This is a genomic window from Clostridium sp. BL-8 (assembly GCF_002006495.1).
Classification (GTDB): Bacteria; Bacillota; Clostridia; order Clostridiales; family Clostridiaceae; genus Clostridium.
Map to the genome: position 1 here is coordinate 1 of NZ_LZZL01000045.1, position 47,274 is coordinate 47,274.

Consider the following 47,274-nt stretch of genomic DNA (forward strand, 5'->3'; position numbering starts at 1 on the left):
GAATATTTTTCATCAGGCAAGGAGGTAAATTGACCTCATAGCGGGTCTATTAGGTTAATTTACCGACGCAGGATGATGGAAAATAGGCCGGCAAATGGATTTGTTATTTATTTAATTGTGCCTTAAATCATATAGTGTTGTATAAAATAATTTAAGATTCACCTGATTTTTTTAAAGTTATAAGTAAACATTTATACAATAGAAATTCTATTTCCTTTTTTAATCTTACTAGTTCTTCTAAACTTATATTTTTAAGCTCTTCTTTTCTTTGACTGAACTCTTCGTTTAATTCATTGAATAAAGCCAATATTTCCTCTTTATTAATTTCCTTTAACTCATCAAGATACTTTCTTATAGCATTTTCCACATCATTTGCCCATTTATCTATGGCATTCATTGATATTTCCTCTATCTTTTTCTGCCAAGTCAAAGAATCATATAAGAAAAATATTGAATCTGTAAATACGCTTAATGATTCTGTTATTCCTTTTAAAGATGTCGCTCTTATTGTTTTTAGAATATGATTTAAGTTACTATTTTTATATCCTTGACCTGATTTTTCTAAAGTGTTTGAGAGCTTTTTCAAGTTTTTGCTCCCTATATAACCATTTTCAAGCTCTTCCGAATTACCCTTATACGCTTTTCTAAATATTTCTCCTGTTGCTTTTTCTACGCTGCCACCTGCATGTTTTTCTATAACTCCTTCTACCACTTCACTATAAGATGGCATTTTACTATTAACATTTTCTTTTAACTTGGCAATTTCTGAATTCAGCATAATATCAACTATTCTATCTAAACTAACAACCTCATCTTCAATATAATTATTCAAAATATCAGTCTCTTTATTGGTAAGCCTTGGAACATAATAATTCTGCATCAATCCAAAGGTTTCTTCTTTCATTGACCATTTGCTTTCATCATATATATACTTACATATTTCTTCTTTAATCTTTATATCTGATTTTCCTATAAGTCTTACAGTTTTTAACTTTATTTTGGCAAAGCCCTCTTCTACTGCATTTAATATATTTTCTTTTTTATCTATAAATTCCTTTATGACTTTAATTCTCTCTTGAGTATCTTCCTTTTCATTCTCTATTTCTGCAATTCTAGAATTAATTTTTATATCACATTCACGCAATATATAATCTTGATAACTTTTCAATGTTTCTGAAAGTTCTTCTAATTTACTAGGTTCATTAATGCTTTCATGAATATAATCCCAAAGTTTATCTGCAACCGGATTTTTATCGCTATTACTTTCAATTAAGAACATTTTAATTTCTTTATGCAGACATTCACTTACAGCTTTAGCTATTTCACAAACTCTTTTATTTTCTTCATTAATATCCTGCGGACACATGTTTATAGCCAGAACAACTTCTACATTATTATTTATTATTTCTCCAACATATTTTAAAAATTGAAAATCATCATCTCCAATTCCAGCTCTGTATGAAACTACATATACTATAAAATCACTTTCTGGTATAAATTCCTTTAATATTTCCTCATGTCTTTCAATTAATGATCCATATCCTGGAGTATCAAAAATTCTCATACCATTATATTTCTCGTTTTTACACGCTCCAATATATCTTAACCTATTTATATTATCATGTGGATTTAAAGTAAGTGTTGAAAATTTATCATTATCTAAAATCTCTATGCTTAAATCATTATTTATAGCTACTAAAGTTTCTTCTGAATTTCCATCAACAACAACTTCTGTAACTATACCTGTTGTTGGTTTAACACTTTCAGCTAGTATCTTTTTATCAAATAATGTATTTATTAAAGCACTTTTTCCAGAGCTTGTCTCTCCTAGCATGACAATATAATGGGATGGATTAATTATTCTATCTTTTACTAACAGATTTTGAACTCTAATACCATCATTTTTAATAATGTCAACAACCTTATCTATTCTCTTTTGTCTATCTATGCAGCTTTTAAAAATGTCCATATATTAATTCTCCTTATATTCTTCTATTAATTCCTTTAATACCTTTAGATCTTCTTCAAATTCTAGTACCTGCTTTTCGCTATAATTTGCTTCATATCTTTTCTCTATATTTTCAATATCATCTTTAAAGGTTCTTTCTAAATTATCTTTTAAGTTTCTTATGGCTTCATCTATTTCTTCCTGCTTTGCCATTAAGTCCCCAATGATTTCTTCCTTTAAGTATTTTTCTAAATCTTCTATCATTGGCTCTAGATCTTTTAGAGTATAATTAGCTCTGTTTTCAACAATTCTCTTTCGCATGTTGTCTCCTATTAGAGAAAATGCCAAGCTTATTCCAAGTCCTACAAGAATTCCTGCTGGCCCTCCTAGTGTTCCTACTGCACCTATAGTTCCAATTACTCCACTTGATAATCCAAATATCGTTGGAAGGGCTTTTTCATATTTAATTGAACTCTTTTTATTAAAGAACGATATATTTTCATATGTTCCATCAAAACCTTTTATCTTAATGTTTTCAAATTCATTATTGATGTTTCTTATAAAGATACCGATTCTTCTAAGAATTTCATCCATTATATCATTTATTGCTTTATCAGAACTTTCCTTGTATATTAAACTTAGCCTATTTCCATCAACTATTCCTTTATTGATGATTCTTCTTAAATCCACTCTTAAATCTTCAATATTTTCTTTTATTATCTTTGAAGAGTCTTCTATAATACTTTCCATCTCATTATCTGCATAAGATCTACAGCTTCTTATTTTCTTTTTATTTGCTGAAAGGATGTTTTTTATTTCTTGTATTTTTTCTTCCTTTTCTTCTTCATTTTGCTTATCTTGATTTAGAGCTAAGATTTTATAGCTTTCTATTTTATCATTAATGTTCTTCATAGACTCATAAATTCTTTGCTTTAAAGTCTTCATCAAGTCTTCATTATATTCTTTTGAGATATTCTTTATTTCTTCTATTACTTTAGTTATACCTGAATTATTATAAGCTGTTTCATCCTTAGTAAACTTACCTTTAACAGCCTCATAAACATTTACTATGTTTACATTTATATCTTTTTCCTCATCATGTGCGTAGCTAATGCTATAAAGTACCCCTTCATTATGCTCTTTTGCCTCATTTGCATCTTCCACACTCTCATCATTCCACTTATTTTGAACAAAGATAGTATTAGATAATTTGGGCCATAAAGCATTTATGAAATTCTTTTCTGTTCTTGTAATTGGGGGGTTTGTTCTAATCATGAAAATTCCTGCTGCTAACTTATCTATATATTCTAATGTAGTTCTTTGGTTTTGTGGCGTCAAACTCCCGACACCAGGTAAATCTACAAGAACAATATTATCTTTTAATATATCACTTTTATTATGTAATACTATTCTAGATACCTTAAGACTATTTGCTGCATTATAATCATTATGTACATACTTCTCCAAATCTCTTACACGTATGCTCTCCTTGTTTCCATTTAAATAATATATTTCAGCTTCATCAGCATCTTCTCCATATTTAATTTCAACTGGAACACAAGTTGTTTCATCAACATCAGTAGGTAATACATTATCCTCCATTAAGATAGAATTTAAGAAACTGCTTTTACCTGCACCTTGAATTCCCAAGACTGGAACTACAATTTCTTTTTTATTTAAATTTTCAACAAAGTGCTGAAAATATTTCTTATAATCAATACTTTGATTTTCATTATTAAGATATTTTTCTAATAACCCATAAAATCTTTCATCATTAATTAAATTTACATATGCCATTATTTATTTTCTCCTCTTCCCAAAAAGCCTAGCAAAAAATGATTTATTTCCCCATTCTACTTCTTCCTGTATGTCATTTATTCTTTCATTAAGTTCCTCTTCAAATTTACTTATGAGTTCTACTATAATATCCTTATCTTTAATCTTATTATCAATAAGCTTTATTTTTCCTAAAATTAAATCTGCATTATTATCACTATTTTCCCCCATTGACTTCTCTAACAGTTCAACTTTTTCATCAATGGCTTTTTCTAATGCATCCACTTTTTCTTCAACTTTTTCCACCTTAATATCATCTATTTTATTTAAAATGGCTTCCTTATTAGCTGCAGCATCCTTTACTACTTTAAGGCCTAAAATCGCAAGTCTTTCCTCAATAGCTTCAAACATTATTTTATTTTGCTCTGCAACGCTTTTATTAATTATTGCTGCTATTGTGCTCTCCATAGATTTCGTTGTTTTTGATATACTGTTATTTAATTCATCCAGCTTTTCTTCAAAATCGTCTTCTTGAAATTCTTGAAAATTCATCTTTAGATCACTTATCTTCTTTTCAATCGGTCTTAATTTCTCTATTACTTCTTCAGACATATTTTTAGATATCTTTGAAAGTATATTATTCATATCTTCTTGTATTTCACTCATCATATTTTTTGTAACTTCATCACTTTGAATTAAGATTGATTTTTCTTCCATACTATTTTTCTACTCCTTCATATTTAGGGATATTCAAAAAGTAACTTAAAATTGCTTCTAAAGTTTCCTTTTCTTCTTTCCCTCTAGATAAAGTATTTTCAAACAACTTTTCTTTTATAATCTTATAATCGCTAATCAAAAAATTATGTTTTTCCTGACTTTCTATTAGTGCCATATTATATATTGGATTTTTAGAATTAATTAATATATATCCCATATTAGCTTTATAGAATCTATTTATAATAGCATTTTTCAAATTATTTACTTCTAATAAAAGTTCCTGAACATTATTTGCATTTATAAATTCTCTACATGAATCTATAACTAAATTTACAAATAAATTATCATTATTTTTTAAGAAATAACTTAAATTTCTGCTCTCTAAAATATTTTTTTTAGAATTTCCAATTTGGATACCATTAAAAATTAAATACATATTACACTTTTTATCTTTTATTGCTTTCAACTTTTCCTGAACGTTAAAATTCCATTGGCTTAACTCATAAATAATTAATATATTATCAAAATAATATATTCCATTGTTTCTTATCTCATTGCATTCTTGTTCATTTAAATAAATTCCATATATCCTTAATATAAAATCCCTGCATGAATCTATCTCCCATGTCCAAAAAACATCTCTAACATTCTGATCATTATTGGATAAACCTTTTCTTCTTACATAGTTTCCGATTAGTAAGTAATTATTCTCTATTACTTTATTACTTAACAGATAGAAATTATATTGAGCTTTTGAAATAGAATATAGTATACTTTTTTTCTCATACTCATGACTTGTAACTTCTATTTCATACTGAGCATCACCTTCTAAAGTTAAAAGCTTGTCTCTAATTAGACTCAATCTTTTACTTGTGTCATCTATATCATAAATTTCTATATTTTGATTTTTCTTTTCTTCATATTCTTTTTCTCTTTTATTTACTTCCTCATAAAACATATCTATGGATTTTCTGTATTGAGTGCTCCATTCTTTTAATATATCCATATATTTAATTTTATTTTTATCGCATATTTTTTGTGCTTTTTGTATTGTAGCCTCTTTATCTATTATTTGCTCGTCATATCCAACTTCCTTATATCCCCACTCTTTATCAAATATATTTGATAATAATCTTTTTCCTTTGTTTAATACTCCATCTTTTTTAAATAACATAGTTCTTTCTTCATATTTATGTTTAATTTCTATGTTTTTACTTTCGATACTTGGCAGAAAATAGGAAAATCTTATATCCAAATTTAGCAAATTGTATATCTCTCTTTTTCTCTCTTCATAATCTTTAACTATATTTAATATATCGCTTTCAATATACAGCTTTTTATTATTAATTTTATCAACTATACCTAAATAATCATCCACACTCTCTGATGGTAACTCTGTAATTTCCGCAATAGTTTCTGAGATTATCTTTTCGATTTCTCTAATTTTTAGATATATTTTTTCCTGTGCATCTTCAAAATCACTTAAAAATTCATCTATATCATTGCTTTTTATCTTAATTAATTCTTCTATGCCTTCTAAATCATTTCCGTTTATTATCTCTTTATCTGTATTAACTATGCTATTAATTTTCTCCTTAATACTAAAAGCCCTCTTATATTCAAGCTTAGGAGCTTCTCGCATAACACAATTTCTTATAACCTCAATAAAAGCTTCCATATTAGATCTTTTATACAATATTTCATCTTTACCCACAATTCCTTTTAATCCGTTAAGTGCTGATATTTGAACTATCTCTAAATTTTCTTCAGCTTTAATTACTTCTTTTAAAAGCTTTTTAGCTCTGTCTCTATGCTTTTTTAAAATGGTAGTTTTATCTTCTTCTACTATTCCACTTTTTCCGATTTTTTCTTCGATTGAATCTATCATATTTTGTACTAGAACTATTTGTTTTCCTTTTTCGCTTATAATTTTAATTTTCTCAGCATTTGTGCCATCACTACTAGCCTTTACTGTAGTTAGAAATATGCAGATATCTATTGTTGGGAGCAATACTTCTAACGTTAATTTTTCATGATTTTCTAAATTCCACGCATCTAAGCCTGGACTATCTATTATATGTATATTATCATCCAGCTTATAATAAGGTGTTGTAATATCTATTTGAGTCACATCATATTTATTATTTGAATTATTTTCTTCATCTGCATATTTACTTATATTATCCTGAGTTAAATAAGTGCCTTCTAATATCTTTGGTTCCTTATCTTTAAAATAAACGGTTGCCTGTCTTTTCTCGCCCTTAGCTGCTGTTATTATAATGCTAGAACTTGGCCTAATTGCCATTGGTAAAATTTTTTCACCTAAAAGCGTATTTACTAGAGTTGATTTTCCACTGCTTGTCACTCCCATAATAGCAATTCTTATTATATTACTATTATAAATTCTTTCCCTTTCTTTAAACCACTCTATATCACTATTATATCTTTTTTGTCTATACTCATTTTCCCCTAAGACTTTAACTATTTCCTGAATTGTATTTAATATATAACTACTTTTTTCCATAGAACTCCTCATACTTATTCTGGATATTTTCAATCTCTTATATATATATTAACATAATTATAAGCAGTTATCTAAGCAAATACTTACTTTATAATCAAAATTTCGCATTTTATTAAATAAAAAAAATGCTCTATAATAGATATATCTCTCTGCTATATCTTCTTATAGAGCATTTTTGTTAACTGTGAAATCCTACACTACTTATTACCATTTACCTAGGCTCATGTGCCCTGCAAGTTCAGTCTTTGATCTTTGTTTTATTATCCAAGCCTCATCTTTCGCTTGCTTAAAAGCTGCAAGACATTTAGGATCCAGATTATCTTCTATGCCTTCTTCACTAAGAGCTATTATTTTTTCAGCTAAAGTTATTATTTCCATATGAATTCCATTTGTTTTATCTGAACGATATACTTTTTCAGCAGCTTCACTGCTTAATTCCTCAAATTTTTCTGCTCCAACATGACATTTTGGACATTTCTCAGGTGCTGTTTCTCCTTCACTTATATATCCACACACACTGCATTTAAATAACTTCTTCATAACTAATTCTCTCCCTCCAAAAATAATATAACTTTCTAATCTTAATTATTATTAACATATAAACATACAAAAAACTTTTTTGTATATTTATATAATACTCCTAACTATTAAAAAATTCAATTATTTTTATTAAATAATAACTATTATTTAATAAATCAATATAAAATATAAAACTCCAGCTTGAAATATAACATTGTAAGCTGGAGTTTTGTATTTTGTCTTATTGAATTAAAATTTTATCACTCTCTTTAATAGCTTCATTTGATTTAGGTAAAATAATTTGTAGCTCTCCATTTTCAAATCTTGCTGAAATTCTTGATTTATCAACATTGTCTACGCGAAGAGCTCTTGAAATCTGTCCATAAGTTCTTTCTCTTCTAATATAATTATCCTTTTCTTCGTTAATTTCCTCATTTCTCTTTGCTGAAATAATTAATGTATTATCTCTATATTCAAGGTCAATATCTTCTTTTTTAACACCTGGTAATTCTGCAGATACTAAATATTCATTTTGAGTTTCTCTTATATCTGCATTGAATTTTTTATTACTTCCAAATCCCAAATTCATTGGTGAGAAAAATTCATCATTAAAGAAACCATCAAAGAAATCGTCAAACGCACCTCCTTTTCTATCTACTCTGTTAGTTTTAAAAGGTATCAATCCAAACATACTAAACCCTCCTTAAAATTTAAAAATTTATTATTGTCTTCTATTATTTTGTCTTCCTTTGTTTTTACAAGTAAATTATACTTTTAAAGTCAAAGAAGGTCAAAGTCTATAAAACATTTATTTTTTTGTTCTTATAGCTTACAATTTCACTATAAAAAAATAGCTAGCTAATGCTAACTATTTCTTTGAATTTCTTATATTTAATGTATTTTAACAAACACAACCTTCAGATAATTTCCTTCTGGGAATTTCTCTGTAGTTGCGAAATCTTCTGGAAGATTATGCTCTTCTATAATTTCATAATTCCTATTTGATTCCTTAAATGCTTCATGTATAAACCTTTTAAATTTCTCCATATTAAAGGTTGCACAATTTGTTGAAGCCACAATCATGCCTTCATCTTCTGTTATTTCTATAACTGTTTTTACTAAATCTTTATAGTCTCTTGCAGCACTAAACTTATTATCTTTTGATGTTGCAAAGCTCGGCGGATCAAGAATAACTACATCAAACTTTAGTTTTTCCTTTTTTGCATGTTTAAAGTAAAGAAAAACATCTTGAACTATTATTTCATGCTTCTGAGGATCAATATTATTTATAGTAAAATTTTCAGTTGTTTTTTCTAAACTTCTGCTTGCTAAATCAACACTTGTAGTAATAGCTCCACCTTTTGCTGCTGCCATAGAAAAAGCTCCTGTATATGAAAAAGTATTTAATACTCTTTTGTTTCTAGAATATTTTTCTTTAATAGCTTTTCTTACTTCCTTTTGATCTAAAAATACGCCAACCATGGCACCATCATTTAAATAAATTGCAAAATTCACATTGTTTTCTTTAACTATAAGAGGTTCTGGTGCTTTCCTCCCATATACATAGCTATCTTCATCTACAACCATACCATTCTCTTCAAAGCGCTTCTTTTCATATATTCCCTCAAAAGATACTAATGCTTTTATAGCTTTAAATATATTATCTTTAAATGCATATATTCCTCTACTATACCAGGTTATAAGATAATATTCATCAAAGTAGTCAATAGTAAGACCTCCAATTCCATCGCCTTCACCGTTAAACACTCTAAATGCAGTAGTATCTTTTGAATGATAAAACTTCATCCTTTTAGAAAATGCATTTCTAAGCTTATCATAAAAAAATTTATAATCCAAATTACTATTTTTACTGTTACTTAAAAGCCAACCGCAGCCCTTATTTTGCTTTCCATAATACCCTTTTCCTAAAAAGGCTTTCTTTTCATCTATAAGAGTTATTATTTGTCCTTCTTCTTTTAAATCTTTTGTACTTTCTAATGCTTCTTCTAAAATTAATGGATATCCTTTTTTATATTTATTAATAAATTCTTTTTTTATTGTAATTATTGTTTCTTTCATATGTATCCTTCCTAATGCATAATCAAAACTATTTTATTCATGCATCTAAAATAAAACTTAAAGCAAAACAAATACCAGACACGTTAGTATTTGTAAAATGGTCTATTTTTTAATGCTAGATAATTATATCATATAGATATCCAACATATAAACTATACTTATAAATAAAATAATTATCCACTGAAATTAAGCTTTTGTGGCAGCTTAGCGAAGTTACATATTTATTTGTTATTTAACGTAATATCTTTTAATGCATCAATTATATAATCTTTCTGTTCCAGACTTAATTCTGGGAAAACTGGTATTGCGAAGGTTCTATGTGATAAGTATTCAGCTACAGGTAAATCACCTTCTTTATATTCAAGATTTTTATATACCTTCTGTAAATGCATTGGTACTGGATAATACACCCCTGTATTTACCCCTTTTTCTTTTAACTTATTAATAACTTCTTCTCTATTTTCAGCTTGCACTACATACATATTATATGCTGATTTACCTTCTGCTATTATGACAGGTAAAGTTAGATCTGTTTCTTTTAATTTTTCATCATAAGTTTTAGCATTTTTTCTTCTTGCTTCGTTCCAGTTATCTATGGAATGTAATTTTATTCTTAAAATTGACGCTTGAATTGTATCTAATCTTGAATTGAATCCAATTAGATAATTATAATATTTTAATGGATTGTATACTGTATCATCATGTTCTTCTGATGATTTAATATTTTCACTTATTCCATTTAATAAATTATAAGCTTTTTGACCATTTTCACCACTGCCATGAGTTCTAAGCGCTCTTGCAATAGTTGCTATATCATCATCAGAGGTTGTTATGATTCCGCCATCTCCTGCACACCCTAGGTTTTTAGTTGGGAAGAATGAGAAACATCCTACATCCCCTATAGTTCCAACTTTTTTCCCTTTATATTCAGCGCCAACAGCTTGAGCTGCATCTTCTATTATTTTTAAATCATGCATTTTTGCGATTTTTCTTATTTCATCCATCTTTGTAGGTTGTCCAAAAATATGAACTGGCATAATAGCCTTTGTTTTTTCAGTAATTTTTTCTTCAATTTTTGATGGATCTATATTATAAGTATCCTTTTCCACATCCACAAACACAGGTATTGCACCTACAAATGAAATACTTTCTGCTGTTGAAAAAAATGTAAAAGGTGTAGTTATAACTTCATCACCTTCTCCAACACCACATGCCATAAGTGCTATAACTAATGCATCTGTTCCATTTCCAACTGATATTGCATGTTTAACTCCTATATATTCTGCAAACTCCTTTTCAAATTCTAATACTTCACTTCCCATAATATAACTTGCAGATGAAAGCACTCTGCTTACAGCCTCTACAACTTCTTTTTCAATTTCTTTATATTGTGCCTTTAAATCAACTAATGGAATGTTCATTTTTCTTTCTCCTTTTTATTTGCCACTGATTTTTTAACTTAATAAAAGCTATTTTTCCATGACTTACTTTTTTACTTAATCACCTTTTATTTTCCTATTTTGCTACCTTAAACATGCATATTTTCGTAGTTATAGAAATGTCGCCCTTTTCTTTAATATACCCTTCTAAGTACCTTGTAAACTCTTTCTTCTTTTCCCCAATAAGTATGGAACTTCCTTGAATTGTTGAGGCTTTATATGAAACTACTGGTTCCGGATTATCTACTATAATTTTTCCTTCCAATATTTCTATATCAACCTTCTCAAAATATTTTCTAATAATCGGCTCCCCATTTTCTAATTCAAACCTAGCTGAATACCCGTTATTATCAATTCCTAGGCTTGAATCAAATTTTTCTGCAAGCTTATTTAATTCAGCCATAGTTTCGCAGGAATTAACCGTAATGTAAGCCCTACCTCCTGGAACTAAAACCCTTTTAATTTCAGATATAGCTTTTTCTATATTCGGTGCAAAATAAATCATGTGCCTAGCAATTACAATATCAAAACTTTCATCTTCATAAGGAATATCTTCAACATTTATTTCTTCATACTTAAAGTTGTGATCTAAATCTTTTAATTTATCTTTTGTACTCTTTAGCATACCTTTTGAGAAATCAGATAATATAATTTCTAAACTTTCATCTATATTTTCTTTATTCTTATACCACAGTTTCCCTGTTCCACATCCAACCTCTAAGACTTTTGCATTTTTTCTAAAGTTAATTTGATTAAAACACCACTTGTCAAAATCCACCTTATTGATATTATAGCTGTGAAGATCATTTCTAATATTGAGATTCTTATCGCTTTTATATTGCTCCCTAACCACACTTTCAATATTAGTTATCTTTATAATATCAATTAAGTTATTGGCGTCTAAAAAGCCATTTTTCTTTGCTGTATTTTTAGCTTTATTAAAAACAGCTATAACTGCATCAATGTGCTTCTTTTTCTCTTCTAAGGCTTTTTTCTGAATGCTTATCATATTTTCTAGATTTTCTCCGCTTTCATGTAAAATATGACCTATTTCACTAAGCGATAGCCCAATAAACTTTAAAGTTGTAATCTGTTGAAGCTTTAAGAAGTCATCTTCGCAATAAATCCTATATCCTGCATCAGTTTTCTGTGATGGTTTCAGAAGTCCAATTTTATCGTAATGAAGTAATGTTTTTACTGTTACTCCTGATCTTTTAGCAAATTCACCAATCTTCAAAATTATCCCTCCTCTGTAGGCATGCAAACGAAAATAGCAGTTCAAATATACTAGCATATTGATTTTCTATTTTTTGAATAATATATCTCAAATTTATTGTAATCCCCTACCTCAGGGTAGAGTCAACAATCTTTTAACTCTTAACTTAAAATAATGCCTACAACTTATTAGTAATCAATAAATTGTAGGCCTCTATTTTTATTATAGTAATTCTTTAGGTATATGAAAGAAATCAACTTGTTATTTTCTTAATAATTCCTTAATAACTTTCACAGTTTCTTCAGCTATATATTTCGCATCTTCAAGTGCTAAGGTAGTATATACTGGAAGTGTGATTTCATTTTCATATTGTGCATAAGCATTTGGATAGTTTTTAATATCATATCCTAGGTTTTTATAAAGTGTCATCATTGGTAATGGCTTATAGTGAACATTAGTCGCTATTCCCATTTCAGCTAATTTTTGAATTGCTGCATTTCTCTTTTCTTCATTAAACCCTTTAACTCTATAAAGATATAAGTGATATGATGTTTCAGTTCCGTTATCATCCTTTGTAACTGGAATTATTGAAAAATCTTCTTTGCCTAGAATATCTGAATATGTCTTAAAAATTTGTCTTCTCTTTTCAAGCATTCCTTCATATCTCTTAAGCTGAACTAGACCAATTGCAGCTCCTATATCTGTTAAATTACACTTAAGTCCATCATTTATAATATCATATTCCCAAGCACCAGCTTTAAGTTTGCTTAATGCATCTTTTGATTGACCATGCATTGCAGTAAATCTCATGTATTTAAGTAAATCATCATGGTCTCCAAAATGATTATCATTAAAAGTAACAGCTCCACCTTCTCCTGTAGTTAAGTTTTTAACTGCATGGAATGAGAATGAATGAAAATCCGCCTGAGATCCAACTGGTTCTCCCTTATATTTAGCTCCAAATGAATGAGCAGAGTCGCAGATTATCATAATATCTTCACGATTCATATCTTTAAGTACCTTTTTTAAAGCATCATAATCAAATGGGTAACCAGCTATATCAACTGGAATAATAGCTCTTGTCTTAGCTGTAATCTTTTCAGCTACCTTATCTATATCTAACATAAATGTATCTTCCTTAACATCTACATATATAGGCTTAATACCTCTATGGATTGCAGCACTTGAAGTTGCAGTATAAGTATATGGAGTTGTTATTACTTCATCTCCTTCTTTAAAATCAAAGACTTTAAGTACTAACTCCTCTGCTGCTGTTGCACTATTTAACGCTAATGCTTTATTAACTTTTAAATAATTTTGAATTCCTTCTTCAAACTCCGCAAGCTTTGGTCCTGATGTAATCCAGCCTGATCTAAGAACATCAGCTACTGCTTCTATTTCTTCTTCTGTTATATCAGGTGGTGAAAAGGGTATTTTTTTCATGTAATTCATCCTCTCTTAAATTAAACAAAAATTTTAAAGTTCCATTACATTATTTTTAAGAATCTCATAAAAACTTAATAATAGACTGTTATTAATTACATTATAAACTCCACCCTTAGGTTAGAGTCAAGTTAAACTTATAATATGGCACAATCAAAAGAATAACAAGTCCATCTGCCAGTCTATTTTCCATCAAAGGAAGCTCGACTCACTATGCTCGCTGAGTAAGCGATTCGCGCAAAATCATAGATTTTGGCTCTCTGCTTATCGCCAAAATACCATAATAGGCCCGCTATTATGGCACTTCGCCTCCTTGCCTGATGAAAAATATTCTTGTCAGTTTTGGACTTGTTATTTTTTTCATGTGCCTAATAAACCACGCTTTTCTAGTATATTTTCTCTAAAACTATTTTTCCTACTAGAAAATTGTGGTTTTTTATTTATGCTTCACTATTATACTTTTATTATAAATCAACGATTACAGGTAAAATCATAGGTTTTCTCTTCATCTTTGTATACACAAAATTATCGACTTCTCTTCGTATACTATTTTTAATTTCTGCCCATTGAGTTATATTTTTTTCTAAACACTTTTCCACAACGTTAGTTACTATTTTTCTTACTTCTTCAATTAACTCTTCAGAATTTCTAACATATACAAAGCCTCTCGAAACTATGTCTGGTCCTGATATGATTAGTTTATTTCTTCTATCTATGGCTACAACCACTGTTATTATTCCATTTTCAGCTAAGTTTTTCCTATCCCTAAGCACCATATTTCCAACATCCCCAACTCCCATTCCATCTACAAGTACCCTTCCAAATGGTGCTTTACCTGTCACTTCTCCTTTATTTTTTGTTAATTCAAGAACATCACCATTTTCTAAGATAAATGTATTTTCCTTTCTAACTCCCATGCTTTGTGCTATTTTAACATGTGTAATTAAATGCTTATATTCACCATGAACTGGTATAAAAAATTTAGGCTTCAATAAAGCCTCAATTAATCTTAATTCTTGTTCACAAGCATGACCTGAAACGTGTATATCTTCTATTGATTTATAAATAACATTAGCACCTTTCTCTATCAAGTCATTTACTACATTCGATACGGCTTTTTCATTTCCTGGTATTGGAGTTGCTGAAATAATAACCATATCTCCTTCTTGTATCTGTATATGTCTATGTGTTGATGCTGCTATTCTTGTAAGTGCAGCCATTGATTCACCTTGACTTCCTGTTGTAACAATAGTCAGCTTATCATCTGGATAGTTTTTTAACTCATCAAGGCTTATTATCATATCTTCTGGAATAACCAAATACCCAAGGGAAATTGCCACTTCTGATATATTTTCCATCCCCCTTCCACTAAAGGCTATTTTTCTGTCATGCTTCATTGCACAATCAGCAATTTGCTGTAATCTATGAATATTTGATGCAAATGTTGATACGATTATCCTTCCTGTTGCTTTACCAAAAAGATTCTGCAGCGTTTCACCAACAGTTTTTTCTGACATTGTATACCCTTTATGGAGAGCATTAGTGCTATCAGCCATTAAAAGCAGTACTCCTTTTTTACCCAATTGTGCATATCTTTGTAGATCCATAACTTTTTCATCAACTGGTGTAAAATCAACTTTGAAATCCCCACTGTGAACGACAACACCTACTGGTGTATGTAATGCAATAGAGCAGCTATCAGGTATACTATGATTATTTCTAATATATTCAATTTTAAACTGCTCTAATTTTATTAATTCACCTGGTTCTACCATGTTTAACGTACAATCACTAATCATAGTATGTTCCTTTAATTTCACCTCAATTAATCCAAGTGAAATCTTTGTTCCATATACAGGAATATTAATCTGCTTAAGTACATATGGTAATCCACCTATATGATCTTCATGACCATGAGTAATAAAAATCCCCTTTACTTTATCCTTATTCTTTATTAAATATGTTACATCTGGAATTACAATATCAATTCCATAAAGATCTTCATCAGGAAACGCTAATCCACAGTCTATAACTATTATTTCATCCTTATATTCAAACGCCGTCATGTTTTTTCCAATCTCACCAAGACCACCTAATGGTATTATTTTTAATGGCTCTACTTTTTTCTTTACCTTTTTATTTTTATTCTTAGTCTTCTTCCCAGCTTCATTACTCTCCACTTTACCACCCCTCAATATTTATTGTTTTTTTTAATTGTACCTTAAATTAAGTATTTACAAATAAATTTAAATATATGAATATTAATTGATATAAACAGTATACCTAAAGTTAAAAATTTAATGCACAACTATAGTTAAGTATTCCTTTATTCTGTAGTTATGACCAGATAAATTAATTCTTAATTATACATTGTGCATTACATCAAAATATATGCCAATTTACATATAAGTATTATTTAATAATACATTTCCTTTAATTTCTCTACTATTTCCATCTCACAACTTGATATCTGCCTTATACCATATCCAAGAAGTAATGGTGAACTTGTGAATCTAGGCGTCACCTTACATATGATCTTTCCTTTGATGTGATAGAAGAATATATTAAAACTATCACATTTTACAAAATAATTATTTAAAAGATAATGAACTATCTTTTTCAAATTAAGTGCTAATTCATTTAATGCATGTAAATCATCTTCTATTATTATGTTAAACTCAGTAAAGCCATTAAATGGTTTATGAGATAAATTCACAAGACAATCATCACCTTTATGAACCTCTATTCCCTCAAAATAGTCATCCTTTATTCTAGATTTATAATCTATATCTTTTATACCCACAATCTGCATATGTGGATGTTTTAAACTTCCACCCGATCTTGGTCCATGATTTTTATAAAATATAACAGATTTATATTCTCCACTTTCCTCTATCTTTAACCAGTGCGTAACACTAAATCTGATTAACTCTTCCATGTATTCCTCAGAATACTTTCCCATGTCAGTATCGCAGCCATAGGTTTCTATAATAACTAATTGATATGTATCTTTTATAGTTGGATATTTATTTTTAAGCAACATAAATGGCCCTTTTTCATCTATAACATCACTAAGTTTGTCTCTATTACAAAATGGACATTCTTTCATATTTATTTTTTGAAATTCATTAGGCTTATCTTTATTTATGTCATTTAAAAACACTAAATATTTATCCTCTTCCATTTACATCACCAAAACCTTCCATCAAGGCATATTAACAAAAATAACAAGTCAAAAATATCATGTTTATTTTAACATCAAACACAAAATATACTGTTAGGTAAACATGCTGACTAAGTATGATACCACCCAAACAGTCTAGCATGCTGACTTGTTATTTAAATATACCAATAATCATTTTTTTATCAAAACATGTGCACACTTTGAAGGAACAGTTATATTATTACCTTCTATAGAATAAATTTCGTGAGCTCCAGCCTTTTCTTTATTTACCAGAACACTCCAACCGCATTCTTTTAAATCTATAAATACTTCTTCATCATTTGGATTGAATATTACCACCACAGTATTACATAAATTATTTCCACTGTTGTCTTCTATCTTATATGCAACAACATCAGATTTATAAAAGTCTTCTCCATACTCTAAGAATGTTAAATTTTTTCTAATTTCTTCACTAGAATTCATTCTAAAAGCTTTATATCTTTTTCTTAATTTTATTAAACCTTTATAGTAATTAACGATTTCTCTATACTCAAATACTCTATTCCATTCTAAGCAGTTTACTCTATCAGGAGCATTATAGCTATCATGATTGAAGCTGCCATCATCATTTTTCTTTGTTCTTAAAAATTCTTCACCTGCCTGAAAAAATGGTATTCCTTGAGAAGTTAAAACTATAGCGGCTGCTAACTTATTCATATTTTTGAGCTTCTGAGTAGATGAATCTCTATTAGTCAAATACAACTTATCCCATAATGTATAGTTATCATGTGCCGAAATATAATTTACACATTGATACGGCTCATTGGCCCATGCAAAGTTTGAATATATAATCTTATTATAATCAATTCCTTTTTGAAAAGTAGCTCCAACTATACAAAATTTGATATTTTCTTCAAGTCCTGTTTTTCCATTCACATATCCACTCTCATTTATATTAAATACATGACCCTTAACAGAATCCCTTGTATCATCGCTAAATGCTGCAATCTGCATTCTATCAAATTTGATTATATTTTGCTTAACAGCTGATTCTCCCACACCAAGTGGTGTCCAGCCACCAGTCCAGCCTTCTCCATACATTAATATTGCTGGATCAATTTTATCTAATTCTTCCCTAATTCTTCTCATGGTTTCAATGTCATGAAGTCCCATTAAATCAAATCTAAATCCATCTATATGGTATTCCTTAGCCCAATAAATTACTGAATCTATAATGAGTTTTCTAACCATATAACGTTCTGAAGCTAACTCATTTCCGCATCCTGAACCATTTGAAAAATTTCCATTTAGATCTTGTCTATAATAATATCCTGGTACTGCTAAATTTAAATTAGATTCATAACTTTTATAGGTATGATTATAAACCATATCCATTACCACTCTAATTCCTGCTTTATGAATACCTAGTATCATTTCTTTAAATTCTTTGATTCTCATTTCCCCACGGAAGGGATTTGTAGAATAAGAACCTTCAGGTACAAAATAATTTTTTGGATCATATCCCCAATTGTATTGTGGCACATCTGCTTTACTTTCGTCAACAGTTTCATAATCAAAAGATGGAAGTAAGTGAATGTGCGTTACTCCCAGTTCTTTCAAATAATCAATTCCTGTTTTTATATCACTATTTGGAATAGTAGTACCATTTTCACAAAATGCTAGAAATTTTCCCCTTCTTTCAAATCTTATCCCTGAACTTTCACTTACTGAAAAATCTCTTATATGAACTTCATATATTATTGATGCTGTTGCATCACTTGATTCTGGAGCTTTATCTTTATCAAAACCTATAGGATCAGTTTCCCTAAGATCAACTACCATTCCTCTATTTCCGTTAACACCTACTGCCTGAGCATAAGGATCAGTTACCTCTCTTTCTATTCCACTATTCGTGACTAAATAGTTATAAAATTCTCCTTTTAAATCTCCCTTAACTTCAATTTCCCAAATACCCTGTGAACTTCTGTTCATATCAAGTATTTCCTCCGGAGGATTCATATAATTCTTTTCATCTCTGCCAAACAAAGCTAAACGCACCTTATTTGCATTAGGCGCCCATAATATGAACTTTGCACTACTCTCAGCATATTCTACGCCTAATCTTCCAGCATAATTATTATAATCATTATCTAATAAATTCATTCTATTATTACTCCTCTAATACCCATATTAAACATCTAATTTTTAATAGTGGAAGTCTAAACTCCTAACATTAATCTGTTTTAGTTTTTTAATTCTTTTATTACTTTTGATGAAAATGCTGGAACGCTTAATTTTATTTTTCCGCCATCAATTATGTTTTCATTTCCGTCTAACAGATCAAGTCCTTTTGTAATCTGTAATTCAAACTCCAGATAACATTCTTTATCACTTAAATTTAAAATCACATATATTTCATCATTTTTGCTGAATCTCCTGAATACAAATTGCTCGTTTTTAACAAGAATCTGTTCATATTCACCATATTTTATAGCTTCACTCTCACTTCTAATTTTCCCAAGCTTCTTGATTAATTTAAATAACTTTTCATTTTTCTCGTCTATTTTTTCAATATCTAATTCTGGTCTTAATGATAAATCACTTCCCTTTTCTTTAACTCCTTTAATGCCATATTCACTTCCATAATATATACTTGGTACTCCAGGCATTGTATATAAAAGCGTATAAGCATTATATATATATTCAGGAACTTTTAAAATACTAGCGAGCCTGCTTACATCATGATTATCAGCAAAGTTATATAAACATAAATTTTTATACAACCCATTTCTTCCAAATAATCTATTTAATGAATATGCAATTTCAAAGTAATTTTTATCATTATGACTTGAGTAATTTCCTTTATAGCATTCATAATTTGTTACTGAATCTAATCTTTCTGAATTTGCCCATCTATTATAATCTCCATGAATGACTTCTCCCATAAGCCAAAAATCATTTCTTTTACTTTCAGTGAATTTTTTTAAAGTCTTAAAAAACTCAAAATCAATGCTATCCGCTGCATCCAACCTTAAACCATCTATATCAAATTCATCTATCCACGTCCCTACAGCTTGTAATAAATGATCTATAACTTCTTGATTTTTTAAATTAAGCTTTACTAGTTCATAACATCCATTCCATGACTTATAGCTGAACTCATCCCCAAAAGGACTTTTACTATCAAAATTCAAATCTACAAACCAGCTACAATATCTAGAATTTCTTTTATTAATTTGAACATCCTTAAATGCCCAAAATTCTCTGCCCACATGATTAAATACTCCATCTAGTATTATTCTTATATTATTTTCATGAAGCTTAATACACACTTCTTTAAAATCTTTATTGGTTCCAAGTCTTTTATCTATTTTATAATAATCTTTAGTATCATAACCATGATAACTGGATTCAAAAATTGGTGTAAAATAAACAGCATTAACACTCATTTCTTTTAAATGTGGTATCCACTTTTCAATTTTAGAAATTCTATTTTCATTTTTATAAATTTTCTTAGGCTCTAATACACCACAAACTCCTAATGTGTAAAATTCATAAAATATACTCTCTGAAATCCACGAATTCATAAATTTATCTCCTTTTATCCTCATATATTATACCACTCTTGTTACATTTTTTTCCATATAACACTAAAATATATATTTTTATCAATCTAATTCTGCTACTATTTATCTCTATTATTAATTTATGCATAAATAACTGTATTGATTATATTGAAAAATAAAGTAATATTTTTTTTATTTATGTGCATACTAGCTTTGAAATTGAATTTTTACGGAGGTATGCAAATGAATAAAAAAAATATAAAATATATAGTAACTTCTTTAGTTATGATTAATTGTTTAGCTCTTGCTCCTACATCAGCATCAGCATATACATATTTCAGTTACTCTAATTTAGAAAATCAAATATCTTATGCTCATAAAGATGGCAAATCTAAAGGATTTGATATCTTTAATGAAAAAAACCATAAGTATCTTTCTGCTGAACAAAAAAAGGAACTCCAAGAAATTAAAAAATGTAAAGATAAAGGTGAAACCCTTTCAGAAGATCAAAAGAAAACTTTGCATTCACTTATTGACTGTATTATTAAAGGAAGACTTGGAGATAAAAAATATGCTGATTTTAAATGTTTGATGGACAAAAAACGTTCAAACACAAATTTAACTGAAGAAGAAACTAAAAGATTAGATGAATATAATGATATCATTGATGGAACTAAGCCTACTGGTGCTGATATACTTGAACAATTTCTAAGATAACATTTCTATATATAATTAATATTTTTATATTTAAGAGCAAAATCTGCAATTTAGATTTTGTTCTTAAATATTTCTATCATAAAAAGATAAAATTTTATTAAAAAAAGGAAATGAAATTCCATCTTTTTCAAAATAAGCTTCATGCTTGGAGTCTTTTACATAAACTAGTTCACAATTTTCAGCATAAGTTGAAAACTTATTTTGTGCCCTTGGAATAACATGAGTATCATGTTCTGCTTGAAATAATAACACTGGTATTTTTACTTTTAAAGCATTCTCCTTCTTAATTAGTTTTCTAGTTGCCTTTAAGCTTTCAAGATACCATATTGCAGAAGATCCTCCACTATGATAACAATTATTATTTCTAATTTTCTCCTGCAAATAGTCATACCTTTCCTTACAGCTGGTAGATCTGCTAGAAAATATTTTTTTATCCCTGTAAGGCAATTGCCCTGGAAGATAATTAATTCCTTTCCCAAAAAGCTTCATTCCTCCCGCAACAACATTGGCTAATACTTTAGGCACTTTTCCTGTATTTATTTCATACATCGGAGAACTAAGTACCGCTGCTTTAAAATATTTAGTATACGCCTCTAAAAAAACAGTTCCTATTGCTCCTCCCATTGAATGAGCAAATAAAAATAAACTCTTATTTTCATTTTGAGGAAGAACAATCTCATCTATAAATTTCTTAAAATCATCCACATAATAATTGAACCGTTCAACATTAATTTGGTACTCATCCATTCCAAGCCTTTGAGAACGTCCATGCCCTCTATGTTCAAGAATAAAGACCGAATATCCTTCTCTCATAAGATAATAGATAACTTCATTATACTTTTCTGTAAACTCGCCAAATCCATGACATATAACAACACCTGCTTTTGAGTTTTCCACTATATATTTTTCATAATAAAGTTTTATATTATTTACTCCTGAAACATATCCTTTTTTTAAATTTTCCTTTAAATATGGTTCTACCTTGCTTGACATTTCTTCTTTATAATGGCTTTGTGAAATATACCTGTTAACATCCCTAAATTCAAAATCTAAATCCGAATATATCCTTGACGACTTTATTTCTTTACTCATGCTTCTACAATCCTTTCTTATAATTTTATATATATACCCTATATTTTATGAGTACTATTCTAATTATAATATAAATTATTCGTTTTAAATTCATGATAATTATAAGTTAAGATATAGAATAATTAATATAAATATACAACATGTAAACTAGACTTATCACTTTTCAGTCATAATTTATTAAGAGCTGTTTATTAATTTATATCATCTGAAAATTACAAGTTTTAACTTATATTTATATGTTAATAATTATATAAATATATTCATATTATAAAAATGGGTAGCCTTCTATTAAACAATGCTGCGTTTAAAATACAATTGTATAAATCCTCTTATATTTTATAGCAGGCAAACATCAGGACTACCCATTTCATTATTCCTTTAATATTTAAACCTCAATCGATTATTTAATCCTAGCTTAATACTAGTTCCTTTATGTATATATCTTTATTTTTGCTTAAATCTATAAACTCACCATCTTTTAATAATAATGGCTTAGACAAATCATTTACATTTATCTGCAGTATTTTAGCTTTTTCCCCTGTACTTAGTAATACATCTTCACCCATGTAATAATTAGCTATATGTTCTAAAAATACCTTTGAATATTCATAATCTAATTTGTTTAAGCTCTTTTCTTTAATTATCTCTAAAATCTCAAATGGACCTCTTTTATTTCTATATTTTTCATCCGAGTTCATTACATCAAGTTCATCTACAATTGCAATAATCTTTGCAAAGCAATGTATCTTTTCTCCAGTTATTCCAAGTGGATACCCAGATCCATCTTCTCGTTCGTGATGCATAAGTACTCCATAACTCACAGACTTATCTAGAAATGGAATGCCATCAACATGTTTATATCCTATTTTAGTATGCTGTTTTACATCATTATATCTTCCTTGTATTAAAATATCAGGTTTTTCTGGAATCTTTAAATCTACTTTAGTCATACCAAAATCATGCAATAATGCTGAATAGATTAGTAAGTTTATTTTTGATTGTTCCAGTCCAATCCATTTTCCTAAAAGAGCACTTAGGGCTGCAACATTTACACCATGTCTATATATTGGATCATCTCCACTCCCCCTAAAGACGACATTGCTTATAACAATTTCAGCAGACTTCAATTCCCTTTGGATTTTTTCTGAGAATATTCTAAGATCATTAACTCTATTTTCCTTAACTCTGCTTAATTTTAAAAACATATCTTTTAGCTCTGAACTTATTTCTTTAAACGTTTCTTCTACCTTTTTCATTTCTGCTTCTTTAGTATTTTGTGCTATAACTTCTTCGGACACATTGACTTCAATCTTTTCAAGAAAATATGCCTTATTTAATCGAGCAATTAGCTCTTCATTTACAACTGATCCTTCTTTTATTAGAAGATTTCCATTCTTTATAACATCTTTTGTAATGACCATTCCTGATTTCAATTCTTGGACGTTTACCAATTCCTTTTTATTCTTCATAAAACTCTCCCCCTATTGCTGCAATTATACTTTTAAAATAATATTTCTTTAATATATAAATCTTTTTCCTTCGCTAAGTCTATGAATTCATCATTTTTTAATATAAGAGGTTTTTCTAAATCATTTACATTCATCAGTATTATCTTGCATTTTTCGTTCGTATTTAATAATACTTCCTCTCCTATATAATAACCCACTATATGTTCTAGAAATACTTTTACATATTCATAGTCTAATTTTCCAAGTCCTTCATCTTTAACTATCTGCAAGGCTTCAAATGGTAACTTTTTTTTCTTATATGTTCTATCTGAATTTATTGCGTCAAATACGTCTGCTATAGCAATAATTCTTGCAAACTGATGTATCTCTTTTCCTTTTAACCCCAATGGATATCCAGAACCATCTACTCTTTCATGATGCATTAGAACACCATAACTTACCGCCTTGTCCAAAAATGAAATATTCTTTATAAATTTATACCCTACCTGTGCATGAGTTTTTATTACCTTTAATTCTTTTGGGGTTAAAGCTGCTTCTTTATCTAACACTTCTCTATCTATTTTAGTCTTTCCAAAATCATGTAGAATTGCAGAATAAACTAACAAATTTAACTGCGCTTTATCAAGTTCTAGCCATTTTCCCAAAAGAGCACTTAATGCTGCAACATTCACTCCATGTCTATAAATGGAGTCTGTCCCACTTCCATAAAGCACTATGTTTTTTATAACTAAGCTGCTTGGTTTTAATTCACTCTGAATTTTTTGAGAAAACTCTCTAATTTCATTCATAGCTGCTCCATTTTCATTCATTAATTGTCTAAACGTTTTAGGTAGCTTTAAAGCTATCTCTTTAAATTCCTCTTCCACTTTATTAGGTTCTTTCTTTTTAATAATATTTTTTTGTACTTTTCTATCGTATATTATTACGTTTCCAATAAACAACAAACCTTGTATCCTTTTTATCATCTGCTTATTTATTGGAATATCTTTTTTTAGTAATACCCTTCCATTTTGTTCTACATCTTTTGCTAATATCATTCCTTCTTCTAGCTGGTTAAAGCTTACTACCCTTGTATTATTCTCATCCATTCACTCTCACACCCATCATACCCTATTTTTTACTTCTAAATGTAATGTTAGTTTATTATCGTATATTTCGATAATAATTTTAACTGTTTTGAAATAAAATATTATTATTTAAAACAAATTCTACCACAATTCACCTGATTTATTAGACCATAGTATACTTAACAATAATCTAATTCTACATTATTATTGAAAACAAGTTTTGCAATTAAAGTCTTCCAGAAAATATACTTAATTAAATTATATTATTCTATATTTCTTATTTTTTGTCAAAAATTCTTTGAATTTCACCTAATGTTAGTAATAACAAAAATAGCACACTTACTTACACTTATTTAAGTATTTACTCATATAGAAATTACCATCATAGGAATATTACTTTATTAACTATGTGCTAGAGTATATCCTTGATATATAAAAAAGGATGAAATAAAAATAAATTTCATCCTTTTTTATATATTCTGCTAAATCATTTTACTCTATAGGTGATGCTTTCTTATTCCCTGTTTTAGCTTTCCCTTGAATTTCTCCAGGAACATTCCTTACATCATTTTTTTTATAATTCATTTTATGATTGCTTTCTGTTCCATGTGGTTCACTGGGATCTGGTCTTCTCATTCCTGCTTTTGCCATAAATATTTTCATCCTTTCTAAAATCTACTGATACTAACTTCAATTTTAGTATTGTAAAAATATTTATATAGTATACATTCTTTTGACTTAAGAATTAAATAAAAACTTATATATTAATAAGTTTTATTGTTCTTCTATCCACTTATTCCAAATATCCGAATTATATCCAACAGTTGCTTCCTTACCATTTCTAACTACAGGTGTTTTAATAACCTTTTGATTCTTTAATAATAGTTCAGTTTTTACTTCAGCACTTCGTATATTATTAAAATTTAGCTTTGTATACTCTTTTGATTTAGTATCTATTAAATCAATAATACTTACGGAATTAAGTACACTATTAAATTCACCTTTGCTCATAGCTTTCTCATTTAAATCGATAAATTGAAATTTTATGTTTCTTTCTTTAAAAAAACGCTCTGCTTTTTTAGTATCAAAACATTTCTTGGTCCCAAATATTTGTATATTCATATTACTTTATACCTCATATTTCTAAATTTTAATCATTATCAAAAATAATTATAGATAATAAACACATACTTTGTATAGTAAATATAATATTTTTATTTATATTATTATACCCAATAAAAATATCCACCTCTACTACCTTTATTTGTATATTATAATCAAAATATCAATTGTATTAAAATATTTTTCTTTATAATAAATTTTTTCCTATTTCAATCGTTGAAAAAGTTTATATTATGTCATATAATGTAATAGTGATAAGATATTTAGCATATTGAAATTATCCCTAAATTTCAGTATAATCAAACCCTTATATACCCACTAAATAAGAATAAGAGATTAGTTAGTAGCTAGTTTCTTATTTTTTGTTTACAATGAATGAGTTATTTCTTACTTTTTAATATAAAAATAGAAGATCCGCCTTATAATTTAGGATGATCGTTAATTTCAAAAATTAGCAAACACATAAATCAAGTACGAATCTTTTTTGGTTTATTATCTATTTAATTATTATTTATCTGATTTTACTATTGTCTCAAGCGCAACTTCCATCATATTTGTAAATGTTAATTGTCTTTCTTCTGCACTTGTAACTTCTCCAGTTACAAAGTGATCACTTACTGTAAGTAGAGCTAACGCGTTAACTCCAAATTTAGCTGCAATTGTATACAATGCTGCTGCTTCCATTTCTACTCCTAAGCATCCAAACTTAGCCCATTTCTTCCAATCTTCAGTATCATCACCATAAAATACATCTGAACTGTATATACTTCCAACCTTTGGATCAAAACCTTTTTCAACTGCAATATCGTAGGCAGGTTTTAATAAATCGAAACTTGCTGTTGGAGCAAATGTTCTTCCTTTGAATCTTACTAAATTTAAATTTGAATCTGTTGACGCTGACATAGCTATTATAAGATCTCTAACTTTTACCTTTTCACTATATCCACCACAAGTTCCAACTCTTATAAGATTCTTAACTCCATAACTTTGAATCAATTCATTAACATATATTGAAATTGATGGTATCCCCATTCCTGTTCCCTGGACAGAAACTCTTTTTCCTTTATATGTTCCTGTAAAACCATACATTCCTCTAACTTCATTATAGCATACTGCATTTTCCAAAAATGTTTCTGCAATAAATTTTGCTCTTAAAGGATCTCCTGGTAATAATACGCTTTCTGCAATAGCACCTTCTGGTGCGTTAATATGAATACTCATTGTATACCTCCAATTTATTTAATTTACAGTTTTCCTAATGCGTCTTTTTTAAAAGCTCCTGGTAAAATATCATCCATGTCTTTTACCATATACTCTTTTTCATTTTTAGCTATTATTATTTTTACATCTTCATCGCCAAATTCTACAATTACTTGACGACAAATACCACAAGGATATGTGTATTCTTCCAGACTTCCAACTACTGCTATAGCCTTTATTTTTGTTTCTCCCTCTGATATTCCTTTAAATATACCGGTTCTTTCAGCGCAATTTGTAGCTCCAAAAGATGCATTTTCTATATTGCATCCTCCATAAATCTTTCCGCTTTCAAAAAGCACTGCTGCTCCCACTTTAAATTTAGAATAAGGTGAATAAGCTCTGTTTCTATACTCTAAAGCTGTCTTTATAAGTTTTTCATAATCCATAAAATCCCACCCCTTAAATCAGTTTACATTTTACAGCTAACAGTATCTGCAATTTACAAACTCTTTCTGATATATTTATATATTAATATGCTTTTACCTTCTCGTAAGTATATATTTTTTTAACTGCATCTTAGTTTGTTCTTTAACTGTAAGGTGTTAACCTTAAACTGCCAGCTGCTCTAAAAAGCTTGCTCCATTGTTTATTTTTTCAACCTTTAATACTTCTGCTACTGTTTGCCCCATATCTGCAAAAGAATTTCTAGTTCCTAAGTTAACATTTTTTTTTAATTGTTTTCCATATGCTAAAAATGGAACGTGTTCTCTGCTGTGATCAGTTCCTGGCATAGTAGGATCGCAGCCATGATCTGCTGTTATAAATAAGATATCGCTTTCTTTCATGGTATCTATAATTTCTTTAAGTCTTGCATCAAATTCTTCTAAACCTTTTGCATAAGATTTGAAGTCATTACGATGACCCCATTTCATATCAAAATCAACAAGATTAGTAAATATTAAGCCCTTGTTATCCTTTTTCATATAATCTAAGGTTTTATCTACTCCATCCATATTATCTTTAGTATGAATTGCTTCTGTTATACCCTGACCGCAGAATATGTCTTCTATCTTACCAACACCAATAACATCTAATCCAGCATTTTTTATTTTATTCAAAACAGTATCATATGGTGGTAATAGTGAAAAATCTCTTCTATTTGGTGTTCTAGTAAAGTTTCCTGGCTCTCCAACAAATGGCCTAGCTATTACTCTTGCAACAGCATGTTCTCCAGTTAACATTTCTCTTGCAATCCCACAAATTTTGTATAATTCCTCTAATGGCACTACATCTTCATGCGCAGCTATTTGAAATACGCTATCCGCTGATGTATAAACAATAACACTTCCACTTTTCATTTGCTCTTCACCAAGTTCATCTAATATTACTGTACCAGAAGATGGCTTATTTCCTATAACTTTTCTTCCTGTTAATTTCTCGAATTTTTCTATTACCTCTTTTGGGAAACCATTGGGGTAAGTTGGAAATGCTTTTTCTGATATAACGCCTCCCATTTCCCAATGACCTGTTGTTGTGTCTTTACCATTAGATGCTTCTCTAAATCTAGCATAACATCCTATTGGTGCTTTTGAGGCTTCTACACCTTTAATATTTTCTATATTTCCAAGTCCTAGCTTCACCATATTAGGTAAATTCAATCCACCAACTGCTTTAGAAATATTTCCTATTGTATTAGCACCAACATCTCCAAATTTTTCTGCATCTGGCATTTCTCCCATTCCTACGCTGTCTAAAACTATCCATATTACTCTATCTATCATTTACAAACACCTCTTTCTTCAGTTATGAGTTAAAAGTTAAGAGTTCATAGTTAAGGATGAAACACAAAGCATTTCTTAAAGTCTATTTTTACAAATTCCTTTGGAATTTGCACCTTAACTCATAATTCTTAACTCATACCTCTTAATTACCTAACGACTCCATAAATTAATGGAACCGCTTCCCTATTTTCGCTTGTTATATGATAACTTCCAATTATATCTTTCTTTGCCTTTTCTATTTTGCTTTCATCATTTGCATGTATATACGCTAAAGTTTCACCAACTGAAACCTTATTGCCTCTCTTTTTATTTAAAACTATGCCAACTGCTAAATCTACAGTGTCTTCTTTTGTTGCTCTGCCAGCTCCGAGTTCCATTGCTATAAGTCCTATATGCTGCGAATCTATCTTTGAAACATATCCTTCTTTTTCACTCTTAACCTCTACAATATATTTAGCTTTTGGTAAAAGTTCTGTATTTTCAACTTGCTTCGGATTTCCACCTTGCGATGCAATAAATTCTTTTAATTTGTTAAGTGCGGATTTATCTTCTATTACCTTGATCAACATCTTTCTAGCTTCTTCTACAGTTTCAGCTTTTTTCGCAAGCACTACCATATTACTTCCGAGTGTTAAGCATAATTCTAATAAATCCTCAGGACCAACACCATTTAATGTATCTATTGCTTCCTTAACCTCTAGTGCATTTCCAACTGCAAATCCTAAAGGCTGATCCATATCAGAAATTACTGCAACTGTATTCCTATTAACATTCTTTCCTATGTTAACCATGGCCTCTGCAAGTTCTTTTGCATTTTCATAAGATTTCATAAATGCTCCATCACCAATTTTAACATCTAATACAATAGCATCTGCTCCAGCAGCAATTTTTTTACTCATTATACTTGATGATATAAGTGATATATTTTCAACTGTTCCTGTAACATCTCTTAAAGCATATAGCTTTTTATCCGCTGGCGCCAAATCAGCTGTTTGCCCCATTATAGCTATCTTATTATTATTTACATTCTCAATAAATTGCTCTTCACTGATTTCAACTGAAAACCCTTCAAATGATTCTAATTTATCTATTGTACCACCAGTATGCCCAAGACCTCTTCCTGACATTTTTGCAACAGGAATACCAAGTGCTGCAACCATTGGTGTAAGTACTAATGTTGTAGTATCACCAACTCCTCCAGTACTATGTTTGTCAACTTTTATTCCCTCGATGTTAGATAAGTCTAGGATATCCCCTGAGTTTACCATAGCCATAGTAAGATCGCTTGTTTCTCGCATATTCATTTTTTGAAAACAAATTGCCATAAGAAGTGCTGACACCTGATAATCTGGAATACTTCCATTGGTATAATTTTTTATGAAAAAGTTTATCTCTTCTGTTGTAAGTTCCAAGCCCGCTCTTTTTTTGCTTATTATATCAATCATTTTCATATAAACACCCTCTTTCAATTGAAAATTCACAATGTACAATTTGCAATTGTACATTGTGCATTTTTAAAATTTATTTACTTTCTCTAACTATAGCGATACTAGCGCTTGCACCTATTCTGCTTGCACCTGCATTTATCATATCCATAGCTGTCTTAAAATCTCTTATTCCCCCAGATGCTTTTACACCCATATCAGGTCCTACAGTCTTTCTCATAAGAGCAATATCTTCTTTGGTTGCTCCACCACTTGAAAATCCTGTTGATGTCTTTACAAAATCAGCCTTAGCTTCTTTTGAAATTTCACAAGCCCTAACTTTTTCTTCATCAGTTAATAAACATGTTTCAATAATAACTTTAACTATTGCTCTTCCTGCAGCCGCATTCACTACTGCTTCTATATCTTCTTTTAAATAGTCATAATTTTTAGCCTTTAATGCGCCTACATTTATAACCATATCTATTTCATTTGCGCCATTTTCGATAGCCTCTGTAGTTTCAAATGCTTTTGCTTCCTTAGTCATAGCTCCTAATGGGAAACCAACAACTACACATGTCTTAACATCACTTCCTGCAAGCTCAGTGCTGACCAATTTTGTGTAACATGTATTTACACAAACAGATGCAAAATTATATTCCTTTGCTTCTAAGCAAAGTCTCTTTACATCCTCAGCAGTAGCTTCCGGCTTTAATATTGTATGATCTATATATCTAGCTATATCCATATTCATTTACTCCTTAATTTTATTTTTACTTACACATATTAACATATTAAAAATTTCCAGCGAAATTCTTAAATTAATCTGCCTAAATTTACTTTATATATAATATATATTTGAAAAAAGCTGAAAGCTTTTCTTCAAACAAACTGTTAATTGTAGACTATAAACTGACTAACGTGTTCCTTTTTCGTAAGGCACTCCATCCGCTTTAGGTGCAACTGATCTTCCGACGAAAAGAATTAAAACTACAATTGTTAAAATATATGGTAACATCGCAAGTATTTGTGATGGTATTGCAAAACTTCCTCCACCTAATACAACTGTTAAAGCCTGTGCAAATCCAAACAATAAACATGCTCCATATGCACCATGTGGAGTCCATTTTCCGAAAATAACTGCCGCTAATGCAATAAAACCTTGCCCACTGATTGCTGTTGGAGTAAATTGGGCTATTATTGCAAGAGTCATAGCTGCTCCACCAAATCCTGACAATATACCAGAAATTATAACACATGTATAACGAATTCCTGTTACACTAATTCCAAGGGTATCTGCCGCTGCTGGATGTTCTCCTACAGCACGAATACGGAGACCCCATTTAGTTTTGTATAAAATGAACCATACTACTACTGTAACTATAATTGCTAAAATCACTGTAATATCTACTCCAAATACTTTTGGCAATTTAGAAGTAACTGGTTTAGTCATAGTAGCACCTTCAAATAGTAGTCTACATAAAAATAAAGCAAAACCAGGCCCTAAAAGATTTATAGCAATACCAGATATTGTTTGGTCTGCATTAAATGTTACAGAAGCTACTGCATGTAATAAAGCCATTATTCCACCAGCAATTCCTGCTGCTAGAAATCCAAACCACGCATTACCAGAATAGTATCCTACTGCTGCACCCGTAAAAGCACCTATAGTCATCATACCTTCGATCCCAATATTTACGACTCCAGATCGCTCAGAGACAACGCCTCCCAATGCTCCAAAAATTAATGGTGCAGAATACATCAATGTTATACCTATTAATAATGTTATGCTACTTAGCATTCTTTTCACCTCTCTTCACAAGTCTATCGGCTAAAATAGGTACTATTCTAGTCAATGCGACAAAGAATACTATGGTACCTATCATAATATTTATTATTTCTGATGGTGCACCTATAGCAGATTGTACTGATTGTCCTCCATATAATAGGCCTCCATAAAGTAATCCGCCAAATATACATCCAATTGGTGAACTTCCTGCAATCAATGCAACTGATAATCCATTAAAGCCATAGTTCTCAAAAGCTGCCAAAGTAGATAGTTTATGCGGTGCAGTTCCCGTAATAATCAATGCACCTGCAAGTCCTGATAGTGCACCTGCAATTACCATTGATTGTATTATATTACGATTAACATTTATTCCTGCAAATTCAGCTGCATCCTTATTTAATCCAACTGCGCGTAACTCGTATCCTTTAGTAGATTTATATAATAATATTGATATTACTACCGCCATTATAATTGCTATTATAATTCCAATATTTACATCAGTTTTTATTAGCACTTCAGAAAGCCATGGAGTATTTGAAAGTGTTTTAATTCCAGCAGCTGAAGTCTTCCAATTGCTCAATATTGAAGTGAAACCAGATTCATTAATCATAAAAGTACTTGTTGAATCTGGTTGATGAAATGCATCACTTGCTACAACGAAATTACACAAATATAATGCAATCCAATTCAGCATTATACTCGTTATAACCTCATGTATACCAAACTTCGCCTTGAGTACTCCTACGATGCCGCCAAATATTGCTCCAGCTATAACTCCAGATAAAATTACTACTGGAACCTCTAATACTGCTGGTAAATTTAGCTTTATTCCAACTATTGTTGCAGCAATTGTCCCTATAATATATTGACCTTCAGCTCCTATATTGAATAAGCCTGTTTTAAAAGCAAATGCAACACTAAGACCTGTTAAAATTATAGGTGTAGCCTTAATTACTGTATTTGAAATATATTTAGGTCTTGAAAAAATTCCATTAAAAAGTGCACTAAAAGCATCCATTGAATTATACCCTGCTGCACTAAGTACTATTGCAGAAACTAAAAATCCAAAAAATATTGCAATAAATGTTGAAGTAACTGGCTTTTTAAGAATCTTTGCCACTGTTTTCATTTTGTTTACCTCCCGCCATTAATAAACCTATTGTATTTTCATCAACTTCTCCTTGTTTAAATGTGCCTACAATAGTTCCAGCATAGATTACAGCTATAGTATCAGAAACGTTCATAACTTCATCAAGCTCAAAGGAAACTAAAAGCACAGCTTTCCCCTTATCTCTTTCTCTAATCAATGTTTTATGAACATATTCTATTGCTCCTACATCCAAACCACGAGTTGGCTGCACTGCAATTAATAAATCTGGATCATTAGCTACTTCTCTAGCAATAATAACCTTTTGTTGATTTCCTCCTGATAATCCTCTAACAGGAGCTAATTCACAGTTATCAGGTCTTATATCATATTGTTTTATCATATCTTTAGTATGCGAAATAATTTCATTATTATTTAAGAAACCATTTTTACAATATGGCTTACTCTTGTATTTTTCTATTACTACATTTTCAGCAACAGTAAAGTCTAATACAAGTCCTCGCTTTTGTCTGTCCTCATGTATTGTTGCAACTTTATTCTTAATTACATTTTCAGTTGTAGTATTTTGTATTTCTGTTCCATTTATTTTAATGGTACCGCTTTCACATTTTGTTAGACATGTAATGGCTTCTATTAATTCCTTTTGTCCATTCCCATCAATTCCTGCAATACCAACGATTTCTCCCTTATGTATCTTAAGCGATAAATTTTTAACTGCATCTAACTTTCTTTCATCCTTTACTGTTAAATTGTCTATTTCAAATATAACATTTTCTGGATTTGCCGGTGTTTTATCAACAACCAACTTAACTGAATGCCCCACCATCATAGTAGCAAGTTCATCTTCATTTACTTCTTTAACATTAACTGTATCTATATATTGTCCCCTTCTAATAATTGTACAAACATCAGAGGATTCCTTTATTTCTTTTAATTTATGAGTGATTATAATTATTGTCTTTCCATCAGCAATAAGATTATGCATAATGCCTATTAAATCTTCAATTTCCTGCGGAGTAAGTACAGCTGTTGGCTCATCTAATATTAATAAATCTGCTCCACGATATAATGCCTTTAATATTTCTATACGCTGCTGCATACCTACAGAAATATCTTCTACTTTAGCATCTGGATCCACTTCTAATCCATATTTTTTAACTATATTTACTATTTCCTCTCGTGCCTTTTTCATATCCAATATTCCAAATTTGCTTGTAATTTCACTACCTAACACTATATTTTGTGTTACTGTAAAATTATCAACTAACATAAAATGTTGGTGAACCATTCCTATTCCATTCTCAATAGCAATATTAGGATTTTTTATATTTATCTTTTCACCATTAAGATATATATCTCCTTGATCAGCCTGATATAATCCGTAAAGCACATTCATTAGTGTACTTTTCCCTGCCCCATTTTCTCCAAGTAATGCATGAATTGTACCCTTTTTAATATCAATATTGATATTATCTAAAGCACAGAACGAGCCAAACTTTTTTGTAATCCCACGCATTTGCACTGCATATTGTTTGCTAATTTCCATACAAGGTCCTCCCTTAATTTATATGCTTTGCTAACTGGGATTTACTAGTTAGCAAAGCATATCTATTTTTTTATTGCTTTTTTTGAGCGTTATTATTTACCAAAGGCATCAAAAGTTTCTTTATTATAAGGTGGAACTATTGTACCATCTTTAATCTTATCTTGAATTGCCATAGCTGCTTTATATACTTCTGGATCCATATTTTTGTTTTCAGTTGGAATTCCTACAGCATTTTCTTTTAAACCATAAGTAAATGTTTGACCACCAATTTTATTTCCACTCATAGCTTCTTTTGATAGATTTTCAACAGCAACATTGGCTAATTTTAATGCTGATGTTAAAACATTATCAGGAGCTAAATATGCTTGGTCACGGTCAACACCTATTGCAAACTTGTTTGCTTCCTTAGCTGCTTCAATTACACCTACACCTGCACCACCTGCTGCATGGAATACAATGTCACATCCTGAAGAGAACATTTTTTCTGCAATTGCTTTTCCTTTTGAAGCATCTGAGAAACTTTCAGCATATTGAACATCTACAGAAATATCTTTTCCTAATTCTTTTGCTGCATAAGCTACTCCAGCTTGGTATCCATATTGGAATTGATCTATAATTCCACTTGTTATACCACCAACAAATCCTACTTTATTAGTTTTAGTTGTCTTTCCTGCAATATAACCTACCATGAATGACGGTTCTTGAGCTTTAAACATAACTCCTGTAACGTTCGCTGGTGTACCATCTGGTGTGCCATCATATGAGTTGTCAACTATAGCATAGTTAACATCAGGATTAGATTTTGCTGAATTTAATAATGCATCTGACATTGCAAATCCAATACCCCATACTAACTTATTGCCCCCATCAACTGCTTTATCTAAATTTGTAGCATAATCTGATTCTTGTTTAGATTCTAAATAACTTACCTTAGCTCCTTTATTATTTTTCTCAAAGCTTTGTAAGCCTTCCCATGAAGATTGATTGAATGATTGGTCATTTACTCCACCTGTATCAGTTACCATTGCAACCTTAAATTCTTTTTCAGTGCTAGTACCTTGATCAGCCGTTTTAGTACCGCTTGATCCACATCCAGCAAATAATGTTACTGTTATTGCTGAAACTGCTAATAATGATAATAATTTTTTCTTCATTAAATTTCCTCCTAAATATAATATTTAATATTTAAAATCATGAATTTTACATGACCTAAATCTAATAGGGCTGTTATTAATATAAATATGGTACTATATTTTAAATATGTTACCTTTAGCATCATATAGATAAACAAATCAAAACTTAATTTATTACTTATAAATTTCAGCTTGTGGTTTATTAAAAATATCAGTTGCAAGTTATAAATTAAATTTATATGTTTGATATCTATAACTATAAGACAAGATTATACCCCATTGTATATCTTATTTTAATCTTTTTTCTGAACCTCTGGCTACTATTTGTGGTGAAATAATCAGCCTTTTAAGCCCTGAATTATTATTCTTCTTATTATCTATAACTTCACAAAGCATCTCCATTGAAGCTCTGCCTAATTCAATCGGACAATCTTCCATATATGTAATATTAAGTCCTACTATGTCTAAAAAATCTATTTTATCGAATCCTACTATCGCTAAATCTTTAGGTATATCTTTATTTTTCTCCTTTAAAGCCTTTATTACCCCCATGGTCATCATATTGCTGCAGGTTATTAGTGCTGTAGGAGGTTCTTTCTCATTGAGCAGTTTTTTAGTCAATTCATATGCATTATCTAGTTTAAAATCACCATGATAAACATATCTGGTATCAAATGAAATATTGCTATCTTTTAAAGCTTTTTGATAGCCTATTAGCCTGTCTATTTGAGGTTCCGAACTTAGAAGCCCTGTCATAATTCCTATTTTAGTATGCCCTTCTTTAATCAATAAATTCGTTGCATCAAATCCGCCTTTTACATTATCTACAAAAACTCCATTTAACTCCACAAATTTCACATCTGCTGAAGCTAAAATTATTGGAATATTTAGATTCTCTATTGTCTTTATATATCTATCATTGCACTTTGCTTCACCAAAGCCAGGCGTCATAACAATCCCTTTAATTCTCTGTTCCTTTAGTAAATTTAGTGCACGTACCTCTTTGTCTAAATAATTATCTGTATTAAATAAAATTATATTTAAATTATTTTTTTCAGCTATCTCACTAATTCCCTTTATTATCTCTCCAAAGTAAGCATTGGTTATATCAGGAACAATAACACCTATAGTATTAGTTTCACTTTTTGATAAGCTTCTAGCGATTGCACTTGGCGTATAATTCATCTCTTTTATTGCTACTAATATCCTTGCTTTAGTATCTTCTTTTACATATCCTGAATTATTAAGAACCCTTGAAACTGTTGCCGCCGAGACTTTTGCTCGCTTTGCAATATCACTTATTGTTACTGGCATAAAATCCACCCCATTGCAATATAAAAAAAATACCTTACTGAATCTTTAGCATTTTAAAAGCCAAATTTGAAATACTATTCCCCATTCATATTTCTAAGGTATTTTCTAATTTAAGTTAATTTTTTTACTTCTTAAATTATAAATCATAGTGCGACTTATGGTATCGCTTCCACATTTATAATAATATATTCGGAATATGATGTCAATATTCTTATATTTTATCATTTATATTTCATCAGCACACACTATTTTCTTTTATACTATAGTATTCGTCTGGATTTCAAGCAATTTTATATTATATTTATGTTAAAAATATCTACTAATTTTACAAAAATAATTAAGTAATATACCTTTTTTACATCAAATTCATATCATTATTAAGAAAGCAATCTAAATATCTACTATTCAGACTGCTTCTTTTCTATTTTTCTTTTAATCTGTTAATAAATCTTTCAATTCTTTTTAGTGCTTCCATAATATCCTCCATAGATGAAGCATAACAAACTCTTACGAAGCCTTCTCCGCATTCTCCAAAGGCATTACCTGGAATAACCAGAACTTTTTCACTTATGAGTAATTGCTCACAAAATTCATCTGATGTTACCCCCGTAGCTTGTATGCTTGGAAATATATAAAATGCTCCAAGTGGCTCAAAGCAATCAAGTCCCATCTTTCTAAAACCACTCAACAAAACTCTTCTTCGCCTATTATATTCCTTGCACATTTCCTCTACGCTTGTATCTCCACTCTTTAAGGCTTCAATAGCTGCATATTGAGCTGTTGTCGGCGAGCACATAAGAGCATATTGATGAATTTTTTTCATAGCTTCTATTAAAATTGAATGGCCGCAAATATACCCTAATCTCCATCCTGTCATGGCATATGATTTAGAAAAACCATTTATAACTAAAGTTTTATCTTTCATTTCGGGAAATGATGCTATTGAAACATGTTTTTCACCATAACACAATTCCGAATATATCTCATCTGAAATTGCTATAATATCTTTATCCTTAAGCACTTCTACTATTCCAGCAAGTTCTGCCCTTGTCATTATTGCTCCTGTTGGATTATTAGGGAAAGGTATTATAACCACCTTTGTTTTAGGTGTGATCGCTGCTTCTAAAGCTTCAGGAGTTAATTTAAATTCATCTTCTGCTTTAAGGTTTAACACCTTTGCAGTTGCTCCTGTGAATGCTGTGCATCCTTTATATGCTACAAAGCTTGGTTCTGGAACTATAACCTCATCACCAGGACCAACTAAAGCTCTAAGAGCTATATCTATGCCTTCACTTCCTCCAACTGTGACTATTATCTCATTTTCAGGATTGTAATTAAGGTCAAATCTCCTATAAAGATACTTTGATATTTCTCTTCTAAGTTCAATAAATCCAGCATTCGAAGAATAATGTGTGTGCCCTTGTTCTAAAGAATAAATTCCAGCTTCTCTAACATTCCATGGAGTAACAAAGTCAGGCTCCCCAACTCCAAGAGAAATTACATCATCCATCTCATTTATAATATCAAAATATTTTCTTATGCCTGATGGAGGCATATTCTTGACATTATCAAGAATCATATCTTCTAAAATCATATGAATATTGCCTCCCTGTCATCTAATTTCTTTTCCTTAAATATTTTGCCATGGTCCTTATACTTTTTCAATACAAAATGTGTTGCTGTGCTTAATACATATTCTTGCACTGCAAGTTTTTCAGATACGAAAAGTGCTACTTGTTTCATGGTTTTCCCTTCAACAATAACGGTTAGATCAAAACCTCCTGACATTAAATAACATGCCTTAACTTCCGAAAAATTATATATTCTTTCTGCAACCTTATCAAAACCAACGCCTCTTTGAGGGGTTATTTTAACCTCAATTAAAGCTGTAACAGTTTCACTGCCTGTATTTTCCCAATTTATAAGTGTTGTATAACCTGCTATTATGCTTTTTTCTTCATAATCTCTTATTGCTTCTCTAACTTCCTCAACTGTTTTTCCTGTCATAACAGCTATTTGCTCGTCACTATATCTGCTATTCTTTTCTAAGATTTCAAGTATTTCCTCCATTAAAAATAACCTCCTATTTATTTAATTAATTTACTACTTTTCTTTTTTTAAAGACAAAAAAATCCCCCATCCCAAACAAGGGACGAAGGAACTGCTTCGCGGTACCACCCTAATAAACAATATAAATATTGTTCACTCAGATAGAGTACAATTAATACTCCACCTCTATAACGTGAGGATTACGTTATAGCCTAATTAAAAGTTACATATAACAACTTTTATTTCTCAGCTATAAAATTCAAAGGCTGCTTCCATAAGGCCCACTTACTAGATCTCACCAAACTCTAGCTCTCTTAAAAGTTAACTCTTATATACTATTCCTTATCACCATTTTTTTAATATAAGTATGTAATTAATTATAATGTACATTATAATTAAAATAATCCAAAATAGAATTCATATTCTGTTATAATTTAATAATTTAAATCTTTCTCTATATTATACTAGCAAATGTTCAAAAAATCCAATATAATTTTCATATCTTTTTAATTTTAGTTATATTTTTTTCATTATCTGAATTCTTAAAACAATTTTCTATGTTAATATATAAATTCAAAAGAGCTATAAAACACGTTTTATAGCTCTCAAATAAATCAACAAAACTTATGCTGATTACCTACTTTGTTGCTTTTTAGCCCTTCTACACTCCCCACATCTTACAGGATCATTTTCAAATCCCTTTTCTTTATAGAATTCTTGTTCTCCTACTGTAAAATCGAATTCTTTTCCACAGTCTTTACAAATTATTTTCTTATCTTCCATTCCAATGTTCTATTGTCAAAGTCATTATACGGCTTTGCAATAGTTCACCTCCTCTTTTAGTTTAAAGTTTTTTTCTTTATCATTAAATATATTAACCCTTAATTTCAGCTTTTATTCATTAATATTTTCACCTAAAATTACGCACAATAAAAAAAAATAACAAGTCCATCTGCCAGCCTACTTTCTATATCAGCTTTGGACCTGTTATTTATTTTCATGTGCCTTATTAAGCAAATTAACACTAAGATATCTTATAACTTATAGTTATGCTTTTTCATTTTAACTCTAATTTATTGTCAATTTAAATTCCTCATCTACTAACTTAATTGTACATTCTCCTCCATTACTCAATTTCCCAAATAAAATTTCATCCACTAACAATGGTTTTATCTTAGAGGCGACGACTCTTGCAATTTCTCTAGCGCCAAATTCATCCGATATGCCTGTTTTCGCAACATAATCAACACATTCATCGCTAAATTTAATTTTAATATTCTTACCTTCAAGCTTAATTTTAAAATCATTTAACTGCTTTTTAGCAATATTAACTGCCATAGAATCACTCATACTGTTAAATACAATTATCTTATCTAACCTATTTCTAAATTCAGGTGTGAAGAATTTCTTAACTTCTTCCATTATAGCTTCACCTTTAACTTCTCTTTCTCCAAAACCTATAAGCTTTTTACCTATATTTCTTGCACCCGCATTAGAAGTCATTATAATTATTGCATTCCTAAAGTCAGCCTTTCTGCCTTTGTTATCTGTAAGAGTTGCATAATCCATAACCTGTAGCAGCACACTTAAAATATCTTCATGTGCTTTTTCAATTTCATCTAATAGCAATACACAATGAGGAGTCTTTCTTATTGCATCTGTTAATAGTCCCCCTTCTTCATACCCAACATATCCTGGAGGTGATCCAATAAGTTTTGCAGCTGCATGCTTCTCAATATATTCGCTCATATCAAATCTAATAAGCTCTATTCCAAGCATTTTTGAAAGGCATCTTGCAATCTCAGTTTTTCCTACTCCAGTAGGCCCTACAAAGAGCATAGATGCTACTGGTTTATCTTCTTCATTTAATCCAGATCTAGACATTTTTATACATCTTACCACTTCTTCAATTGCTTTGTCTTGTGAGAATATGTTTTCCTTTAATTTTTCTTCAAGATTTTTTAATGAATTAATTTCGCTGCTCTCTACTGTCTGCTTTGGAATACTGCAGACTTTTGAGATTATTTCCTCAATAGTTTTTCTGTCGACCACAATTTTTTCCTCTAGGTTTTCATTATGCATTCTAACATATGCTCCAGCTTCATCTATAATATCTATAGCTTTATCTGGTAAATATTTATCATTTATATATTTATCAGTCAAAGTTACAGCATCACTTATAGCCTCATCTGTATAAGTTACATTATGATATTCTTCATAATTACCTTTTAGCCCATTAAGTATATCTATTGCTTCTTTAATAGACGGTTCTTTGACATCTATCTTTTGGAATCTTCTGCTTAATGCCTTATCTTTTTCAAAAAACTTTTTATATTCATCAAAAGTAGTAGCTCCAATAAATCTAATTTTTCCATCTGTAAGATATGGCTTTAATAAATTAGATGCATCTAAAGCCCCACCATTTAGAGCTCCAGCTCCTACAATATTATGAATTTCATCTATATAAACAATTGGATTATCTTTCTTTTCAATTAAATCTAAAATTCTTTTAATTCTCTCTTCAAAATCTCCTCTGTACTTGGTACCTGCTATCACTGATCCTATATCTAAAGAAAATATAGAGCTGCCTTTTAATTTTTCTGGCACTTTATTCTCACTTATAAGTTTTGCAAGGCCTAATGTAATAGCTGTCTTTCCAACACCAGATTCTCCTACATGAATAGGATTATTTTTTACTCTTCTGCAGAGAATTTGGATACTTCTTTCTATGATATCCTCTCGTCCTACTAAAGGTTCACTTTCTTCCTTTGCTTTTTCAATAAGATTTATTGTAAACTTATTAAGGAATGCATCTTCTTTTTTCTTAGTATCATTATGCTCACGCTCAACAGATTCTAATAATTCTTCTTTACCTGAATTTTCTTTTGCTTCATCTTCATAAGAATCTTGAACTGTGTCTTCTAAACTATGGCATAAAATATACAATAAATCCCTTCTTGTAATACCTTCCTGCTCCAAATAATATCTAGCATAGCTCTCCTCTAAATTAAAAATTGCTGAAATTATATGATCTACATCAATAGCGTCTTTACCACTATATTTTACCTGTTCATCAGCTGTTAATATAACTTTTTGAAATTCAATACTTTCCTGTGGTTCTCCTTGACCAATTTTATTAATATATGTTTTTATATAAGTGCTTAGATTATATCTTAAGTTTTCTAAGCTTCCGCCGCATTCTTTAATAGCATATTCAACGCTGCCATTAAATGTTGCTGCATATAACAGATGCTCTGGAGTAATATATTCACTATTTCTTTCTTTTGCCTCCTGATATGCTTTGAGCAATATTAAATTAACTTCATTGGTGATTTTCATATCTACGCCTCCTCTACAGTAAGCTTAAATGGAAAGCCTTTTTCTTTAGCCATTGACATTGCAACACTAACTTTTGTAAATGCAATATCATAACTATATATCCCTGCTATCCCCTTACCTCTTTCATGTACATCCAACATTATTTTTTCAGCTTCTATAATATTTTTATTAAACACAACCACTAATACATTTATAACAAATTCCATTGTTGTGTAATCATCGTTATACATAACAACTTTATAATGTTTAGGCTTTTTCACCTTAACTTCATCTTTTTGTTTGGTAACAATATTTGTTTCCATAATATAACTTTCCATTCCTCCCCGCACTTTATTTTTTTTATTTCTTATTGTCCATATGTTATTCTAAATAGCTATATTTTATCATAATACTTATATTCAGTTAATAGTTAAAAGTAATAATTTAAAAATTAAGAATACAATTCTTTAGTGTTTTTCATTAATATATAATTCCGTAAAAAACCTACAGCTTTCCTCCCATATTCATTGTTTGTCGCTTATTACTTGTAATTTATTATTTACTGCTCCTATTACAGTTTTTCCATTGGCGATATAATCTTTTATTATATTTACGGCCTCTTGTGATATAATCTCTCCTGGACAAACTAATGGTATTCCTGGTGGATATGGTATTATTGACTCTTTGGCAATATTGCCCTCACATTCACCAATTTCTTTCCAATCACCCTTTAGCCCAAACACTTCATATGGTTCCATATTCTTTATAGGAATATTTATAAAATACTTTGACTCAACTTTACCAATTATACTCTTCATTTCTAGATCTAAAATAGCTTTATATATCATTTCAAAGTCAGAATCAGTATTAAATGGTGATAAAATCAAAACCACACCTCTTGAAAAACTCATTTCAGCTTGTATTCTTTGACTTCTTAAATAATCTAAAAGCTTATGCCCGCTATATCCTTTAGGAAGTATCATTATATATCTACTTAAATCAATGTCATAATATTCTTTCTGATTTCTTTCAATTTCCTTTAAAATTTTATATTCATACTGCTCATTTAAATCATTTTTACTTAATATATGTACCTTTTTCAGTTCATTTATTTTTTGCTTCCATCTTTCAGATCTATTTATTAACTGTTCATAATCATTCTCGCCATAATTATCTAAATAATACCTAGCATAATCCAAAGATGCCATGATTAAATATGAAGGTGACGTTGTCATAAATGCTTTTAAATAAAATTCTAACATATTATTCTCTTCATTTACCAAGAGATATGCACCTTGCGTTAAAGCCGGTAAAGTTTTATGGGCACTTAAAACTACATAATCGCCTAGATTTGAAATAGATTTAGGCAGCCTTTTATTTATGCCAAAATGAGCACCATGTGCACAGTCTATAATTATCTTTAATCCTGTTGATTTTAATTTTTTTATAATTTCCTCAACATTATAAGTTATTCCAAAATAATTAGGATAAGTTAATATAATTCCTTTCGGATTCAAACTTCGGCTCAATGCTTCATAAATCTTAGTCTCATCTGGTGGTAAAAATACACCATTCTCATCATCTACTACTGGCTCAATATAAGTGACCTTTAACCTTCTCATAATTAGTCCATTATATATTGATTTATGGCAATTTCTTTCAACTAAAACTTCATCACCTTCATTAAATGCTGAAAACATAGCTGCTAAATTCCCGCAGGAACTTCCATTTACTAAAAAATATGCTTTCTTAGCTTTATAAGTTTTAGCCAAAAGTTCCTGAGCTTCCTTTATAATACCCTCTGGTGAATGCAAATTATCCAAAGGATCAACTTCTGTTATGTCCAAGAACCCTAATCTATTAGCAAATTCTTTTCCAAATTCATCTCCTAAAAAACCATCTCCGCTTTTATTTCCAGGCATAGAGAGCAGTAAATTATTTTCATCATGGTATTTAAGCAGTTCTTCTAGTACTGGCAACTTTTTCTTCATAACTCACCTCTTTATATACAAAATCTTGTTTAAAGAAGGTTTGGTACAAATAATAATTTATGCCAAACCTCAGTTTATATATTTAAAATTTATTCACCTATATTTTTCAAGTCTTCAATAAACTCAAAAACTGCTTCTTCTTTTGTTGCCCATGAAGTCACTAATCTGATTGCTGTATTTGTTTCGTCAATTACTCTTTCAATATTAAACGCATATTTTTCACTTAGTTTTTTCATAACCTCATTAGGTAAAATAGGAAATTGCTGATTCGTACTTGAGTCACATAAGAATTCATATCCTTTGCCTTTTAAAGCATTCTTTAATAAAATAGCCATCTTATTAGCATGCCTTGCAAGCTCAAAATACAAATCATCCTTAAACAATTCTTCAAATTGAATTCCAAGCACCCTTCCTTTAGCAAGCAAGCCGCCTTTTTGTTTAATATAATATCTAAAATCTGCTTTTAATTCATCATTACAAATAACAAGTGCTTCCCCAAAAAGAGCTCCATTCTTTGTTCCACCAATATAAAAAGCATCTACTAGTTTAGCTATATCTTTAAGTGTTAAATCATTTTCCTCTGATTCAAGTGCTGATCCTAGACGAGCACCATCTAGGTATAATAGCAGCTTATTCTTCTTACAATAATTATGTAACTCTGTTAATTCTGATTTTGTATACAAAGTTCCAAGTTCCGTAGAATCTGATATATAAACCAACTTGGGTTGAACCATGTGTTCATCCCCATGTCCATTTAAAACTTTTTGAATTAAGTCAGGTGTAAGCTTCCCATCGCTGGTTTTCATTGTAAGTACTTTATGTCCTGTAGCTTCAATTGCCCCAGTTTCATGGCAATTAATGTGACTAGTATCTGCTCCTATCGCTGCTTGATGAGGTCTTAAAAAACCAGATATAGCAGTAAGATTTACCTGAGTCCCTCCAACTAATAAATGAATATCAGCCGTTTCACAATTGATTTTTTGCTTTAATATTTCGACAGCCTTTTGGGTATAACAGTCAGTTCCATATCCCTCTGTTTGTTCAAAATTTGTTTCAATTAGTGCATTTAATATTCTTGAATATGCACCTTCGCTATAATCATTTCTAAAACTATACATAAAATATTCCTCCATTTATACATTATTGATTATTTCTATTGTAATATTTTTTAATACTTTACTTCCAATTTCAAATACCATTTCACTTGTTAATTCACTTAAATTATAAATTTCGTCAATATATATATTATAATCTCCAAACATGCAGTCATAAGTAGCAAGTTCCTTGGCTAAAATTATACTTTTCTCTTCTTTAAATAATCTCTGTAACTTAAAATTCTTAATCAATTGATTCAATTGTTTCTCATTGATTCTTTCTTTAAAGTCAGATAGATTTTTTACACAATCCTTTATTAATAAAATAGCCTTATTTACATTTTCTGTTCCTGTGCTAAAAGTAATTTTATATAATTTTATATAATTTTCATATGCAATACTGGTAATCACATCATATACAAGCCCATTATTAATTCGTAATGTATCATATAAGATTGAATTTATACCTTCTCCAAAATATTGATTAAAAATTCTAAGACACTTCATTTCTTTTAAACTCAACTTATCTATCGGGCATACTATTTCAACTCTACACGTTTTTATACCTTCTTTTTTGTCATTGAAGGTTTCCATTTTAGGATTCTCATATTTAATTTGTTTAATATTTAAATTATTTTTTCCAGCTGTATTTATTTCCTTTGCTTCCCAACTTCCAAAATATCTGCATATAATATCTTTCACCCTTGGAAATTCTAGTGACGAAGTTATTACAATTGATGTATTCCCTGGGAAATAATATTTATCATAAAACACCTTTATATCATCTAAACTTATATTATGTAAACTCTCTTTAGTCCCTATAATAGGATATTTTATTCTTCTCTTCTCAAAGCAATTAAAAAATAATCTATCTTCGCAATACTGTTCTAATTCCTCATCCCATTCTTTAAGTTCTTCTTTTATTACATCCATTTCTTCTTTAAAACCTTGTTCCTTAAAACTCGGATTAAGAATTATATCACTTAGTAAATCTACACCCTTGTCAAAATCCTCATTAAGCAAGGTTCCATAATAAATTGCATAAGGATAATTAGTCATAGCATTGTTAAACCCAAAAATATTGCTTAATTCCTCATTTATTTCTTTTTCACTTCTATTTTTTGTCCCTTTATAAACCATATGCTCAGTTGCATGAGCAACTCCATATTTTTCCGTTTCAACTCCTGCACCTGCATTTAATGCTATGCAAATTGATGTAAGCTCTGAAGTTGTATTTTTATATATTAATTTCAGATTACTCCCAAAAACATATTCTTCCATTTTTTCTCCTTGTCCACTTAATGGTAACATATCAAGTATAATTAATCCATCCATTCCCCTAACTGACAACATTACAAACTCTATAATTTTATTCTTATATTATAACCTATTTTCTAAATTCATAAATAAATATATTTAACTTTACAACAAAAGTCATACCTTCTCACTAATGTGAACAAAGCATGACTTCTTTACAGATTGTTATGAATAAGCAAATTATATATTTAATTTGCGCATATGAAAATTTTCTATTTAATCAAACTTTTTATGTGAATGTATACCAGAAATCATATACATATTTATGTAATAGGCATTTGAAATTAAGCTGCTGAAAGTTGTTAGTGAAAGGTTGTTCCATTTGCTGCTTGTCCTCAACTTGTTTGAGG

The 47,274-nt window shown here is 29.7% G+C and carries 38 protein-coding genes and 1 other annotated feature; of the genes, 1 reads left to right on the forward strand and 37 read right to left on the reverse strand.

Annotated elements, in window-relative coordinates; all coding sequences use genetic code 11:
- Positions 1-151: 151 nt before the first annotated feature.
- From CLOBL_RS15660 to CLOBL_RS15725, 14 genes are all read right to left on the reverse strand, one after another.
- A complete protein-coding gene (locus CLOBL_RS15660) occupies positions 152-1,969 on the reverse strand; it encodes a dynamin family protein (RefSeq protein ID WP_077859901.1) in 1,818 nt (605 codons plus the stop codon).
- Positions 1,970-1,972: 3 nt separating this feature from the next.
- On the reverse strand, positions 1,973-3,745 hold the full coding sequence (locus CLOBL_RS15665; protein ID WP_077859902.1) for a dynamin family protein: 1,773 nt from the start codon (positions 3,743-3,745) through the stop codon (positions 1,973-1,975).
- A 3-nt stretch (positions 3,746-3,748) separates the two neighbouring features.
- Complete coding sequence (locus CLOBL_RS15670) at positions 3,749-4,441, reverse strand: hypothetical protein (protein WP_077859903.1); 693 nt, start codon at positions 4,439-4,441, stop codon at positions 3,749-3,751.
- A gap of 1 nt (position 4,442) precedes the next feature.
- On the reverse strand, positions 4,443-6,965 hold the full coding sequence (locus tag CLOBL_RS15675) for a dynamin family protein (RefSeq protein WP_077859904.1): 2,523 nt from the start codon (positions 6,963-6,965) through the stop codon (positions 4,443-4,445).
- Between the two features lie 204 nt (positions 6,966-7,169).
- Complete coding sequence (locus CLOBL_RS15680; RefSeq protein WP_077859905.1) at positions 7,170-7,505, reverse strand: rubredoxin-like domain-containing protein; 336 nt, start codon at positions 7,503-7,505, stop codon at positions 7,170-7,172.
- A gap of 220 nt (positions 7,506-7,725) precedes the next feature.
- A complete protein-coding gene (locus tag CLOBL_RS15685; protein WP_077859906.1) occupies positions 7,726-8,175 on the reverse strand; it encodes an Hsp20/alpha crystallin family protein in 450 nt (149 codons plus the stop codon).
- Between the two features lie 200 nt (positions 8,176-8,375).
- Positions 8,376-9,563 carry a class I SAM-dependent rRNA methyltransferase gene (locus CLOBL_RS15690; RefSeq protein WP_077859907.1) on the reverse strand — a complete coding sequence of 396 codons (1,188 nt, stop codon included), beginning with the start codon at positions 9,561-9,563 and terminating at the stop codon, positions 8,376-8,378.
- 221 nt (positions 9,564-9,784) lie between these two features.
- Positions 9,785-10,984 (reverse strand): DegT/DnrJ/EryC1/StrS family aminotransferase, encoded by a 1,200-nt coding sequence (locus tag CLOBL_RS15695; RefSeq protein WP_077859908.1) that lies wholly within the window; start codon positions 10,982-10,984, stop codon positions 9,785-9,787.
- 94 nt (positions 10,985-11,078) lie between these two features.
- Positions 11,079-12,239, reverse strand: coding sequence for a methyltransferase domain-containing protein (locus CLOBL_RS15700; protein ID WP_077859909.1), 1,161 nt, complete (start codon positions 12,237-12,239; stop codon positions 11,079-11,081).
- A gap of 240 nt (positions 12,240-12,479) precedes the next feature.
- Positions 12,480-13,661, reverse strand: coding sequence for a DegT/DnrJ/EryC1/StrS aminotransferase family protein (locus CLOBL_RS15705; protein ID WP_077859910.1), 1,182 nt, complete (start codon positions 13,659-13,661; stop codon positions 12,480-12,482).
- Positions 13,662-14,125: 464 nt separating this feature from the next.
- Entirely contained in the window at positions 14,126-15,841 is a 1,716-nt protein-coding gene (locus CLOBL_RS15710; protein WP_077859911.1) for a ribonuclease J, read from the reverse strand.
- A 236-nt stretch (positions 15,842-16,077) separates the two neighbouring features.
- Complete coding sequence (locus tag CLOBL_RS15715; RefSeq protein WP_077859912.1) at positions 16,078-16,845, reverse strand: DUF4931 domain-containing protein; 768 nt, start codon at positions 16,843-16,845, stop codon at positions 16,078-16,080.
- Between the two features lie 171 nt (positions 16,846-17,016).
- Positions 17,017-18,990, reverse strand: coding sequence for a type I pullulanase (gene pulA, locus CLOBL_RS15720; RefSeq protein WP_077859913.1), 1,974 nt, complete (start codon positions 18,988-18,990; stop codon positions 17,017-17,019).
- An 80-nt stretch (positions 18,991-19,070) separates the two neighbouring features.
- Positions 19,071-20,414: an alpha-amylase family glycosyl hydrolase gene (locus tag CLOBL_RS15725; protein ID WP_077859914.1), complete on the reverse strand. Its 1,344-nt coding sequence runs from the start codon at positions 20,412-20,414 to the stop codon at positions 19,071-19,073.
- Between the two features lie 222 nt (positions 20,415-20,636).
- Here CLOBL_RS15725 and CLOBL_RS15730 point away from each other — a divergent pair, with 222 nt between their 5' ends.
- A complete protein-coding gene (locus CLOBL_RS15730; protein ID WP_077859915.1) occupies positions 20,637-21,110 on the forward strand; it encodes a hypothetical protein in 474 nt (157 codons plus the stop codon).
- A 63-nt stretch (positions 21,111-21,173) separates the two neighbouring features.
- On the opposite strand, the gene CLOBL_RS15735 is transcribed toward CLOBL_RS15730, so the two are convergent.
- The 23 genes from CLOBL_RS15735 to CLOBL_RS15840 form a co-directional block, all read right to left on the reverse strand.
- Positions 21,174-22,202: an alpha/beta hydrolase gene (locus tag CLOBL_RS15735; protein WP_077859916.1), complete on the reverse strand. Its 1,029-nt coding sequence runs from the start codon at positions 22,200-22,202 to the stop codon at positions 21,174-21,176.
- Between the two features lie 410 nt (positions 22,203-22,612).
- Positions 22,613-23,671 (reverse strand): HD domain-containing phosphohydrolase, encoded by a 1,059-nt coding sequence (locus CLOBL_RS15740; RefSeq protein WP_077859917.1) that lies wholly within the window; start codon positions 23,669-23,671, stop codon positions 22,613-22,615.
- Between the two features lie 32 nt (positions 23,672-23,703).
- Complete coding sequence (locus CLOBL_RS15745; protein ID WP_077859918.1) at positions 23,704-24,759, reverse strand: HD-GYP domain-containing protein; 1,056 nt, start codon at positions 24,757-24,759, stop codon at positions 23,704-23,706.
- A 471-nt stretch (positions 24,760-25,230) separates the two neighbouring features.
- The gene (locus CLOBL_RS28065) at positions 25,231-25,389 is read right to left on the reverse strand and encodes a hypothetical protein (RefSeq protein WP_009171994.1); all 159 of its coding nucleotides are present in this window, start codon (positions 25,387-25,389) and stop codon (positions 25,231-25,233) included.
- 123 nt (positions 25,390-25,512) lie between these two features.
- Complete coding sequence (locus tag CLOBL_RS15750; protein WP_077859919.1) at positions 25,513-25,860, reverse strand: arsenate reductase family protein; 348 nt, start codon at positions 25,858-25,860, stop codon at positions 25,513-25,515.
- 507 nt (positions 25,861-26,367) lie between these two features.
- Entirely contained in the window at positions 26,368-27,081 is a 714-nt protein-coding gene (deoD, locus tag CLOBL_RS15755) for a purine-nucleoside phosphorylase (protein WP_077859920.1), read from the reverse strand.
- Between the two features lie 23 nt (positions 27,082-27,104).
- Positions 27,105-27,506: a cytidine deaminase gene (locus CLOBL_RS15760; protein WP_077859921.1), complete on the reverse strand. Its 402-nt coding sequence runs from the start codon at positions 27,504-27,506 to the stop codon at positions 27,105-27,107.
- A gap of 162 nt (positions 27,507-27,668) precedes the next feature.
- Entirely contained in the window at positions 27,669-28,841 is a 1,173-nt protein-coding gene (locus CLOBL_RS15765; RefSeq protein WP_077859922.1) for a phosphopentomutase, read from the reverse strand.
- Between the two features lie 146 nt (positions 28,842-28,987).
- A complete protein-coding gene (locus CLOBL_RS15770; protein WP_077859923.1) occupies positions 28,988-30,292 on the reverse strand; it encodes a pyrimidine-nucleoside phosphorylase in 1,305 nt (434 codons plus the stop codon).
- A 70-nt stretch (positions 30,293-30,362) separates the two neighbouring features.
- Positions 30,363-31,013 carry a deoxyribose-phosphate aldolase gene (gene deoC, locus CLOBL_RS15775; protein WP_077859924.1) on the reverse strand — a complete coding sequence of 217 codons (651 nt, stop codon included), beginning with the start codon at positions 31,011-31,013 and terminating at the stop codon, positions 30,363-30,365.
- 168 nt (positions 31,014-31,181) lie between these two features.
- On the reverse strand, positions 31,182-32,066 hold the full coding sequence (locus CLOBL_RS15780; RefSeq protein ID WP_077859925.1) for an ABC transporter permease: 885 nt from the start codon (positions 32,064-32,066) through the stop codon (positions 31,182-31,184).
- Complete coding sequence (locus CLOBL_RS15785; protein WP_077859926.1) at positions 32,056-33,183, reverse strand: ABC transporter permease; 1,128 nt, start codon at positions 33,181-33,183, stop codon at positions 32,056-32,058. Before CLOBL_RS15785 ends, CLOBL_RS15780 begins: the two co-directional genes overlap by 11 nt.
- Positions 33,158-34,708 (reverse strand): ABC transporter ATP-binding protein, encoded by a 1,551-nt coding sequence (locus CLOBL_RS15790; protein ID WP_077859927.1) that lies wholly within the window; start codon positions 34,706-34,708, stop codon positions 33,158-33,160. Before CLOBL_RS15790 ends, CLOBL_RS15785 begins: the two co-directional genes overlap by 26 nt.
- 92 nt (positions 34,709-34,800) lie before the next feature.
- A complete protein-coding gene (locus tag CLOBL_RS15795) occupies positions 34,801-35,862 on the reverse strand; it encodes a BMP family ABC transporter substrate-binding protein (RefSeq protein ID WP_077859928.1) in 1,062 nt (353 codons plus the stop codon).
- A 267-nt stretch (positions 35,863-36,129) separates the two neighbouring features.
- Positions 36,130-37,155, reverse strand: a complete 1,026-nt coding sequence (locus CLOBL_RS15800) for a LacI family DNA-binding transcriptional regulator (RefSeq protein ID WP_077859929.1) — start codon at positions 37,153-37,155, stop codon at positions 36,130-36,132.
- A gap of 421 nt (positions 37,156-37,576) precedes the next feature.
- Complete coding sequence (locus tag CLOBL_RS15805) at positions 37,577-38,749, reverse strand: aminotransferase class I/II-fold pyridoxal phosphate-dependent enzyme (RefSeq protein ID WP_077859930.1); 1,173 nt, start codon at positions 38,747-38,749, stop codon at positions 37,577-37,579.
- Positions 38,746-39,225 (reverse strand): Lrp/AsnC family transcriptional regulator, encoded by a 480-nt coding sequence (locus tag CLOBL_RS15810; RefSeq protein ID WP_009172007.1) that lies wholly within the window; start codon positions 39,223-39,225, stop codon positions 38,746-38,748. The genes CLOBL_RS15805 and CLOBL_RS15810 overlap by 4 nt, the downstream gene beginning before the upstream one ends.
- Before the next feature lie 75 nt (positions 39,226-39,300).
- Positions 39,301-39,562: a binding site (T-box leader), on the reverse strand.
- Positions 39,563-39,837: 275 nt separating this feature from the next.
- Positions 39,838-39,987: a zinc-ribbon domain-containing protein gene (locus CLOBL_RS15815; protein WP_009172008.1), complete on the reverse strand. Its 150-nt coding sequence runs from the start codon at positions 39,985-39,987 to the stop codon at positions 39,838-39,840.
- Between the two features lie 285 nt (positions 39,988-40,272).
- Positions 40,273-42,543, reverse strand: coding sequence for an ATP-dependent Clp protease ATP-binding subunit ClpA (gene clpA / locus CLOBL_RS15820; protein ID WP_077859931.1), 2,271 nt, complete (start codon positions 42,541-42,543; stop codon positions 40,273-40,275).
- Between the two features lie 2 nt (positions 42,544-42,545).
- Entirely contained in the window at positions 42,546-42,845 is a 300-nt protein-coding gene (locus tag CLOBL_RS15825) for an ATP-dependent Clp protease adaptor ClpS (RefSeq protein WP_009172010.1), read from the reverse strand.
- A gap of 201 nt (positions 42,846-43,046) precedes the next feature.
- Positions 43,047-44,513, reverse strand: a complete 1,467-nt coding sequence (locus CLOBL_RS15830) for an aminotransferase class I/II-fold pyridoxal phosphate-dependent enzyme (RefSeq protein ID WP_077859932.1) — start codon at positions 44,511-44,513, stop codon at positions 43,047-43,049.
- Positions 44,514-44,602: 89 nt separating this feature from the next.
- Positions 44,603-45,631 carry a low specificity L-threonine aldolase gene (locus CLOBL_RS15835; RefSeq protein ID WP_077859933.1) on the reverse strand — a complete coding sequence of 343 codons (1,029 nt, stop codon included), beginning with the start codon at positions 45,629-45,631 and terminating at the stop codon, positions 44,603-44,605.
- Positions 45,632-45,646: 15 nt separating this feature from the next.
- A complete protein-coding gene (locus tag CLOBL_RS15840; protein WP_077859934.1) occupies positions 45,647-46,888 on the reverse strand; it encodes a pitrilysin family protein in 1,242 nt (413 codons plus the stop codon).
- Positions 46,889-47,274: the final 386 nt, after the last annotated feature.

Excerpts from the sequence above, each read along its gene's own strand:
- CLOBL_RS15735 (WP_077859916.1), bottom strand. The coding sequence starts at position 22,202 with ATGAGTAAAGAAATAAAGTCGTCAAGGATATATTCGGATTTAGATTTT.
- CLOBL_RS15750 (WP_077859919.1), bottom strand. The coding sequence starts at position 25,860 with ATGAATATACAAATATTTGGGACCAAGAAATGTTTTGATACTAAAAAA.
- CLOBL_RS15810 (WP_009172007.1), bottom strand. The coding sequence starts at position 39,225 with ATGGAGGAAATACTTGAAATCTTAGAAAAGAATAGCAGATATAGTGAC.
- CLOBL_RS15785 (WP_077859926.1), bottom strand. The coding sequence starts at position 33,183 with ATGAAAACAGTGGCAAAGATTCTTAAAAAGCCAGTTACTTCAACATTT.
- CLOBL_RS15675 (WP_077859904.1), bottom strand. The coding sequence starts at position 6,965 with ATGGAAAAAAGTAGTTATATATTAAATACAATTCAGGAAATAGTTAAA.
- pulA (WP_077859913.1), bottom strand. The coding sequence starts at position 18,990 with ATGAATTTATTAGATAATGATTATAATAATTATGCTGGAAGATTAGGC.
- CLOBL_RS15805 (WP_077859930.1), bottom strand. The coding sequence starts at position 38,749 with ATGATTTTAGAAGATATGATTCTTGATAATGTCAAGAATATGCCTCCA.
- CLOBL_RS15680 (WP_077859905.1), bottom strand. The coding sequence starts at position 7,505 with ATGAAGAAGTTATTTAAATGCAGTGTGTGTGGATATATAAGTGAAGGA.
- CLOBL_RS15705 (WP_077859910.1), bottom strand. The coding sequence starts at position 13,661 with ATGAAAAAAATACCCTTTTCACCACCTGATATAACAGAAGAAGAAATA.
- CLOBL_RS15790 (WP_077859927.1), bottom strand. The coding sequence starts at position 34,708 with ATGGAAATTAGCAAACAATATGCAGTGCAAATGCGTGGGATTACAAAA.
- CLOBL_RS15730 (WP_077859915.1), top strand. The coding sequence starts at position 20,637 with ATGAATAAAAAAAATATAAAATATATAGTAACTTCTTTAGTTATGATT.
- CLOBL_RS15760 (WP_077859921.1), bottom strand. The coding sequence starts at position 27,506 with ATGGATTATGAAAAACTTATAAAGACAGCTTTAGAGTATAGAAACAGA.
- CLOBL_RS15725 (WP_077859914.1), bottom strand. The coding sequence starts at position 20,414 with ATGAATTCGTGGATTTCAGAGAGTATATTTTATGAATTTTACACATTA.
- CLOBL_RS15715 (WP_077859912.1), bottom strand. The coding sequence starts at position 16,845 with ATGGAAGAGGATAAATATTTAGTGTTTTTAAATGACATAAATAAAGAT.
- CLOBL_RS15835 (WP_077859933.1), bottom strand. The coding sequence starts at position 45,631 with ATGTATAGTTTTAGAAATGATTATAGCGAAGGTGCATATTCAAGAATA.
- CLOBL_RS15815 (WP_009172008.1), bottom strand. The coding sequence starts at position 39,987 with ATGGAAGATAAGAAAATAATTTGTAAAGACTGTGGAAAAGAATTCGAT.
- deoD (WP_077859920.1), bottom strand. The coding sequence starts at position 27,081 with ATGAGTATTCATATTAACGCACCAGAAGGTGCTATTGCAGAAAGCGTA.
- CLOBL_RS15695 (WP_077859908.1), bottom strand. The coding sequence starts at position 10,984 with ATGAACATTCCATTAGTTGATTTAAAGGCACAATATAAAGAAATTGAA.
- CLOBL_RS15830 (WP_077859932.1), bottom strand. The coding sequence starts at position 44,513 with ATGAAGAAAAAGTTGCCAGTACTAGAAGAACTGCTTAAATACCATGAT.
- CLOBL_RS15765 (WP_077859922.1), bottom strand. The coding sequence starts at position 28,841 with ATGATAGATAGAGTAATATGGATAGTTTTAGACAGCGTAGGAATGGGA.
- CLOBL_RS15770 (WP_077859923.1), bottom strand. The coding sequence starts at position 30,292 with ATGAAAATGATTGATATAATAAGCAAAAAAAGAGCGGGCTTGGAACTT.
- CLOBL_RS15795 (WP_077859928.1), bottom strand. The coding sequence starts at position 35,862 with ATGAAGAAAAAATTATTATCATTATTAGCAGTTTCAGCAATAACAGTA.
- CLOBL_RS15840 (WP_077859934.1), bottom strand. The coding sequence starts at position 46,888 with ATGGAAGAATATGTTTTTGGGAGTAATCTGAAATTAATATATAAAAAT.
- CLOBL_RS15685 (WP_077859906.1), bottom strand. The coding sequence starts at position 8,175 with ATGTTTGGATTGATACCTTTTAAAACTAACAGAGTAGATAGAAAAGGA.
- deoC (WP_077859924.1), bottom strand. The coding sequence starts at position 31,013 with ATGGATATAGCTAGATATATAGATCATACAATATTAAAGCCGGAAGCT.
- CLOBL_RS15740 (WP_077859917.1), bottom strand. The coding sequence starts at position 23,671 with ATGAAGAATAAAAAGGAATTGGTAAACGTCCAAGAATTGAAATCAGGA.
- CLOBL_RS15690 (WP_077859907.1), bottom strand. The coding sequence starts at position 9,563 with ATGAAAGAAACAATAATTACAATAAAAAAAGAATTTATTAATAAATAT.
- CLOBL_RS15670 (WP_077859903.1), bottom strand. The coding sequence starts at position 4,441 with ATGGAAGAAAAATCAATCTTAATTCAAAGTGATGAAGTTACAAAAAAT.
- clpA (WP_077859931.1), bottom strand. The coding sequence starts at position 42,543 with ATGAAAATCACCAATGAAGTTAATTTAATATTGCTCAAAGCATATCAG.
- CLOBL_RS15780 (WP_077859925.1), bottom strand. The coding sequence starts at position 32,066 with ATGCTAAGTAGCATAACATTATTAATAGGTATAACATTGATGTATTCT.
- CLOBL_RS15825 (WP_009172010.1), bottom strand. The coding sequence starts at position 42,845 with ATGGAAACAAATATTGTTACCAAACAAAAAGATGAAGTTAAGGTGAAA.
- CLOBL_RS15665 (WP_077859902.1), bottom strand. The coding sequence starts at position 3,745 with ATGGCATATGTAAATTTAATTAATGATGAAAGATTTTATGGGTTATTA.
- CLOBL_RS15745 (WP_077859918.1), bottom strand. The coding sequence starts at position 24,759 with ATGGATGAGAATAATACAAGGGTAGTAAGCTTTAACCAGCTAGAAGAA.
- CLOBL_RS28065 (WP_009171994.1), bottom strand. The coding sequence starts at position 25,389 with ATGGCAAAAGCAGGAATGAGAAGACCAGATCCCAGTGAACCACATGGA.
- CLOBL_RS15660 (WP_077859901.1), bottom strand. The coding sequence starts at position 1,969 with ATGGACATTTTTAAAAGCTGCATAGATAGACAAAAGAGAATAGATAAG.
- CLOBL_RS15800 (WP_077859929.1), bottom strand. The coding sequence starts at position 37,155 with ATGCCAGTAACAATAAGTGATATTGCAAAGCGAGCAAAAGTCTCGGCG.